The organism is Mesorhizobium sp. WSM4884, assembly GCF_029625675.1.
GTDB lineage: Bacteria > Pseudomonadota > Alphaproteobacteria > Rhizobiales > Rhizobiaceae > Mesorhizobium.
Genome location: NZ_JARTVO010000003.1, coordinates 113,679 through 169,048, shown reverse-complemented (window position 1 = coordinate 169,048; position 55,370 = coordinate 113,679). Strand labels below are relative to the sequence as shown.

Genomic DNA, 55,370 nt, shown 5'->3' with positions numbered 1-55,370 from the left:
ACAAGTTCCTCGGCCTCACCGTCGGCATCATCGTCCACGGTCTTTCGGATGACGAACGCCGCGACGCCTACGCCGCCGACGTCACCTACGCCACCAACAACGAGCTCGGCTTCGACTATCTGCGCGACAACATGAAATACGAGCGTTCGCAGATGGTGCAGCGCGGCCATGCCTACGCCATCGTCGACGAGGTCGACTCCATCCTGGTCGATGAAGCGCGCACCCCGCTGATCATTTCCGGTCCGCTCGAGGACCGCTCGGAAATGTACAACACCATCGACGCCTTCATGCTGAAGCTCGGCCCGGCCGACTACGAGGTCGACGAAAAGCAGAAGACCACGATTTTCACCGAGGACGGCACCGAAAAGCTGGAAAACATGCTGCGCGACGCCGGCCTTTTGAAGGGCGAGTCGCTTTACGACGTGGAGAACGTCGCCATCGTCCACCACGTCAACAACGCGCTGAAGGCGCACCTCCTGTTCCAGAAGGACAGGGACTACATCGTGCGCAACGGCGAGATCGTCATCATCGACGAGTTCACCGGCCGCATGATGCCCGGCCGCCGCTATTCGGAAGGCCTGCACCAGGCGCTCGAGGCCAAGGAGCATGTGCAGATCCAGCCGGAGAACCAGACGCTGGCCTCCGTCACCTTCCAGAACTATTTCCGCCTCTACAAGAAGCTCGCCGGCATGACCGGCACGGCGCTAACCGAGGCCGAGGAATTTGCCAACATCTACAATCTCGAGGTCACCGAGATCCCGACCAACCTGTCGGTTGCCCGCAAGGACGAGGACGACGAGGTCTACCGGACGGTGGATGAGAAGTACAAGGCGATCGTCAAGGAGATCCGCGACGCCCGCGAGCGCGGCCAGCCGATCCTGGTCGGCACCACCTCGATCGAGAAATCCGAGCAGTTGGCCGAGCGCCTGCGCAAGGAAGGCATCAAGAACTTCGAGGTGCTCAACGCCCGTCACCACGAGCGCGAAGCGGCCATCGTCGCCCAGGCCGGCAAGCCCGGAGCCATCACCATTGCCACCAACATGGCCGGCCGCGGCACCGACATCCAGCTCGGCGGCAATGCCGACATGCGTATCGCCGAGGAACTGGCCGACATGCCCGCCGGCCCCGAGCGCGAGGCGAAGGAAAAGGAAATTCGCGACGACATCGCGCAGCTGAAGGAAAAGGCGCTGGCCGCCGGCGGCCTCTATGTATTGGCCACCGAGCGCCATGAATCGCGCCGCATCGACAACCAGCTGCGCGGTCGTTCCGGCCGCCAGGGCGACCCGGGCCGCTCGAAATTCTTCCTGTCGCTGCAGGACGATTTGATGCGCATCTTCGGCTCCGAGCGCATGGACGGCATGCTGCAGAAGCTCGGCCTCAAGGAAGACGAGGCCATCATCCACCCGTGGATCAACAAGGCGCTGGAAAAGGCGCAGAAGAAGGTCGAGGCGCGCAACTTCGACATCCGCAAGAATCTGCTGAAATACGATGACGTCTCCAACGACCAGCGCAAGGTGGTGTTCGAGCAGCGCATCGAGCTGATGGACGGCGAAGGCCTGTCCGAGACGGTCACCGAGATGCGCGAGGGCGTCATCGAGGAAATCGTCACCAAGAACATCCCGGAAAATGCCTATGCCGAGCAGTGGAATGTCGCCGGCCTGAAGGAAGAGGTGGCGCAGTATCTCAATCTCGACCTGCCGGTAGAGGAGTGGGTCAAGGAAGAGGGTATCGCCGAGGACGATATCCGCGAGCGCATCTCGGCCGCCGCCGAGGCAGCCGCCAAGGAGCGCGCCGAGCGCTTCGGCCCCGACGTGATGAGCTATGTCGAGCGTTCGGTGGTGCTGCAGACGCTAGACCACCTATGGCGCGAGCACATCGTCAATCTCGACCACCTGCGCTCGGTCGTCGGCTTCCGCGGCTATGCCCAGCGCGACCCGCTGCAGGAATACAAGGGTGAGGCCTTCGAGCTGTTTCAGGGCATGCTCGGCAATCTGCGCCAGGCCGTCACCGCGCAGTTGATGCGCGTCGAGCTCGTCCGCCAAGCGGCCGAAGCGCCGCCGCCGGCTGCGCCCGACATGTTCGGCAGCCATATCGACGGCACCACCGGCGAGGACGACTTCCAGGGCGGCGAGACCGCGCTTCTGGTCCGCCAGGATCAGAGCGCCATCGTCGCGCCGGAAAATCGCGACCCGAAGAACCCGGCGACCTGGGGCAAGGTCGGCCGCAATGAGGCCTGCCCCTGCGGCTCCGGCAAGAAATACAAGCACTGCCACGGCGCCTTCGCCTGATCCCTCTTGCTTCTCTCCGTTCAACGGAGAGAAGGTGCCCGAAGGGCGGATCAGGGGCAGGCGCAGGAAAGGCCTCACAACAGCCCCGACGCCCGCGCCGCGGCCGTCGCCTCGCCGCGCGAGACGGCTTCCAGCTTCTCCAGCACTGCCGAGACATGGTGATCGACCGTTTTCGGCGAAATGGTCAGGTGCGCGGCGATCTTCTTGTTGGAGAAGCCGCGCTCGATCAGTTGCAGCACTTCCATCTGGCGCTGGGTGAGACCGGCGAGATTGGCGCGTGTTGCCTGTCTTGGTCCGCGCGCGATATGGCTGACGCCGCTGTGCCGCATCATGGCGCGCACGTGCTGCGCCACCGGCCTTGCGCCAAGTCCTTCGAAGATGTCGAGCGCCTCGCGCAACGCCGCTTCGTCGCCTTGCAGCAGGGCGAGCGCGCGCTCGAAGGGGGCGTCCATCCCGACCCAGAATGCCGCGGCGCCCCGCCAGTCGCCGGCAAGCAGAAGGCGATGCGGCTCCGCCATGCCGCCGGTCTCACCCGGGTCGCTGTCAGGCGCCAGCAGCTGCCGCCAGGTCGCCAGCTCGCCGAACACGGCGCGCGTCGGCGACAGGCTTTCAGCCAGGTCGATCAGGCGCAGCGCCTCTTCCCTGTCGCCTTGCCCGAGCCATGCGAGCTCGGCCATCACCATCGCGTAAGGCACCAGCCGCTGCAGCTCCATGCCTTTGTCCAGGTACCGCCTCATCTCATCCAGCACCGGCTCGGCCGAAGGGTCGCCCCGCCGGATGCGCAGCCTCGCCAGCGCCACCAGCGATGGGTAGCGCACAAGCGCGGTCGTTGCCTCGTTGTCGATGACGTCATGCGCCACCGCGGCCGCGTCGTTCCACAGGCCGCGCCGCAGCAACAGCTGCGCCTGCACGCCGCGCATGTAGTCGCGCCAGGTCGCGAGATCGTTCTCGACGCAATAGGCGATGCCACGGTCGAGAAGGGCCTCCGCCTCGTTGAAGTTGAGCCGGTTCATCTCGACGCAGGCGCAATTGGTGAAGGCGCGCGCCGCATGCTCCTGGAAATTACCCGCAAGGGCGATTCCAAGGCTGCGGGCGAGGTCGCGCCGCCCTTTGGCGAAATCCAGCCATTGTCCGGCTGCCCCGACATTGTTGAGCGCGTGACAAAGGATGTCCGGCCGGTTCAGCCGCTCCGCCAGCTCCACGGCCTTGCCGCCGAGCGAAAGCGTCTCGTCGAGCCTTTCGGCCAGCATCGCCAGTTGGGAAAGGTTCGAGTACGCCATGGCAAGTTCGGGACTGTCGGGCGCCGTTTCCAGCAGCTCGACCGCCTGTATCCCGAACCGATCCGCTGCCTCGCGATCGCCCAGCAGGTAGGCGAAGCGTGACAGGCATCTGAGGCTGTCGCCTTCCTTCAGCCTGTCGCCCAGCGCTTGCTGCAGCCGGCGCGCTTCGCCCTGTGCCTCCATGGCCGCGTCGATGCGGCCGATGAGATGGCATTCGAAGGCATGGCCTTCATGGAGCGCCGCCTGGCTTTCCATCGGTAGGCCGTCGGAATGGCGCAAGGCGACCTCGTAATGACCGGCGGCATCGCGATGCGCGCCGACCCGGGAAGCCTCGCGCGCCGCAAGCGGCGCAAGCGTGCGCACCGCCTCCAGGTTCTGCGCCTCCACCGCATGATGCACCAGCCTTGCGGTGGCCACATCCGGGTTTTCCTGCAGCGCCGTCAGTGCGCGCTGGTTGTACTCGCGCCGTCGGCTCGGCGTCAGCGCCATCTCGATGGCCCGGCGTGCGATCTCATGCCGGAAAGCATAGCCGTCGCCGAAATCCTCGAGCAGGCCTTGGCTGACGCACTCGGCGAGTTGGCCGGCGGCAGCGATCCCGCACAGGCCGCTGAGCGCCCAGGCATCGGCACGGCGCGGAAACACGGACACTGCGTCGAGCATCGAACGGGCGCCGGGCGACAGCCGTTCGGCCCGCGCCAGCACCGCGTCGCGAACGCTCGCCGGCAACGCGCTGTCGCTTTCGGCGGCGAGCAGTTCGGTGACGAAGAAGGCATTGCCGGCGGTGGCCCGGTAGATCGCGTCGCCGTCGCGGCCGGCCCGCTCCGCGAGCGACAGCACGGCGGCCTCGCTGAGCAACGGCACCTCGATACGCGCGACATTGCCGGCCGGGATCTCGCCAAGCGCCCGGCGAACGCGCATCTGTCCTTCGCTGCGATCGGTGCGCGCCGTGACCAAGAGCAGAATGTGGGAGTTTGCAATGCGCCGGCCGAGAAAGCGGACGAGATCGAGCGTCGCGTCATCCGCCCAATGCAGGTCCTCGATGACGAGCAGGCTCGGACCCTTCGCCTCGAAGACGTCGAGCGCGTCGGAAAACAGCGGCAGCCTCTGCCCCTGCCGGTCGTCGATCGCGCGCGGCAGTTCCCACTGCGCCTCGCGCGCGAGGTCATAGAGCGGCCCCAGCGGATCGGGTATCGACAGGTCCTCGCAGGCGCTGCGCAGCAAGGTCACCCCTTGCCCGACACGATCCACGCCCACATGATCCACGCCCACGCGGTCTACGAAAGCCTCGACCAGCGCCGTCTTGCCCGCGCCGGCCTCGCCCGACAGCGCCACGACACGGCCGCAGCCTTGCATCGCATGCGTCAGCAGGGCCTCCAGTTGCTGCAGCTGCGTCTGCCTTTCCAGAAGCATTCTCGTCTCTCTCGCGAAGTCAGGATTTTAACCGCGGCGGGACGCCGCCTCGATAGTCCGGACGGGCGCTCAATAATGTGACCTTCCACACATTGAGGTGCCTCTCTCCACAAATAACGTTTCTAACATGGGGAATCGTCCCGCCAAATATGGGGAAAGATTCCGATGCGCGGATTTTGTGAGCGTGCTTTTAGTCCGGCCGCGCTCCGACCGAGCGCGATTCAATCACCAAAGGAAGACCAATCATGCCTCGTTATCTGGTTGAACGCACATTTCCCGAAGGCCTCAACGTGCCGATGAACGATGCCGGCGCGGCAGCCATGGGCGGTGTCATCGCCCGCAACGCCGAAAAGGGCGTGACCTGGGTGCAGTCCTTCGTTTCACCCGACAAGTCGAAGAGCTTCTGCGTCTATGACGCGCCCTCGCCCGAGGCGATCCGCAGCACCGCGCAGAAGAATTCGCTTCCCGTCGACAAGATCACGGAGGTGCGGGTCCTCGACCCCTACTTTTATCGCTGATCAACGACGCAAAGATGCGCTTCAGATCGTCCCTGCCGAAGGCAGACCTGATGTCATGCCGGACAGCGAGGGAATATCCGCCCCGGCGGATATCTCCGCCCCACGGCGCGGCTTCATCCGGCGGGCCGTGGCGGCGCTGCTTTCGCCTGTGCGAAACCGGCGCCGCCGGTTGCCGCCGCGGGACGATTATCTGAGACGCGACATCGGCCTCGATGACCGCGAGATGCCGCGCGAATACTGGGAATATTGGTGGCATCACTGGTAACTCCGTCCGGCGGACCTGAGCGGCCCGCCACAGCAGTGTCAGTCGCGACAGGCGGTTCAACCGGCCTCTGACCGGGCCGGCTTCGCCTTGCGCGCCCCAACAGAATCTGGAGAGGAAAATGAGCATCCACAACCGGTCCCGGTGCTTCGTCGCGGCATCGGCCCTGACCGTCATGGCGGTCGGTGCTGTCAGCGCCGAGACTGTCAATCCGCTCGCGGAAAAGGTTCGGGCAACCGACAGCCGCTTCGAGGACGTGGCGGTAGCGAAGGCCGAAGGCTATGCGCCGATCCCTTGCGCCAGCGGCCTCACCGGCGGCGCCATGGGCATACACTACGTCAATGCCAGCTATCTGAAGGACGACGCCGTCGACGTCGCCAAGCCCGAGGCGGTGATGTACGAACCGATGGCCGACGGCACGCTGAAGCTGATCGCCGTCGAGTACATCACCTCGAAGGGTCCGGCCTCGCTCGAAGGTCACCTGTTCAACTTCAACACGGCGCCCAACCGCTACGGCCTCGGCCCGTTTTACGAGCTTCACGTCTGGGCCTGGAAGCTGAATCCGACCGGCACCTTCGCAGACATGAACCCGAACGTGTCCTGCGACCCGATGAAGGGGATGTAAGAGCGTCCCTGTGGAACTTGGGACACCGGCGCCGCGTCCGGTGTCCTCCCTTCCCCTGCCAGGGGAAGGGCGAGCGTGGCGCCGGCTGGCTCCCCTTGCCTACGGGCAATCCCCGGCGCTCGCTCGCCTTTCGCTGCCCGTTGTCCCCTCCTCACCCAACCGTTTCTTAAGGTGTTTCGGATAGACCGAAACCCTGGAAAGAGGCGGAAAAGGGAGAGTATTAGGGGTGCGCTTTTCCGCGGCTACGACTGCCGGGCGGTTCCTGCCGCAGCGCTGGGCGCTGCGCATGCGCCCGCTGCTTGGCCGCATAGACGCCGTGCTGTTCACCGCCGACGAACGCGGCGAAGCCGGCCGCATGTCGCTGATAGCCTTTTCCATCCGCATCGTCAGCGCCGTCATTGCCTTCGTCAGCCAGGTGCTGATGGCGCGCTGGATGGGCTCGTTCGAATACGGCATCTTCGTGCTGGTTTGGGTGACGATGGTCATCGTCGGCAACCTTGCCTGCCTCGGCTTCCACACCTCGGTCATCCGCTTCATTCCTGAGTATCGCGAGCGCGGCATGCTCGCCGAACTGCGCGGCATCGTCCTGGCGAGCCGGCTGTTCGTGCTTATCGCCTCGACGATGATCGCCGGCCTCGGGGCGCTCGGCGTCTGGCTCGCCTCGCCCTGGATCGAAAGCTACTACGTCGTCCCCTTCATCCTCGGCGTCATCTGCCTGCCGATGATCGCGATGGGCGATCTCCTGCAGGGGCTGGCGCGGGCGAATTCATGGGCGCTGTTCGCGCTGTCGCCGACCTATCTGGTGCGGCCGATGCTGATCCTGGCGTTCATGGCGGCAATGCTCGCCCTGAACTACGCCCCCGACGCCAAGACCGCCATCTTCGCCTCGATTGCTGCTACCTATGTCACGACGCTCGGCCAGCTGATGGGCGTCACCTCCCGCATGGACAGGAAGATGCCGGCCGGTCCGATGACCGTGCATTTCGGCCGGTGGTTCCTCGTCTCGCTGCCGATCTTCCTGGTCGAGAGTTTCTTCTTCCTGCTCACCAATGCCGACGTGCTGATGGTCGGCGCCTATCTCGACCCCAACGACGTCGCCGTCTATTTCGCCACGGTGAAGACGCTGGCACTGGTGCACTTCGTCTATTTCGCGGTCAAGGCGGGCGTTGCCCAGCGTTATGCGCAGTTCACCCATGGCGAGCCGGAAAGGCTCGCCGCCTTCGCCCGCGAGACCGTCTCCTGGACCTTCTGGCCGTCGCTGGCGATGGCGCTGCTGGTGCTCGCGCTCGGCGAACCGATGCTGGTGCTGTTCGGCCCGGAATTCACCGCCGGCTATCCGCTGCTCTTCCTGCTCGTCTTCGGCGTCGTCGCGCGCGGCGCCGTCGGCCCTTGCGAAAGCCTGCTCACCATGAGCGGCAACCAGAACATCTGCGCCGCCGTCTACGCCATGACGCTTGCCTTGAACATCGGTCTCAACGTGGTCCTGATCCCGCTCTTCGGCCTCTGGGGCGCCGCGATCGCCACCAGCCTCGCCATGATCTTCGAGGCAGGCGCGCTGTCCTTCACCGTCTGGCGCAAGCTCGGCATCGTCATGGCGATTTTCGTGCCTGCAAACAAGGAAATCGCCTGATGGCCGCCGTTCCGTTGCTTGAGGAGACCAGCGGCGGCCCGGCCGGTGCCATGGTGTCGGGCCTTGCCGGCCTCGCCAGGGAGGCGGATTTTGCCCATATCGAGCTCTTCGCCAACAACCGGCCGGAGCGCAAGCTCGCGATCTATCCGGCATCCGCGGGCTTCGATCTCGTCGAGGAGCTCGATTATCTCAGCGCCCGCGCGATCGAGCCCAACGTATTCTTCAACCCGCGCTTCCTGGCCCCCGCCATGCCGAGGCTCGAGGACCGCGAGGTGCGGCTGGCCGTGATCCGCGATGGCGACGAGTTCCGCAACCGGCTGCGGCTTCTGGTGCCGTTCTCGGTCGAGCGGCCGGCGATCCCGCTCGGCGTCCCGGTCATGCGCACTTGGTCGAGCCCGTTCGGCCCGCTCGGCACGCCGCTGGTCGACCGCGACGATCCGGTCGGCGTCATCGAGGATTTCTTCTCAATGCTGTCCCGGCCGCATCTCAGACTGCCGAAGGTGTTCGTGCTGCCCGACATGCGGCTGGACGGTCCAGTGGCGAGCCTGCTCACGTCCTTTGCCGACAGCCGCGGCCTGACCCTGGTCACCACCGGCAGGGTCGAGCGCCCGGTGCTGGAAAGCGACGCCGACGGCGACGGCTATCTCAAGGCCTCGCTGCGCTCGCACCACCATCGCGAATTCCGCCGCCTGAAGCGGCGCCTCGCCGGCCTCGGCAAACTCGAGCATGTCGTGGCGCGCGGACAGGACGAGATCCGCCACGCCATCGAGGGCTTCCTGACGCTGGAGGCCGCCGGCTGGAAGGGCCGCGAGCGCACGGCCATGGCGATCGACCGCTACCGCGCCGCCTTCGCCCGCGAGGCCGTGCACCGGCTCGCCGAGCACGACATGTGCCGCATCCATTCGCTGACGCTCGACGGCCGCACCATCGCCTGCCTCGTGGTGTTCGTCGAGGCCGGTGTCGCCTATACCTGGAAGACGGCCTATGACGAGGCGCTCTCCGCCTATTCGCCGGGCACGCTTCTGATGATCGAGGTGACCAAACAGCACCTCGACGACCCCAACATCGTCATGACCGATTCCTGCGCGGTGCCCGACCATCCGGTGATGAGCCGGCTGTGGACGGAGCGCAAGCCAATGGGCACGCTGGTGGTCGGCCTGACGCCCGACGCCGACCGGCTGGCCCGCCAGGCGGCCTCGCAGTTCCACCTCTACCGCGAGACCCGCAACATGGCGCGCATCCTGCGCAACCGCATGCGGAGCCTGTTAAAAAGGCGCTAGATGAAAGGCTGCACACCGGCTATGGCATCCGGCGGCCGGATCCGGCCAACCTTCACCACAATGCATTTCCCGATGATCGAAACCTTCCTGCGCTTAGCCCGCCTCTGTACGCCGCTCGTCCTGCTCGCCATGCTTCCGGCCCGGGCCTTGGCCGATGCTTGCCCCGAGGATTGCAGCGAGCCTCCGCCTTCGCTCGTCGACATCTACGTCCACACCACCGCCGGCCATATGAGCCCGGCCACGGCGGGTGCGTTGCCGCGCGTCTACGTGCCCAACCGCTCCTCGAACAGCGTTTCCGTCATCGACCCGGCGACGCTGAAGGAGGTCGACAGGTTTCCGGTCGGCAGCAAGCCGCAGCACGTCGTCCCGTCCTGGGACCTGAAGACGCTCTGGGTGGCCAACAACGGCACCGGCAGGAACGGCAGCCTTACGCCGGTCGATCCGACGACCGCCAAGCCCGGCAAGCAGGTGCTGGTCGACGACCCCTACAACATGTACTTCATGCCGGACGGCAGCGCCGCCATCATCGTCGACGAGGCCCTGAAGCAGCTCGACCTGCGCGACCCGCAGACCATGGCGTTGAAATCGATCATCCCGACCCCGACCTGCCCCGGCATCAACCATGCCGACTTCGCGGCCGACAATTCCTACGCGATCTTCACCTGCGAATATGGCGACGGCGGGCTGGCCAAGATCGACCTCAGGAACCGGAAGGTCCTCGGCCATCTCGACCTCTCGAAGATGGGCATGCCGCAGGACATAAGGCTGTCGCCCGACGGCAAGGTCTTTTACGTCGCCGACATGATGAATGACGGCGTCTTCCTCATCGACGGCGACAGCTTCAAGGAAATCGGCTTCATCCCGACGGGCATCGGCGCGCACGGCTTCGTCGTCAGCCGCGACGGCAAGCGGCTCTACGTCTCGAACCGCGGCTCGCATAAGATGGAGCAGGGCCGCGCCGGCGGGCCGGGCAGCGTCACGGTGATCGACTTCGCGACCCGCGCGGTCGTCGCGCAATGGCCGATCCCGGACGGCGGCAGCCCCGACATGGGCAATGTCAGCGCCGACGGCAGGCAGCTATGGCTGTCCGGCCGATTCGACAGCGAGGTCTATATGATCGACACGATGTCAGGCGCGGTGACCAAGATCCGCGTCGGTGTCGAGCCGCATGGCCTGACGGTCTGGCCGCAGCCAGGGCGGTATTCGCAAGGGCATACGGGGAATATGCGGTGAGGTGTATGCTCGCAGTGGACTCGGAAACCCTTTAGGCGCCTCAACTTTCGACATATTCGCCCGCGAACCCGGCGAACTTTATCAGCCCCTCTCGATCGAGCATGCGAACATGCCCATGCCGGAATTCGAGAAACTTGCGCTCGCGCAACTCCCGCAGCATCCGATTGACATGGATCGGAGTGAGGCCGAGGACATCCGCGAGATCGTACTGGGTGAGAGGACATTCGAAGCTGTCGTGGGTGACCGCGCCGACCCGTTCCAGACGCGCGGTCAGTTCGAGGAACAGATGCGCCGACCGTCCCAGCGCGCTGCGCCGTCCAACATTGGTGAGATGTTGGGCGATCACCGCTCCGTTCTGCACGAGTGCCTCGAGAATAACGGAAAAAAGCGGAGGCGATTTCATGGCGGCAAGAGCGAATGTCTTGGTCGAAGCGACCAGCACCGAAAGGTCTGTTAGAGCCACGAATGTCTCGAGAGCGCCGCCTCCGTTGAACTGAGGCAGCACGATATCGCCCTTCAGGGCGAAGTCCAGAATCTGTCGTTGCCCGCCGGCGAGTTCATGAGCAATGCAGCCCCAGCCCGACTCGACGACGAACATCCGATCTTTGTTCTCGCCCTGCCTGACGATCACCGTCTCCGCCGCATAGCGCCTCGGCGTGAACCCAAGCGCCTTGATCAGTGCCGTGGTGTCATCATCGAATCCGGCGTGTACTGGACGATTCTCATTTGCCCGCAAAAAAGGATGCGAAGAGTATGTCATCTATTGCCCCGCCCAATATTTTCCTCCCCCAACTTCCTCCTCGGATTGAGTGTACATCAAACAGATGCGATCAGTACAACGCCTCATTTCCGTTGAACATGCACCTGTTCCGTAGAATGGCCGGCACCAGGATTTGAATTTCGTTTTGGGGCGAACCGGTCAGCTTTTGTTCCTCTTGAAGTTTTCCCGCATCGACTCGACTATTTTGCTGGCAACGAGGCAGCTTCGGTTGTCCACTTCATCGGCGGCATTGCGCAACGTCGTCGACGCGTCCCTGAGCAACCCTCTAATCTCCGCGGCTGACAAGAGTTCGGATGCTTCGAGCTCGAGCAGCACCGACTCACTCACATGCAGCGCTGCAAGGGCAACCGCTCGCGGCCTGGTCGCCATCAGCTTTACGAGATCGCCGTTGGGCCTGGCACGCGATTTTCTTTTTGCCATGGTTGCGTCTCAACCGTCCGGACAAGAAGGGCTCAGAATTCCATTGCTTCGACGCATTTCCGCAGTTCGGAGACGCATATCGCCAGGCATTCTATCCCGCTTTGCAGGTCCGACCCAGAGGCACGGGATACCGAATTCGCAGTAGCTCCAACCTACTACCGCCTGGGAACTGCAGCAGCGCTGTCGGCGTCGATGGTGCGGCTGGTTGAAGATGACCAGGCATCGCGTGATCCTGGCCCATGGCCGCGAGGAATTTCATGTCGAGACAACTTCCCGCCCTTCCCGCACCGCCTCCCGTGCCTTAATCTGCGCGATATGACGCGCGACCGGATGATCGCCCACCTACTCGCGGCAGATGCCGTTGCCCGCGACGCAGCCGCGCACGGCCATCATCCGTTCGGCGCGGTGCTGGTCGGCCCCGAGGACGCGATCCTCATGCGCCAGGGCAATATCGACACCGTGCATCACGCCGAAACCGAACTTGCGCGGCGCGCGGCGGCAGCCTATTCGCCGGAGTTTCTCTGGACCTGCACGCTGGTCTCGACAGGCGAGCCGTGCGCGATGTGCACCGGAACGCTCTACTGGGCGAATATCGGCCGGCTGGTCTACGCTTTCGAGGAGAGCAAGCTTCTCGCGCTGACCGGGGACCATCCCGAAAACCCGACGATGAGCCTGTCCTCGCGCGTTGCGCTCGGCTCCGGGCAGAAGAAGGTCGAGGTTCACGGCCTCTTCCCCGAAATCGAAGACCAGCTTCTCGCTGCCCACCGTGACTTCTGGCGGCGGTAGCCTGGTGACCAAGGCATCTTGGTGCCCCTAGCCGGGATCGAACCAGCACTCCTTGCGGAACTCGATTTTGAGTCGAGCGCGTCTACCAATTCCGCCATAGGGGCTCAGGCCGGGCGGCCTGGATGGGCGCGGACTATACGGGCCGGGGGCCTTTCGTCAACTGGCCTGTTGCTGATTTGCGAGCGCCAGCCGCGCCTTACGGTTTCGTGAGGACGCCGCCATTGTGCGGCGCGCAAAATCTTTCTAGACAGACGGCGCGACGAAACGCCCTCTGCCGGAAGCGTCTGCTGCGGCGCTTTGGGTTCTTGTCTTCCTGCCTGTCGTTGCCCAAAACCGCTAAGTGCTTCGGGTAGCATGCATCAGAGCAATTCCGGGAAAAGTGCGCAGCGGTTTTCCGTCCGGATTGCGTCAACCGCATTAGGAGAGCCGATGCTTCGCGGACTTTACGACTGGACCCTGTCGCTGGCGGCCAGGAAATCGGCCGAATGGTGGCTGGCCTTCATCGCCTTCGTCGAAAGCTCCGTTTTCCTGGTGCCGGCCGACGTGCTCTATCTGCCGATGGCGCTGTCCAGGCCCGACCGCGCCTATCGCTATGCACTGATCGCAACGGTCGCTTCGGTGCTGGGCGGCATCGCCGGATGGTTCATCGGCCATTACGCTTATGAGGCGGTCGCCAAGCCGATCCTCGAATTCTACGGCAAGTATGATGAGTTCGAGGCGCTGCGTACCTCATCCGGCGTCGGCTTCATCATCTTGATGCTGATCACCTCGGGCGCGGCGCATTTGCCGCCGATCAAGGTGGTGACCATCCTGTCGGGCGTCATCGGCGTCAACCTCTTGCTATTCATCGGGCTTGCCGTCGTCGCGCGCGGCGCCCGCTTCCTGCTGCTTGCCTGGCTGCTGCGCCGCTACGGCGAGTCGATAAAAGAGTTCATCGAGAAGCGTCTGGGAACGATTGTCGGTGCCGGCGCCGCTGCCCTGATTTTGCTCTATATCCTCGTCAGATACGCCCACGGATAAAGCCCAGCGAACGGATCAAGGACCGATGACTGCGACCATGAATGCCGACACCGGACGCCAGCGGACGCGGGCAGCACTCTTTCTTGCCGTTGCCATGGCGGCCACGGTCGGCTCCGCGCTCGCCTTCCAGTACATAGGCGGCTATATCCCCTGCCATCTCTGCCTCGAGCAGCGCACCCCCTATTATATCGGCGCGCCGTTGATGCTGGTGGCGGCGATCGCCTCGATGCTGCGCGCGCCGGCCTGGGTCACGCGCGGGCTGCTGGCGATCGGCGGCCTCCTGATGCTCTACGGCCTGTATCTCGGCGTCTACCATTCCGGCGTCGAATGGGCTTGGTGGCCGGGACCGGCCGACTGCACGGCCGGGGCCGGCCCGGTCGATACCGGCGGCAAGGGCGTGCTCGACGCGCTCGACAAATTCGTGCCGCCCTCCTGCGACAAGGCGGCGCTTCGCATCCTCGGCCTGTCGCTTGCCGGCTGGAACGCCATCGCCAGCCTCATCCTGGCGACCGTCGCCTTCCGCAGCGCCCTCGCGCGGGATTGAGCTATCCGGCGGCTTCAGACCTGCTCGACACCGAGAATACGCGTCTCACCCTGCTCACCAAGATACGCAGCGAGACAGTCCCAGAACTCGTCGAGAAGCGCCCCGCCATCGACGTCAAAGTCGTTAAGCGCAACGAGTAAAAGTTTCCCATCGGAATAGGTGCAGCTTGGCTCTTTGTGCCACACCCTATGGACGCGAAACTCTTGCTCGATGTCGATGGCGGCGTGCGGCCCCAGGTCCGGCGCCACATCAAGACACTCGATCGTAATCCTGAACATTGGCGACGGCCAACCGATCCCGATCGTCGAGGGCAGCCCTACGGCTCCAGTTCCACATCCCAGTAGAGATAGTCCATCCAGCTTTCATGCAGATGGTTGGGCGGGAAAAGGCGGCCGTTGTTGTGCAGGTCGTGCACCGTCGGCTGGTAGGGCTTCTGCAGCGGCCACATCTTGGCCTGCGCCGGCATCATGCCGCCTTTCCTGAGGTTGCAGGGAGAGCAGGCGGCCACGACATTCTCCCAGGTCGTCGCCCCGCCGCGATGGCGCGGGATGACATGGTCGAAGGTGAGGTCGTCGGTCGTGCCGCAATACTGGCATTGGAAGCGGTCGCGCAGGAACACGTTGAAGCGCGTGAAGGCCGGATGCCGCGACGGCTTTACATAGGCCTTGAGGCTCACCACGCTCGGCAGCTTCATCGAAAAGGTCGGCGAGGAGACGGCGTGCTCGTACTCGGCAACGATGTTGACCCGGTCGAGGAAGACGGCCTTGATGGCGTCCTGCCACGACCAGAGCGACAAGGGATAATAGCTGAGCGGACGGTAGTCCGCATTCAGCACCAGCGCGGGAAGCCCATCCGGAGATACGGCAACCGTCACGTTGTTGGCCTCCTTGGTTCTAGAACCGAACGGCGCGGATACTGTAAGCCCGACATGACAGGGATGTGAAGCGGATTGTCATTCGTCGAAACGATCAAAAACGTCTGATTTTCATGCTTTTTTGGCCATTTCGACAGGCGGCGCCGCGTCCCTGCCCCTCAATTCGCGGTAATAGGCCCAGAAAAGCCGCGACGCGACGCCCCGCCACGGGCTCCATGATTCGGCCAGCCGAATCAGCATTTTCTCAGGCGGACGGGGGACGATGCCCAGCGCATGGCCGACCGCCGTCTGCAGCGCGACGTCGCGCGCGGGAAAGACATCGGGATGGCCGGCGGCGAAAAGCAGATAGCACTCCGCCGTCCAGGGGCCGATGCCGGGCACGGCCGTCATCGCGGCGATCGCCTCGCCGGCGTCGAGCGAGCAGAGGTGATCGAGATCGAGCCCGGCGGCCACGGCTTCGGCGGCGGCGATCAACCCGCGCTGCTTCGGCCGCGACAAGCCGGCCTCGCGAAAAATGTCCTCGCCGGAGCAAAGTATCCCTTCCGGCGTCAGCGGGTCGACCAGCCTGGTCAGCCGGCCGAAGATGGCATCGGCGCTGGCGCGGGACACCTGCTGCGAGACGATGATCGAGGCAAGGCTCCCGAATCCCGGTTCCGACAGCCGGAGCGGAACTTCGCCCGCCATGCCGCGCACCTTCTCCAGCCGCGGATCGATGAGGCAGAGCGCGTCTAGCCCTGCTGCAATGTCGTCGAGCGAGGCGATGCGTTGCACGTTGCTTGTTCCCAGATCGGCAATTGATGGCTAACTATCAACCGGCGGAAGCGCCTTTCAACCCGAATGCCGCCTGAGACATGACGCTCCTGACATTTCGCTTCGCGCCGAGCCCCAACGGCGAATTGCATCTCGGCCACGCCTATTCGGCACTGCTCAACCAGCAAATGGCAGCGCGGGCGGGCGGGCGGCTCTTGCTGCGCATCGAGGATATCGACATCACCCGCTGTATGCCGGAATTCGAGGCCGGCATATACCACGACCTGAAATGGCTGGGCCTCGCCTGGGAAGAGCCGGTGCGGCGCCAGTCCGAGCATTTTTCCGAATACAAGGCGGTGCTCGACGGGCTGATCGCCGAAGAACTGGTCTATCCCGCCTTCATGAGCCGGGGCGAGATCCGCGCCTTCATCGCCGAGACCGAGAAACGCGGCCGCGACTGGCCGCGCGACCCCGACGGCGTGCCGCTCTATCCGCCTCTGGACAAGGCCCTGCCGATGAAGGAGCGCAAGCGGCGCATTGCCGACAACATGTCTTTCGCCTGGCGGCTCGACGTCGAAGCCGCCACGGCGCGCATGGCGGGCGCCCTGTCGTGGATCGAATTCACCGACGGGACCATGGCTGCGACGGACACGGTCGAGGCAAGGCCGCAGGCCTGGGGCGACGTCATCGTGGCGCGCCGCGACATCCCGACCAGCTATCATCTCGCCGTGGTGGTCGACGACGCGCTGCAGGGCGTCAGCCATGTCGTGCGCGGCCAGGACCTTTACGCGGCGACCGGCGTGCAGCGCCTGCTCCAGGAATTGCTGGGCCTCCCGGCGCCGCGTTATTTCCACCACCGCCTGATCCTCGGACCGGACGGAAGGAAATTGTCGAAGAGCCTCAAGGACACCGGCCTTGCCGCGCTGAGGCAGGCAGGCGTGTCGCCGCAAGGTGTCAGGCAGCTAATCGGGCTCTAGCTGGGTTTTCGACGCACTGGCTACAGACGAGCCAGCCCGGCCTTGATCAACGCCATCACGCTGATGAACACGAAAGCGCCGCTCAAGCCCCAAGCCACTGCAAATTTGAGGTCCCTGAAAGTGATGCCGTGCTCGTTGGCGACCATGACGGCAACGAAGAAGCCCAGCGTGAAGAGCAGCGTGTTTCCGGTCGAGCCGAAGCCGTCGTCCTTCATGATGGCATCGAGCGCGGTGCCGAAGAAGAAACCGAAGACGGCGACGGTCGCCACCGCGAACAGCAGCCAGGTCGTACCGAGATGCAAAAGCATGCCTGCCCATGGCGTGCCTTAACGCCATGCCCCTCTGGCACCGTTTGTTGAATTCGAATGAGCTTATGGATCAACCGTTTCGTTTTGCTTGCCGAATTGAACGGCATTAGAGCAATTGCCGTCATTGACTTTTCATCCGCAGCCAGAGCTCCTCCAGAAAATGCACAGCATCAAGCGGTTCATTCCCGCCTCTTTCGTCGTCCTGTGGGCGACCGGCTTCATCGGCGCGCGCTATGCCATGCCGTGGGCGGAACCTTTCACCTTCCTCGCCATACGCTTCGTGCTGGCGGCGATCCTGTTTGCTGGGCTGGCCGCGCTGCTCGGCTCGCGCAGGGCGAGCCGCGAAGAGGCGCTTCACGCGACCGTGGCCGGCGTTCTTATGCACGGCGTCTATCTGGGCGGTGTGTTCTGGGCGATCCATAGAGGCATGCCGGCCGGACTTTCGGCGCTGATCGTCGGCCTGCAACCGCTGATCACGGCGGTGCTTGCCGGCAAATTCCTCGGCGAGGCGATCCTGCCGCGCCATTGGGCGGGACTCGCCGTCGGGCTTTTGGGCGTCGTCATCGTGCTCTGGCCGAAGCTCGGCATGATCGGCGGCGGCGTCAACGCGGCGACGCTGACGGCCTCGCTGGTCTCGGTGCTCGGCATGGCCGCCGGAACGATCTGGCAAAAGCGCTTCGCCTCCGGCGGCGACCTCGTCTCGGCGACGATGTGGCAATATGTCGGCGGCTCCGCCGTGACGATCCTCGGGTCGCTCGTCTTCGAGACGCGCGCGATCACCGTAAACGGCGAGCTCATCTTCGCATTTGCCTGGCTGGTTCTGGTGCTGTCGGTCGGCGCCATCTTCCTGTTGATGGTGATGATCAGGGACGGCGAGATGTCGAAGGTCGCCTCGCTGTTCTACCTGGTGCCGGCCGTCACCGCGGTCATCGCCTGGGCCTTGTTCGGCGAACAGCTCAATGCGCTGCAGATCGCCGGCATGGCGATAGCCACGCTGGGCGTAGGCCTGGCTACCGCCGGGCCCAAAGCCACCTGAGATGTGTTGAGATTCAGGTCAGGCCGAGTCGAGAACGGTGGCTTCCGAAAACCGGCCTACGCCGGCCGTAGCTTCATCCTGCGGAGACACACATATGAAGGCTTCGGCCGGCGTAGGCCGGAAGCGCGGGAAGCCGCCGTTTGCAGGCCGGCATCACCTGAATATCGGCCTATCTCAGCCAACGCGGGCTCGCGCCTCCAGATAGCGACTGATCGAGGCATTGAGCTCGCCGCCTATGATGAAGATGGCCGAGATCATGTAGAGGAAGACCACCGCGATCATGATGGAGGCGAGCCCCGCATAGGTCGTCACGTAGGACGAGAAGTGGTCGAGATAGATGGCGAAGATGGTCGAACCGGCCAGCCAGGCGATCAGCGTGAAGACGATGCCGGGAATGATCGAGACGAAGCGGCGCTTGCCGGCCGGTAGCCAGATATGCACGGCGAAAAGGCCGATGACGATGACCGTCGAGGCGATGACGTAACGCCATATCGTGATCGTGCCCATATAGGGCTTGATCCATTCAAACTGCGCCTCGGCCAGCCGCGCGAGCAGCGGCGCGAACACCAGAAGCACGCTGATGGCGAGAAAACAGGCCGTCGCGATCAAAACGAAGATAATGCTCTGCACCCGGCGGTAGATGATGCCGCGCGTCTCGGCGACTCGGTAGGCGCGGTTGAGAGAGGTGCGCAGCGCCTCGATGCCGTTCGAGGCGAAGTAGGCGGCCAAAAGCACGCCGTATGTCAGAAGGTCGGTGCGCCGCACGGTGAGCACGTTCTGCACCTCGCGCGCGATCGGCTTGGCGATCTGCTCCGGCCAGGTGTCGAACACCAGATGCACGGCCGTGTCGGCGAAGGCGCGCGCGCCGAGGAAGCTGGCCAGCGTGGTGGCGAAGATCAGGAACGGAAACAGCGCCATCAGCGAGGTGATCGCCAGATGGCTGGCCATCGCCCAGCCGTCGTCCGTCGTGAAATGGCCGATCGCATCGTAGAGCACGCGCTTGACGGCGACGATATTCCTCAGCAAGGACCCGCGCTCCGCTCGATTGTGTCGACGCCGCGAATATGGGAAGTGATTGCTGCAAATGGCAACCCCGGGGTCAGACAACGTTGCCCACTGCTGAACAGTTGCGCAGCATCATCGTCACCGGCGCCTCCTCAGGGATCGGCGCCTATTGCGCGCGGGCGTTGCGGGCGGAAGGCTGGCGCGTGTTCGCCACGGCGCGCAAGCCGGCCGACATCGCCGCTCTCGAGGCTGATGGCATCGAGGCCTTCTATCTCGACTATCGTGAGCCGGAATCCATCGCCGCGCTGGCCGACGCCGCGCTGGAGCGCACAGGCGGCACGCTTGGCGCGCTGTTCAACAACGGCGCCTACGCACAGCCCGGCGCCGTCGAGGACCTGCCCGTGGAGGCGCTGCGCGAGCAGTTCGAGGCCAATTTCTTCGGCTGGCACGATCTGACGCGGCGTATCGTACCGGTCATGCGCCGCCAGGGCCACGGCCGCCTCGTCCACTGCTCCTCGATCCTGGGACTGGCTCCAGTCCGTTTTCGCGGCGCCTACTCGGCGTCGAAACATGCCCTCGAAGGCCTGATGCTGTGCATGCGCCAGGAACTCGAAGGCAGCGGCATCCACCTTTCGCTGATCGAGCCGGGGCCGGTGACCTCGAAGATCGCCAGCAACGGCCTGGCGTGGTTCCTGAAGAACATCGACATCGAGCACTCCGCCCACCGCGCCGACTACAAGGCACAGGTTGCGCGGCTGCAGGCCGGCGGCAGCGTCTCGCGGCTGAAGCCCGGGCCGGAGGTGGTCCACGCCGCCTTGCGCCACGCACTTCTGTCACAGCGCCCACGCCCGCACTATGTGGTAACGGTGCCGGCCAAGATCGGTGTGTTGCTCAAGCGCATCCTGCCGGCATCAGCGCTCTACCGCGTGCTCGCCAGGCGCGCCTGACCGAAACCGAACTGGAGCCAGTCCATGGCAACCGTCTTCAAAATCCTCGCCCTGATCGTCATGGCCGCCGTGGTCGTCGTGCTGATCCGCGGCCTCGTCAACATGATGCGCGGCGGCTCCGGCGTGACCTCAAACAAGCTGATGCAGGCGCGCGTTCTGCTGCAGGCCGTGGCCCTGGCGCTGATCCTGCTGGTCGTCTGGTTCACTCGCAAATGACGTTCGCCGGAAGGAGAACGACATGGTCAAGCTCAACAAGATCTATACCCGCACCGGCGACGACGGCACCACCGGGCTCGGCAGCGGCGCGCGGCGGCTGAAATCGGACCTGCGCGTCGAGGCCTATGGCACGGTGGACGAGGCCAATGCCTGCATCGGCATGGCGCGCCTGCACACCAGAGCGGATCGTCCTGCGATCGACGCCATGCTTTCGCGCATCCAGAACGACCTTTTCGACCTCGGCGCCGATCTGGCGGTGCCGGACGAGGGCAAGCCGCTCGACTACGAGCCGCTGCGCATCGTCGCCGCGCAGACCGAGCGCGTCGAGAAGGACATCGATCTTCTCAACAAGCACCTGCAGCCGCTGAAGTCCTTCGTGCTGAATGGCGGCACGCCGGCGGCGGCTGCCCTGCATTTGGCGCGCACGGTGGCGCGGCGCGCCGAGCGCGTCATGGTTGCGCTGGCGCAGCATCCGGCCGAGCATGTCAACCGCGAGGCGTTGAAATACATCAACCGCGTCTCGGACTTCCTGTTCGTCGCCGCCCGCGCGGTCAATGACAATGGAAATGCCGACGTGCTATGGGTTCCCGGCAAGAACCGCTGACAATCGGGTATGGCGGGAGGGTCCTATGTTCATCCCGCTCTATGACACCAACAGGCTGCGCCACATCCGGCTGCAATATGTGACGATCGGCCTGATCGTCGTGAACGCGCTGGTCTATTTCGCGACCACGCTCGGCGGCGAAAACTTCACCAACGCGGCGGTGCTTGGCCTCGGCTTCATCCCTTCGGTGGTTCACGACAAGGTCGAGCTGTCGCCCGAATTCGTCGTCATTCCCGAAAGCCTCAGCTATCTCACCTATTCCTTCCTGCATGCCGACATCTTCCACCTAGGCGGCAACATGCTGTTCCTGTGGGTGTTCGGCGACAATGTCGAAGACGCGCTCGGCCATATCCGCTACCTGATCTTCTACCTGGCTTGCGCAGCGGCGGGAGCTTTCGTTCAAGGGTTGGTTGGCTGGGATTCGCAGGTGCCGCTGATCGGTGCCTCCGGCGCCATCGCCGGCGTGGTCGCCGCCTATCTGATCCTCTATCCGCGGGTTAAGGTCTGGGTATTGGCCTTTGCGCGCATTCCCCTGCGCATTCCCGCCTTCATCCCGCTCATCCTCTGGATACTGTTCCAGATCGTGATGTTTGCCGCCGGCGGCGAGGACCAGATTTCCTGGGCCTGCCATATCGGCGGCATCGTCGCCGGCTCCTTTCTTGTTCTGGTGCTGCGCAGCCGCGGCGTGCCGCTGCTTGCCGGCGCCGACGGCGAGCCGGACCCCACGCCGAATGTCCAGCAGGTGCCCGTTCCGACGGAGTCGGGGGCAACACCCGAAACCCCTGCCCAGCCGGCGCCGCAATGGGGCCGCGGCGCTGCGTCGCCTCGGGATTGAACCGATTTGAGTGCGTCGTGCATATTGACGCGCCGGATTGCCGCCACTACGGAAACGCCACCCTGGGCATGATCCCGAAAAGTGGGAACCGCTTTCGGAAAAGATCATGCGCAATCGAAAGATCGGGGTGGAAAGGTTCTTGGCGGTCGAAGGCCAGAATTCCGCCCGGAATGTCGGCTTTCGACAACTCTGACAAGGCGCACACTGCTATAGCGCGCCCGACTATCTCAGGAGAGGTGACAGGAAAATGAAGATCCTTGTGCCCGTGAAGCGGGTTGTGGATGCGAACGTCAAGGTCCGGGTCAAGGCCGACGGACTGGGCGTCGAGCTCGCCAACGTCAAGATGGCGATGAACCCGTTCGACGAGATCGCGGTCGAGGAAGCGATCCGTATCAAGGAAGCCGGCAAGGCGGAAGAGATCATTGTCGTTTCGATCGGTCCGCAGCAGGCGCAGGAGACGCTGCGCACCGCGCTCGCCATGGGCGCCGACCGTGCCATCCTGGTCAAGACCGACGAGCAGACCGAGCCGCTCGGCGTCGCCAAGGTGCTGAAGGGCGTGGTCGAAGCCGAGAAGCCCGGCCTCGTCATCCTCGGCAAGCAGGCGATCGACGACGACAGCAATCAGACTGGTCAGATGCTGGCGGCGCTGCTTGGCTGGGCGCAGGGCACCTTCGCCTCCAAAATCGAGCTCGCCGGCGATCATGCCAAGGTGACGCGCGAGGTCGACGGCGGCCTGCAGACGGTGGAACTGAAGATGCCTGCGATCGTCACCGCCGACCTTCGCCTCAACCAGCCGCGCTACGCCTCGCTGCCCAACATCATGAAGGCCAAGAAGAAGCCGCTCGACGAAAAGAGCCCGGCCGACTACGGCGCCGACGTCAAGCCGCGCCTCAAGGTCATCAAGACAGAGGAGCCTGGCGGCCGCAAGGCGGGCGTCAAGGTCAAGAGCGTCGCCGAGCTCGTCGAGAAGCTCAAGAACGAAGCCGGCGTGCTCTGAAGCGGTCGGGAAAGGAACAGGAAAATGGCAATTCTCCTCATCGCCGAACACGACAACGCAACCCTTTCCGACCAGACCGCCAAGGCGCTGTCGGCGGCCCTCCAGATCGGCTCGGACGTCGACGTGCTGGTTGCCGGCAAGGGCGCCAAGGCCGCCTCTGACGCCGCCGCCAAGCTGAAAGGTGTTCGCAAAGTGCTGCTGGCCGAAGCCGATGAGCTCTCCGAGCGTCTCGCCGAACCCCTGGCCGCGCTCGTTGTGTCGCTCGCCGGCTCTTACGACGCGATCGTCGCGCCGGCCACGTCGGCCGGCAAGAACGTCGCGCCGCGCGTCGCGGCCCTGCTCGACGTCGCGCAGGTGTCCGAGATCATCGAGGTGGTCTCGCCCGACACCTTCAAGCGGCCGATCTATGCCGGTAACGCCATCCAGACGGTACAGTCGACCGACGCCAAGAAGGTGATCACGGTCCGCACCGCCTCCTTCTCGGCCGCGCCCGAGGGTGGCTCGGCCTCGGTCGAGACGGTCGGCGCCGCGGCCAACCCCGGCCTCTCTTCCTTCGTCGAGAACAAGCTCTCCGAGAACGACCGTCCGGAGCTGACCTCGGCCAAGATCATCATCTCTGGCGGCCGTGCGCTGGGCTCGTCGGAGAAGTTCCAGGAAGTCATCCTGCCCGTCGCCGACAAGCTCGGCGCCGCCGTTGGCGCGTCCCGCGCGGCGGTCGACGCCGGCTATGCCCCGAACGACTGGCAGGTCGGCCAGACCGGCAAGGTTGTCGCTCCCGACCTCTACATCGCCGTCGGCATCTCCGGCGCCATCCAGCACCTTGCCGGCATGAAGGATTCGAAGGTCATCGTCGCCATCAACAAGGACGAGGAGGCACCGATCTTCCAGGTTGCCGACTATGGCCTCGTCGGCGATCTCTTCGTCATCTTGCCGGAGCTGCAAAAGGCGCTTTGACGCCTTCTGCTTAGGCATATTAAAATCCGAAGGGTGGGGTAGACGAAGTCACCCCGCCCTTTTAGTTTGCACTGCACAAAAAGCAGGCCGCTTAAGGCTCAGGCAATTCCAGGAAAGTGCGTAGCGGCTTTTCGGAGTTGCGACAAACAAAGAGATAGGAGCGTTTCCGTGCTTCGAAGAAGCGGAAGCGCCCCAGACGGGATGGGGTAGGTATGAGCAAGATCGAGACGATCGGCATTGTCGGCGCGGGTCAAATGGGTGGCGGCATCGCCCACGTCTCGGCGCTGGCCGGCTACAAGGTCCTGATCCACGACCTATCGCTAGACCGGATCGAGAAGGGCATTGCCACCATCAGCGGCAACATGGCCCGCCAGGTCGGTTCCGGGAAACTCGAGGAAAAGGCGCGCAACGAGGCGATGGCGCGCATCTCGTCCGCCTCCGCCATGGCCGATCTCGCCGCTGCCGACCTTGTGATCGAGGCGGCGACCGAGGACGAGACGGTCAAGCGCAAGATCTACGCCCAGCTCTGCCCGCAGCTCAATCCGGAAGCGATCCTGGCGACCAACACCTCGTCGATCTCGATCACCCGGCTCGCCGCGCAGACCGACCGGCCAGAGCGTTTCATCGGCATACATTTCATGAACCCGGTGCCGGTGATGAAGCTGGTCGAGCTGGTGCGCGGCATCGCCACCGAGGACAAGACCTTCGAAGCGGCCAAGGCTTTCGTCAATCACCTCGACAAGACGATCACCGTCTCCGAGGATTTCCCGGCCTTCATCGTCAACCGCATCCTGCTGCCGATGATCAACGAGGCGATCTACACGCTCTATGAGGGCGTCGGCACTGTCGACGCCATCGACACCGCCATGCGGCTCGGCGCCAACCATCCGATGGGGCCGTTGCAGCTTGCCGACTTCATCGGCCTCGATACCTGCCTGTCGATCATGCAGGTGCTGCATGAGGGCCTGTCGGACTCGAAATACCGTCCCTGCCCGCTGCTGGTGAAATATGTCGAGGCAGGCTGGCTGGGCCGCAAGACCGGACGCGGCTTCTATGACTATCGCGGCGACCATCCGGTGCCGACGCGCTGAGCCCAGCGATTAAACGCCCTCCCGCGCGGCTTTCAGGATGCCGCGGCAAGCGGCAGAGGCGTCGCCCCGACCTTCGAGACTTCGTCCGGTGCTGCCGAAACGCAGCCGCGGCCGGCCGCCTTTGCGGCATAGCAGGCAGTGTCGGCACGGGCGATGATCTCGTCCACCTCGCCGCAGCCGGCGCGGATCGGTGCGAGCCCGATGCTGGCGCCTATCGAATGCGCACGGCCGTCCCAGCTGAAATTCAGGTTGCGGATAGCGTCGATGATGAGGCGCGCCGCGGTTGCCGCCCGCGCCGGCGCGCCTGACCTCAGAACGACCGCGAACTCATCGCCGCCGAGACGGGCGACGATGTCCTCGGGCCCAAGCACGTCGCGGATCGCATCGGCCACGCGCTTCAGCAGCGCGTCGCCCGCCGCGTGACCGCCGGTGTCGTTGACCACCTTGAAATGATCGAGGTCGACGAACATGAACTGGTGCTCGCCGCCATCGAGCCGGCACTGATCGACCAGCTCCTCCATCGTGCGGATGAAGCTCGAGCGGTTGGCGAGCCCGGTCAGCGCGTCGTGGGCGGCGGCGTAAGCCAGCTGGCGCTGCAGGGCGCGCGCATCGGTGAAATCCTGGAAGACGATGACCAGCCCGCAGAAATCGTTGCGGTCGTTCATGATCGGCGACACGACCTGGCGGATGCTGCAGCGAGTCTCATCGCGCCGGATGAGAACGGCGCGGGTATTCTGGTCGCTGTCATGGGAATCGCCTGCCGAAGGTCGCGTCAAGCCGATCCTCTGCCCGCTTTCCTCGTCGACCGGCCAATAGACATGGCCAAGCACCTTGCCCAGCGCCTCGCCGGCGGCAACGCCAGTCAGTTTTTCGGCGACCGGGTTCATGAAGGTGATGCGATTGGCGGCGTCGGTGCAGATGACCGCGTCGCCGATCGACTGCAGCGTCACCCTGAGCCGCTCCTTTTCGTCGGCCAGCATCGCTGCGGAAACCTTGAGGCGTTCTTCGGCTTCCTTGCGCTGGGTGATGTCGGTCAGGCTGCCGATGGCGCGTATCAGCCGTCCCTCGCCGTCGCGTTCGATCGCCTTGCCGCGATCGAGGATCCAGACCCAGCGGCCGTCCTTGTGGCGCATCCGGAACTCGGCCTCGAAGAAAGGCGTCTCGCCGGCAAGGTGCGCCCGATCCGCCTCGGCGACGAACTCGCGGTCGTCCGGGTGGATCATCGTCAGCCAGCGGTCGGGGTCGCCGTCGAGCTCGCCATCGGCATAACCCAGCATCCTCACCCAGGTTTCGGAATAGGTCGTGCCGCCCTTGCGCATATCCAGGCTCCAGACGCCCTGTCCGGCGCTGGTCAGCGCGAAATTCCAACGCGTCTCCGCTTCGGCGATGCGCGCTTCGGCCTGCTTGCGCGCATCGATGTCCTCGATTTGCGACACGAGATAGAGAGGGCGGCCTGTCTCCTCTTCGCGGATGACCGAGCCGGCAAGCTGCGCCCACACCGGGGTGCCGTCCTTGCGCAGATACCGCTTCTCGAAATGGAAGGAATTGATCTTGCCTTCCTTCAGGCTCATCATCGTCTCGCGGCCGATCTGCAGATCGTCGGGATGCGTTATCTGGAAGAAAGTCAGCGCCTCGATTTCCGCGCGGGTATATCCGAGCATGTCGGCGAAGGCGCGATTGGCCTGAACGATGCGGCCATCGAGGCCGACAATGGCGACGCCGATCGCCGAATCCTCCATGGCCCGGCGGAAGCGTTGCTCGCTTTCGGCAATCTGCCGGCGGTCGTCGATGATCTTGCGAATGAACAGCGCCGAGACAAACAGCGTGACGGCCGTGACGGCGACGGATATCTGCAGGCAAACCTTCAGCGCGTCCGAGCCGAGTTCCAACGCCGGCAACAGGATCGATGCGGTCAGGGCAACGAGCCCCGCTGCCATCAAGACGGGCACGGCGCGCTTGCCGGCCCGCGGACCTTTCCAACTCAACCACGCCACAAATGCGATCCCGCCCAATGCGCCGCTGCGCGTTGCCGCAACCCTGGGGGACCGATTTTAAGGAATGGTTGCGTGAGCGGCGGCGGCTACTCCACTAACCGGCAAACAATTGCCGGTATGATTAAGGATCGGTGTGCAACCCTACCAGCGGACGAAAAACCGCCCGCCAAGCGCGCCGAGCGCGGTGAGGAAGGCGACCGCGATCGTGTACCAGGTGGCGACGAACAGCGGCGAATCGTCGAAGCAATGCGCGGCATAGAAGGTCGCCGCCAATCCGCCCGCCAAAAGGCCCGCGACCGCGCCGGCCAGCACCGGCCGGGTCGGCGCGCCGTAGCGCAGCATGCCGAGGAAGATCGCCAGGGGACCGATGCCGATCAGCGGGATGAAGCTCATGCAGATCATCCAGTTGGAGCCCACGAGCCGCCTCCCCCATTCAGCCTCGGGCACGACGAAAAACTCCACGATCACCGCGATCACGACGAGCACGGGGGCAGCGGTCATCCAGAGCTTTGCCCGCCTGCTCGCCGCACCGGGCGTCGACAGCGCCCGGATCAAGGCAAACGCACTGGCGGTGAGCGCCAGGGTGAAGACGAACTTCGACATGAAGCGCATCGTATGCATGGCCGGCATGATGTCCGGACGTGGGCCGATGGTCATGAAAAAGACCGCCGCCGCGACCGCCACCGCCACGCCGACGGCCAGCCACCAGGCCCTGCCAAGCGGCATCGCCTTGTTGCGGGCATCGGCGTCCAGCGCCTTGATGAGATCCTCGGTTCTCATGTCATTGTCGTCCGAACCTTTTGGCGATCGCGGCAAGGCCGCGATGCAGCGAAACGCGCACCGCCGTCTCGCTGATGCCGAGCTTGGCCGCCGTTTCGCCGATCGAGTGGCCGTCGACCGAGATCGAGGAAACCACAGAGCGCTGCGAAGCCGGCAGGCCGTCGAGCGCCCGGTTTATGTCGCGCTCGCTGACCGTCTCCGCCTCCGGCTCGGCGAAAGTCTCGGCGATCTCGTCGATCTCGACCTCGATGCGCCGGCCCCGCCTGCGGAAGGCATCGATCAGCTTGAAGCGGGCGATTGCGTAGACCCACGGCAGGACCGGAGCGTCCTCGCGCCAGGTATGCCGTTTCACATGAATGGCCAGCAAGGTTTCCTGCACGACATCCTCGGGGTCGACCCCGCCCTGAACGATCTTGCGCCGGACGAAGCCGCGAACGAGAGCGGCTATCCGGCGAAGAAAGTCGGCATAAGCCTTTCCGTCTCCAGCGATCGCGGCCTTGAGCAGCCGGGAGAGCTCGGCTTCGTCCTTGCCGGTCACAAGAGTTTACCCCCGATGTTCGCGTCTCGGCCCTGGTTTGTTACGTGGCCGACGAAATAATGTCCAAGCCAAAGTGCCGGAAAATCACGAAAGTTTGCGGCGCGGCGACCGATTGAAGCAGGGCCGGAATGTTGACTATGCTAATCAGGTATTTATAGGTGGCACCCGAGCCCGAACCCCTGTCTCCAGATTTGAGGACGATGCCCATGAAACTTGCCCTTTCCACTCTCGCAGGCGCCGCCGCGCTGGCGCTCGGCCTGATCGCCGGCCCGGCAAACGCGGAAGTTGCAGGCATCATCGTCTACAACGCCCAGCATGAGAGCCTCGCCAAGGAATGGGCGAAGGGCTTCACCAAGGAAACCGGCATCAAGGTTACGCTGCGCAATGGCGGCGACAGCGATTTTTCCAACCAGATCGTCGCCGAGGGTGCTGCATCGCCGGCCGATGTGTTCCTGACCGAGAATTCGCCCGCCATGGCGCTGGTCGAGGCGGCCGGCCTGTTCGCGCCGGTCGATGCCGACACGCTGGCCCAGGTTCCGCAGGAATATCAGCCCTCGAGCGGCAAGTGGGTGGGCGTCGCCGCCCGCAGCACGGTCTTTGCCTACAACAAGGACAAACTCAAGGAAGACCAGTTACCCAAGTCGCTGCTCGACCTCGCCGATCCGAGCTGGAAGGGCCGTTGGGCCGCCTCGCCGTCCGGCGCCGACTTCCAGGCCATCGTCAGCGCCCTGCTTGAGCTCAAGGGCGAGGCCGCGACCGCCGACTGGCTGAAGGCGATGAAGGAGAACTCCACCGCCTACAAGGGCAACAGCACGGTGATGAAGGCGGTCAATGCCGGCGAGATCGAGGGCGGCGTGATCTACCACTATTACTATTTCGGCGATCAGGCAAAGACCGGCGAGAACAGCAAGAGCGTCGGCCTGCATTATTTCAGGAACCAGGATCCGGGCGCGTTCGTGTCGATCTCCGGCGGCGGCGTTCTGGCCTCGAGCAAGCATCCGAAGGAAGCACAGGCCTTCTTGAAATGGGTCACCGGCAAGGGCGGCCAGGAGGTCTTGAAGACCGGCACATCCTATGAATACGCGGTCGGCAAGGGCGAGGAGTCCAATCCGAAGCTGGTACCGCTCACCGACCTGCAGGCGCCGAAAGTCGATCCGGTGAAGTTGAACTCCAAGAAGGTCATCGATCTGATGACGCAAGCCGGCTTGCTTTAGTTCGCGTTCGTCCTAAAAGGACAACCGACCGTGCTCCTGCGGGAATTCGCTTTCCGCGGGGGCGCTTTTGTTTTGGAGATGGCCTCGTCGATGACGATCATCTGCGTTCCCGGCCGCACCAGCGGTTCATCACATCGCTTCAAGGCGGCACATTCCTTCTGATGGCGTCCGCGATCCACCTCACGCGTCCAGGCCTGCCGGCTGCCGCGAGGCAGAGCCGGCGGTCCGCGTCATGGATCACGCTTGCCGCCGCCCTCGTTTCGCTGATCGCGCTGCTGCCGCTCGCCTTCATCGTCTGGACAGCGATCCAGACCGGCTGGGGAACGGTGCTGGCGCTGATCTTCCGGCCGCGTGTCGGCGAGCTCCTGGTCAATACCATCCTGCTCGTCATCGTGTCGGTGCCGGTCGCCATCGTGCTGTCGGTGGCGCTCGCCTGGCTGACCGAGCGCAGCGACCTGCCCGGCAACCGGCTGTGGTCGTGGCTGTCGGTGGCGCCGCTCGCCATTCCTGCTTTCGTCCATAGCTACGCCTGGATCAGTCTCGTGCCCGGCCTGCATGGGCTCTGGGCCGGCGTGCTGGTCTCCGTCATCGCCTATTTTCCATTCCTCTATCTGCCGATAGCCGCGGCGCTGCGCCGCCTCGACCCGGCGCTGGAGGATGCGGCGGCCGCCCTTGGCCTCGGCCCGTGGCGCGTTTTCGCGCGTGTCGTGCTGCCGCAATTGAGGCTGGCCATCTGCGGCGGCTCGCTGCTGGTCGGCCTGCATCTGCTTGCCGAATACGGCCTCTATGTCTTCATCCGCTTCGACACCTTCACCACCGCGATCGTCGACCAGTTCCAGTCGACCTTCAACGGCCCGGCGGCCAACATGCTCGCCGCCGTGCTGGTCGCCTGCTGTTTTGTGCTGCTGGCCGTGGAGGTGGTCGTGCGCGGCGAGGAGCGCTACGCGCGCGTCGGCTCCGGCGCGGCGCGCCAGCAGCAGCGTGTCCGGCTCGGCCACGCCACACTGCCTTGCCTGCTGTTGCCCGCCGCCACCGCGCTGCTCACGCTCGGCGTGCCCTTCGTCACCGTCGGCCGCTGGCTGCTCGCCGGTGGCGCCGATATCTGGCGCTGGGACGAAATCGGCTTGGCGCTCGGCCAGACGCTGTTCCTCGCCGTCGCCGGCGCGCTGCTTGCCACCATTGCCGCGATGCCTATGGCCTGGATCTCGATCCGCGCGCCGGGTCCGTTGCAGCGCCTGCTCGAGAGCTGCAACTACATCGTCGGATCGTTGCCCGGCGTCGTCATAGCGCTGGCGCTGGTGACCATCACCGTGCGCATCGCACTGCCGCTTTACCAGACGCTCTTCACTATCCTTTTCGGTTATGCGCTGATGTTCCTGCCGCGCACGCTGATCAGCCTGCGCGCCTCGATCGCGCAGGCGCCGGTGGAGCTCGAGCGCGCCGCCTCCAGTCTCGGCCGGCCGCCGCTCAGGGCGCTGTGGGCGACGACGATCCGGCTGTCGGCGCCGGGCGCCGCGGCCGGCATGGCGATGGTGGCGCTCGGCATCACCAACGAATTGACCGCCACCCAGATGCTGGCGCCGAACGGCACCCGCACGCTGGCGATGGCTTTCTGGTCCTACAGCGGCGAGATCGACTACGCCTCCGCCGCGCCTTACGCCTTGATCATGGTCGCGATGTCGCTGCCGATGACCTTGATGCTCTACGTTCAGTCGAAGCGGATGGCCGGACGATGAGCTTCCTCGAACTCAACGACGTGGCGAAATATTACGGCAAGGTGGCCGCGCTCGCCGGCGTCGACCTTACCGTCGAAAGCGGCAGCCGCACCGCGATCGTCGGGCCGTCCGGCTGCGGCAAGACCACCTTGCTCAGGCTGATCGCCGGCTTCGAAGCGCCGGATCGCGGCCGCATCGCGCTCGACGGCAAGGTGCTCGCCAATGGCGGCGCCGCCGTGCCGGCGCATCGCCGCGGCATCGGCGTGGTGGCACAGGACGGCGCGCTGTTCCCGCATCTCACCATCGCCGACAATATCGGTTTCGGCATGGCGCGCGGCGAGGACAAGCGCATGGAGCGCATCGTCGAGCTCGCCTATATCGTTGGCCTCGACAAGGCGGTCCTCAAGCGCCGGCCGCACGAGCTCTCCGGTGGCCAGCAGCAGCGCGTCGCACTTGCCCGCGCCATGGCCATGAAGCCGCGGCTGATGCTGCTCGACGAGCCGTTCTCGGCGCTCGACACCGGCTTGCGCGCATCCATGCGCAAGGCGGTTGCCGAGCTTCTGGAAGAGGCGGGCATCACCACCATCCTGGTCACCCATGACCAGGCTGAGGCGCTGTCCTTTGCCAGCCAGGTCGCCGTCATGCGCGACGGATCGTTCTCGCAGGTCGGCACGCCGCGCGAGCTCTATTTCCAGCCCAAGGACAGGATGGTTGCCGAGTTCCTCGGCGACGCCATAATCGTGCCGGCCAAGATCGCAGACGGCTTTGCCATCTCGCCGCTCGGCCGCATCGCGGTCGACACGGCCGAGCGGCGCGACGTCGCACGCATCATGCTCAGGCCCGAGCAGGTGCTGCTCAAACGGACTTCGCGCGAGGGCATGTCGGGAACGCCGGACATGCTATTCGGCGAAGTGACGGGGTCCGAATTCGCCGGCTCTATCTGCACCATCGCGGTGCGGTTGCTCAACAGCCCCGACCCGCCGGATGCGGCGGCCATCGGCAACACGCCGCTCATCCTGCGCAAGACAGGCATGGACGCGCCGGCGATTGGCGAGATCGTGCGTCTCACCGTCATCGGCAAGGCGCACGTGTTTGCTTGAACTCCACCTTGAAAATAATGCGCTTCGACGCCGGGGGAGATTTCGCGGATGGTGTGATCGCGTTCGATGGTCAGTGGCTCGGTGGCGAAACCTTCGTCTCCTTCGACAGGAAAGCGGTAAAGCTGGTCGAAGGACGGGGAACGCCCACATTGTCGCTCGGGTGATCTATCGCACCCGCTCGCCCGTCGCCGGCGACCAGAGCGGCCAGTTCTCCAGGAAGTCGTGGCTGTGCACGATGACGCGCTGCCCGTCGATCAGGATGGTCGAATAGGCCGGCGGCGCCTGCTCGACCACCTCGTCGCCGGTCAGATGGAGCATGAAGCGGGCATTCAGGCCGCGCTGCGCCGAGAACGGAATGCCGGCGACCGTACCGGCAATGTCGCGATGGACATGGCCGAAGAAGATGTAGCGGACATTGCCGTGGCGGACGAGCACATCGAGCAGGCGCTGCGGCTGTTCGAGGCCGAGCGGATCGAGAATGGTCAGGCCGAGCTCGACCGGCGGATGATGCAGGAAGAGGTAAACCGGCCTGCCCTCGGCCTCGGCAAGCCTGGCGTCCAGCCAGGTGAGCCGATCGTCGCACAATTCCCCGGTGACGCGGCCTTCGGCCAGGCTGTCGAGGAACACCAGCCGGGCCTCGGGCGTATCGGAGATCGATTGGACGAAGCCGTTGCCGTCGGTTCCGTTTTCCGGGAAGGCGGCGACGAGGTTGGTGCGGCGGTCATGGTTTCCAGGCAGCAGCCGATACGGCAGGGAGAGCCGGCAGAGTGCCGATTTCAGGTCGGCATAGCTTTCGGTCTCGCCCGACTCGGTCAGATCGCCGGTGAAGATGCAGAGCGCCGCGTCGCCATGGCGGGCATTGATATCGTCGATGCAGCGGTCGAGCCGTTCATGCAGGTTCACGCCGTAGCGAACCTCGCCCCGACCGCCGAGATGGACGTCGGTAACCTGGATGATCTTCATTCCGGACCCTCTTGCGATTTTGGGCAGACTGCCTCGGCGATTATAGAGCCGGTTCCGGCACCGAAGCCTTGAACACGTCGAGCCGGCTTCCGGTCTCCGAAGAGAAGAAATGCAGGTCGCTCTCCGCGAACTGCAGCCCGATGGCGCTACCGGGCTCGGGGTGGACGGTTTCGGAGGTCACCACCGAGAACGGCGCGCCGTCGAGATCGACGTAGACGACCCGGCCGGCGCCGAGTTCTTCGACAAGATCGACCGTCGCGGCCAGCGCGCCGGGCGTTCCCGGCGCCACCATTCGCACGGCCTCCGGCCGGATACCGACCGCGACCTTCGAGCCGACCGGGAGGCCGGCGCGTGAAACGTTGAGCTTGCGGCTGTCGCCGAGCAGCGACACGCCGTCGAGCGTGACCGTGCCTTCGAGCATGTTCATCGCCGGCGCGCCGACGAAGGTCGCCACGAACCGGCTCGCCGGCCTGCTGTAGACTTGCGCCGGCGTGCCAACCTGCTCGACGCGGCCGCCATTCATCACCACCAGCCGGTCGGCCAGCGTCATCGCCTCGACCTGGTCGTGCGTGACGAAGACGGAAGTGGCATTGAGCCGTCGATGCAGTTTGCGGATCTCCGAGCGCATCTGAACACGCAATTTGGCGTCGAGATTGGAGAGCGGCTCGTCGAACAGGAAGACCTTGGGCTCGCGGATCATGGCGCGGCCCATCGCGACGCGCTGGCGCTGGCCGCCAGAGAGCGCCATCGGCTTGCGGTCGAGCAGATGCTCGAGCTCCAGGATGCGGGCGACGGCCTGGATGCGCTGGTTGCGTTCGGCGGCGGGAACACCGGCCACCTTCAGCGAATAGCCGATGTTCTGGGCAACGCTCATATGCGGATAGAGCGCGTAGTTCTGGAACACCATGGCGCAGCCGCGCTCGCGCGGCTCGAGCTTGTTGACCACGGTGCCGTCGATGGCGATCGCGCCGTCGGAGATCTCCTCGAGCCCCGCGATCATGCGAAGCAGCGTGGACTTGCCGCAGCCAGACGGGCCGAGGATGACGACGAACTCGCCGGATCTGATATCGAGGTTGACGCCGTGCACGACCTGCATCTTGGCATAGCTCTTCCGGACGTCGCGGATGACAATGGAGGCCATTTTTTATCGTCTCCCTATTTTTCGGTGGCGATCAGGCCGCGCACGAACCAGCGCTGCATCAGCACCACCACGATCATCGGCGGCACCATGATGATCAGCGTGCCGGCCATGGCGATATGCCATTCCGGCGCGCCGCCGACGTTGGGGATGAGCTGCTTCAGCTCTGTCACCGCCATCGCATGCGACTGGTCGGTGGTGATGAGCAACGGCCACAGATACTGGTTCCAGGCCCACAGGAACATGATGGTGCCGAGCGCCGCCATGTTGTTACGCGACAGCGGCAGAAGGATATCGACGAAGAAGCGCAGCGCGCCGGCGCCGTCCATGCGCGCGGCCTCGGTCAATTCGTCCGGCACGGTCAGGAAGAACTGGCGATAAAGGAATGTGCCGGTGGCGGTGGCGACCAGCGGCAGGATCAGGCCGCTGTAGGAATTGAGCAGTCCCAGGCTGAGCTGGACCTGAACCCCCGACACCTTCTGGATCAGCCAGGAAAGCCCCGTCAGATCCATGATCGCCTGATAGGGATCGAGCACGTTTGCGACCACCGCGTAGGTCGGAACGATGCGCACTTCGAGCGGCAGCATCAGCGTGATGAAGATCAGCCAGAAGATCAGCATGCGGCCGGGATAGCGAAAGTAGACGATCGAGAAGGCCGTCAGCGCCGACACGATTACTTTGCCGGCGGCGACGCCGAACGCCATGATGAAGGAGTTGAGCAGCTTCGGGCCGAGATCGGCCGTCGTCCACGCCGTCTTGATGTTGACCCAGAAGTCGCTGCCCGGCAGCAGCGACATCGGGACGTCGTTGACGTCCTTCAGATTGTGCGAGGCCGCGATCGCCACGATGACAAACGGCGCCACGCAGAATACGAAGCCGGCAAACAGGATGAGATGCGTGAAGAAGTTGAGGATCGGGGTGCGCTCGACCATGGCCGCCTCAACGATAATGCACGCGCCGCTCGATGAAGCGGAACTGGACGATAGTCAGCAGGACGATGAGCAGCATCAGGATGATGCTCTGCGCAGCCGCGCCCGAGTAATCGAGCCCTTTGAAGCCGTCGGAATAGATCTTGTAGACCATCAAATTGGTGGCGTTGGCCGGGCCGCCGGCGGTCATAATGTCGACGATGCCGAAGGAATCCTGGAAGCTTTCGGTGATGTTGATGACAAGCAGGAAGAAGATGGTCGGCGTGATCAGCGGGAACTGAATGTCCCAGAAGCGGCGGACGACGCCTGACCCATCCATGGCCGCCGCCTCGATCAGCGAGCGCGGGATGGCCTGCAGGGCGGCCAGGAAGAAGATGAAATTGTAGCCGACATATTTCCACGAGAAGGCGATGATGACGGAGGCCATGGCGTCGGCGCCGTTGAGGCCGGGATCCCAGAAGCCGGGCCAGAACTTGTTGACAGCGGCCATGAAACCGGCTTCCGGCGCCAGGATGAAACGAAACGCCAGCGCCAGAGCCGGCGCTGCGATGCCGTAGGGCCAAATCAGCACGACGCGATACAGCCAGGAGCCAGCGAGTTGCCGGTCGGTCAAGGCGGCGAGGACCAGCGCGATGACCATCGCAAGACCCGTGCTGATGCCGGCGAAGATCATGCTGGCGGTGATCGAATTCCAATAGTCGGCATTGGCGAGGATCGAGCGGAAATTGTCGAGGCCGACCCAGATGTTGCCGCCGCCCCAGGGCTGCTGCAACGTCAGCGACCAGTAGACCGCCTGGCCGGCAGGCCAATAGAAGAAGGTGAAGATCAGGAGGAGCTGCGGCACCGCGAACAGGATGCCGATCGTCCATCTGCCGAAAGTGACGCGTTTTTCCATCGATCCGCCGACGATGCCTGGTTCGGATATGAAACGGCCGCCCGTCGAGTTTCGACGGGCAGCCTCAAAATGTCTACTGCTTAGGGCAGCGTCTTGTTCGGATAGGTCTGCTGGAAGCGGTCGAGGATAGCGTTGCCGTTCTTGACCAGCGCGTCGATGCCGTCCTGCACGCTTTCCTTGTTGGCGAAGATCGCCTGCATCTGCGTGCCGAATTCGGCGCGGATCTGGGTGAAGTTGCCGAGGCGAATGCCGCGCGTGATCTCGGTCGGCTCCGAGGCGGTCAGGCTGGCGATCGCCACTTCACGGCCCTTGTAAGGGGCCTTGTCGTAGAAGCCGCTGGATTTCATGTACTCGAAGCCCGACTTGGTCACCGGAATGTAGCCGGTGTTGGTCGACCAGAACAAAGCCGTCTTGGGGTCGTGGATGAAGTTGAGGAAGGCGGCCGCGCCCTTGTATTCGGCGTCCGATTTGCCGGACAGCACCCACAGCGAGGCGCCGCCGACCAGCGAATTCTTGCGCTCGGTGCCGGCATAGACGGGCAGCTCGGCGACATCCCAGTTCATGCCTTCCTTCTGGGTCTTGCCGACGGTGCCGTGGTCGCCGACCGAGGTCATGATGACCTGGCAGGTGCCGGTGGCGAAGGCCTGGACCATGTCCTGGCCGAGGTCCTTCGACTTGATCTTGATCAGACCGTCGTCATACCACTTCTTCAGGTCGGTGACGTACTGGACGAACTTTGTCTTGTTCATCTCCAGGCGGGCGTCGAGGCCGTCATAGCCATTGTTCTTGGTTGCGATCGGCTGGTTGTGGATGGCCGAGAACTGCTCCATCAGCTGCCAGCTTTCGTTACCGGAGATGTTGATCGCCATCGGGCAATCATAGCCGGCGTCCTTCAGCGCCTTGAGGTCGGCGCCGACGTCTTCCCAAGTCTTCGGCGCCTCGGTCTTGCCGATCTTGGCGAAGGCGTCCTTGTTCCAGTACATCAGCGCCGTCGACGAGTTGAACGGGAAGGACAGCATCTCACCCTTCGAGGTCGCGTAGTAGCGGGCGATGCCGGGGAAATAGTCGCTGTAATCGATCTTGTAGCCGTTCTCTTCCATCAGCTTGTCGGCGGGCTTATAGGCGCCCGACAGCATCATGGTGGCGGTGCCGACGTCATAGACCTGGACGACGGTGGGCTGTTTGCCGGCGCGGAAGGCGGCAATCGTGTTCTGCAGCGTGGCGTCATAATTGCCCTGGCTGGTGCAGACCACTTCATAATCGGACTGCGAGGCGTTGAAGTTCTTGCACAGCGTGTCGACGACGCGGGCGAGATCGCCCGACAGGCCGAACCAGAAATCGAATTTCACCGGCTCTGCAAAGGCAGGAACCGCGAGCGCGGTGCTGAGCGCGGCGGCAAGGGCAGCGAGGCCCCGCTTGATGATGGTCATGGTTTTTCCCTCTTGAGTGGCAGTTCGACAAGGTTTTGCGCAGTCCTTGCCCGCTCTCTTAGAGAAGGTATGTGACAGTTCTGTTGTGGCCCCTGGACCGGTAGGTAAGGCCCTGTGGACAGCCAGTCTCTCCTCCCCCTCGGCGGTCGCGCCGGCATGAAATCGTCATATCGGCGGTCTAGGAAGCTAGGGCGCGGCGAAGCGGCGTAAAGACCACTCATGATTAACCGGCTAAATTGAGCGCCGGCCAAATTGGACCGATGACATGCTTGTCGCGCAATTGACCCATGTGCCGATGGCTGACCGCCAGGCAATGCGGGACGGCTTGCGCGACAGCGCGACCCATATGCGCCACGCTGCCGCCATTCCGGCATTGGGCCAGATCGAGATCGGCGGCAGGACGTCCAGCGACGGCGCAGGCGGAAGCCTGACGGTGATGGCCTGGAACGTCGGGCGTCCCTGCCATGTCGATGCGATCGTCGAATGATACAACCTGAGACGCACGCCTCGGTTGCAGGCGCGCTAATCGATTCTTCAGCCGTCGAGCCTTAATCAATCTTAACTTGATTGATGCGGGAAGATCAGGTGAAGCCGGATGTTGACCGTCTATAATTGCATCGTGCATCAGCACGATCTGAGGTTGGTCGCGCTTGCGGCGCTCATCTGCGGAATTTCGTCCTTCTCAGCGGTCAATCTCCTTCGCCATGTCGAGCAATCGACCAGTCGAAACCGCTACGCATGGCTGTCGATCGCGGCCACGGCGACCGGGTTCGGCATCTGGGCGACGCATTTCATTGCCATGACCGCTTTCACGCCGGGAATACCCAACGCCTATAACGCCGAGCTTTCCGCGCTTTCGCTGGCGATTTCCGTTCTTCTGACCGCAGCGGGAATGTGGATCGCCACGCTGCGTAGCGGCATCGATCATACCCTGGTCGGCGGCGCCGTGCTCGGGATCGGCATCGCCGCGATGCATTATACCGGCATGGCGGCGTTCGAGGTCCAGGGCAGGATCGTCTGGAACGAGCTGCTCGTCGCCCTTTCGCTGGCGGCGGGCGTCACGCTTGCCGCGCTCTCGCTGTTCGTCGTGCTGCGCCGCCCGTCGATGCTGACGACAGTCGCCGCCGCCATCCTGATGACGCTGGCGATCTGCACGCTGCATTTCATCGCCATGGCGGCGGTCTCGATCTATCCGGATTCCTCGATAGAGATCTCTCAATTCACCATCGCGCCGATGTCTCAGGCCTTCGCCGCCGCGGCGGCGAGCCTGGTTATCCTGGTGCTCTCGGCCGCGGCGCTCCGCATCGATCTGCGCTTCCGCCGCCACCGGGTCGAGGCCGAGCGCATGCATGGCCTGGCGAATGCCGCCGTGGAAGGGCTCATCGTCTGCGACGGCAGCCGCATCGTCAGCGCCAACGACAGCATCGCGGCGCTGAGCGGCGTCGCCGCCGGCACGCTGAACACGATGACACTCGGCGATCTTTTCGGCGAGCGCATTGCCTCGAGCATCGCCGCCGGCAAGGGCCAGGCGCAGGAAGCCGAGTTGCTGAGCCAGGACGGCACCCGAATTCCCGTGGAGCTGATCGCCCGCAGCATCGACTATTGCGGCAAGCCTCATGACGTCGTCGCGGTGCGCGACATACGCGAGCGCAAGAAGGCCGAGCAGGAAATCCTGCGGCTTGCACATTTCGACCCGCTGACCGGGCTTGCCAACCGCCGCAGCTTCACCAACCGGCTCGAAGGCGAGATCGCCGCAGCGGACGGCAGCGGCAAGGACGGCCAGCTTGCGCTGATGCTTCTCGATCTCGACCGGTTCAAGGAAGTGAACGATCTCTTCGGTCACGCGGCCGGCGACGCCGTGCTGCAAAAAGTGGCGCAGTGCGCTTCGAGCGTGCTCCGCCACGGGCAGATGCTTGCCCGCCTCGGCGGCGACGAGTTCGCCATCATCGCCCCCAACCTTCCCAATCCGCAGGCTGCTGGCCGCATCGCCGAGGCGGTGCTTGCAAAGCTGCGCCAGGAAGGTGGGTTGTCGCCGGGCGGCGAGCTGGTATCGGCCAGCATCGGCATCGCCCTCTACCCGCTCGATGCCGATGAGCAGGCGGCGCTGGTCAGTCACGCCGATACGGCGCTCTACCGCGCCAAGGCCGAGGGTAAGGACACCTACCGCTATTTCGAGGCCTCCATGGGCGCGGAGACGCGCGACAGGCGCGCCATGGAGCACGATCTGCGCCAGGCGGTGTCGCGCGGCGAGGTCCGGCTCGTCTACCAGCCGCAGAAGGAGATCAGCAGCGGCAAGATGATCGGTTTCGAGGCTTTGATCCGCTGGCATCATCCCGAGCGCGGCGACATCCCGCCGTCGGTTTTCATCCCGGTGGCCGAGGACAGCGGCGCTATCGCCCAGATCGGCGAATGGGTGCTGGCGACGGCCTGCGAGGAGGCCGTGCGCTGGAAGAATCCGCTGACGATCGCCGTCAATGTCTCGGCCGTGCAGCTCCATAATCCGAACTTCAGCCGCAAGGTGCATCAGATCCTGCTGCGGTCCGGCCTTCCCGCCGGCCGGCTCGAGCTCGAGGTGACCGAGACGGCGCTCATCAAGGACATGCCGCGGGCGCTCGCGACCTTGCGGCAGGTCAAGGCGCTCGGCGTCCGCGTCGCGATGGACGATTTCGGAACCGGCTACTCATCCCTTTCCAATCTGCGCGCCTTCCCCTTCGACAAGATCAAGATCGACGGCTCCTTCATCAAGTCGGTCGACAGGAACGGGCAGGTCGCGGCCATCGTGCGCGCCGTGCTGGGGCTGGGACGCGGCCTGGGCCTCCCGGTCCTGGCCGAAGGCGTCGAGACGCTGGACGAACTGCGCTTCCTCGATGCCGAGGACTGCGAGATCGGCCAGGGATATTATCTTGGCAGGCCGGGCCCGATCGAAACCTTCAGTGAGCTGACCGGCGTGCCGGCGCCGGCGGCCAACGACCATGTCAAGCCGCATGCTGGCAGCATTCTGATGCTGGAGCCCGCCGCCGCGCTTCGCTCGAACTGATCACCTCAAGCCGCAGGTCGACGAAGCGAACCCGGCTTCCCGTTTAGGGCAATTTCAGGAAAAGTGTGAAACGGTTTTCCGTCCGGAATTGCGTGAGAACAAATACTTAGAGCGGGCTCGGCGATTCCGTGAAACGATGAACCGCTCTAGGATCACGGCCCGAGCGCGGCTTCCACCAGCCGCTTGGCGTCGGGGCTCGACCATTCCGCCGGGCCGTTCATATGCGCGATCAGGCAACCCTCGCCGTCGATCAGCATGGTGACCGGCAAGCCCAGCGCCAGCCCGCGTGTCTTGACCTCGTTGAACAAAGCTATCGTCGGATCCCGATAGTAGCCGAGCGTCTCGACGCCGATCTCCTTGAGGAATTTCTTCGGTTTGGCGTCGTCGCCAGTGTCGACATTGACCGCGACGACCTCGAAGGCATTGCCGCCCTTCTCCTTCTGCAGCGCGTCGAGCGCTGGCATTTCGGCGCGGCAGGGCGCGCACCATGTCGCCCAGAGATTGAGCAGCACCGTCTTGCCGGCATGGTCGGCGATGGTCATCGGCTTGCCGTCCGGTCCGTTGAAGGCAAGGCTTTTCAGCGATTGCGGCGGGTCCGCCGGTTGCAGCGCCGCGACCTGGCCGACGGCCTTCGCGGCGACTTGCTTGGCCCGCCCGGCCTTGGCCTTGCAGGCGACATCATCCTTGCTGTTGTCTGCCGCAGCCTGCGGCGACTGGGCATTGTTGCCAGAACCGCTCTCGCTGACATATACCGCGACCGCGCCGGCCAGCACGCCCGCCACCATGGCGGCGAGGATGAGGCGCGGGGCCGGGAAGAATTTTTTGCCGTCTGCCATTTTTCTTAGAACTGCTCCGGAGTACGGGTTATAGCGATGAGCGACAAGAAGGCCAGCAACCAGATGTGGGGCGGACGTTTTGCCTCGGGTCCGGCCGCGATCATGGAAGCGATCAACGCGTCGATCTCCTTCGACCGCAAACTCTATGCGCAGGACATCCGCGGATCGATCGCCCACAGCGAGATGCTGGCGCAGACGGGCATTATTTCGCCGGCCGATCAAGAAAAAATCGCTCACGGCTTGAACACGATCCTGAAAGAGATCGAGGCTGGTAGGTTCGAATTCTCGACCAAGCTCGAAGACATCCACATGAATGTCGAGGCGCGCCTTGCCGAGCTGATCGGTCCGGCCGCCGGCCGCCTGCACACCGCCCGCTCGCGCAACGATCAGGTGGCGCTCGACCTGAGGCTGTGGGTCAAGGAGGAATGCCAGCGCGTCGCCCAGGCGCTGAAGGACCTCATCGCCGCCTTCCTCGAACGCGCCGAGGAGCACGCGGCAACGGTGATGCCCGGCTTCACCCATATGCAGGCGGCGCAGCCGGTGACCTTCGGCCACCATTGCATGGCCTATGTCGAGATGTTCGGCCGCGATCTGTCGCGCGTCAACGACGCCATCGTGCGCATGGACGAAAGCCCGCTGGGCGCCGCCGCGCTCGCCGGCACCAGCTTTTCCATCGACCGCCATATGACGGCGAAGGCACTGGGCTTCCGCGAGCCGATGCGCAACTCCCTCGACAGCGTGTCGGATCGCGACTTCGCCCTTGAGTTCCTGTCAATCGCCGCCATCTGCGGCACGCATCTTTCGCGGCTCGCCGAGGAGATCATCATCTGGTCGACGCCGCAGTTCGGCTTCGTCCGGCTCTCGGACTCCTTCTCCACCGGCTCCTCGATCATGCCGCAGAAGAAGAACCCCGACGCCGCCGAGCTGGTGCGCGGCAAGACCGGCCGCGTCAATGGCCACCTCGTCGGGCTGCTGACGGTGATGAAGGGCATGCCGCTGACCTATGGCAAGGACATGCAGGAGGACAAGGAATCGGTCTTCGACGCCGCCGAGACGCTCGACCTGATGCTGGCGGCGACCACCGGCATGGTGCGCGACATGACCGTGAACGCCGCCGCCATGAAGAAGGCCGCCGGCGCTGGTCACGCCACCGCGACCGACCTCGCCGACTGGCTGGTGCGCAATCTCGGCCTCCCCTTCCGTGAGGCCCATCACGTCACCGGCCGCGCCGTCGCCCTTGCCGAGGAGAAGAAGGTCGGCCTGGAAAAGCTCTCGCTGGAGGACCTGCGTTCGATCCATCCCGGCATCACCGACGGCATCTTCTCGGTACTCGCCGTGCAGAATTCGGTGAAGAGCCGTGTGAGCTTCGGCGGCACTGCGCCGTCGGAAGTGAAGAAACAAATCCGCTACTGGAAAAAGCGCCTGGCCAAGGCGTAATGCCGGGATGCAATGCGCTGCAAACTCGGCTAAAAGCGGCGGCTGGACAAAACAGTTTCGAACGGATGGATCGATGACCCGAGGCAGGATTTTGGTGACGCTCGCGCTGCTGGCGGCGGTTGTCACCGTGACGGCCTGCGGCAGGAGGGGCGGCCTCGATACCCCCTACGAAGCGGCAGTGCAGGCGCGCAAGGATGCGGAGCGAGCCAAGCAGCCGCTGCCGCCCGAGCCGGAGAAACCGGTCAAGGACAAGAAGTTCATCCTCGACCCCTTGCTCTAGAGCCGATGAGATCGTCCGATCTCATCGTGCTCCAATTTTCGGACCTTTTCCCGTGAACCACTTCGACTACCGCGACGGCGTGCTCTACGCCGAAGATGTGGCAATCCCCGATATCGCCGCCAGCGTCGGCACGCCCTTCTATTGCTATTCGACGGCGACGCTGACCAGGCATTTGCGCGTCTTCAAGGAAGCCTTTGCCGGGCTCGACGCGCTGGTCTGCTACGCCATGAAGGCCAATTCCAACCAGGCCGTGCTGAAGACGCTGGCCAGGCAAGGCACCGGCGCCGACGTGGTGTCGGAAGGTGAACTGCGCCGCGCCTTGGCCGCCGGCATCCCGGCCGACAAGATCCTGTTTTCCGGCGTCGGCAAGACCGCGTGGGAAATGGATTTCGCGCTTTCCGCCGGCATCCTCTGCTTCAACGTCGAATCCGAGCCGGAGCTCGAACTGCTCTCGGCGCGCGCGGTGGCGCTCGGCAAGGTGGCGCCGATTTCGCTGCGCATCAATCCGGACGTCGATGCCAAGACCCACAAGAAGATTTCGACCGGAAAGGCCGAGAACAAGTTCGGCATCCCGTGGCAGCGGGCGCGCCAGGTCTATGCCCGCGCGGCGGAGCTGCCCGGCATCCGGGTGACCGGCATCGACACCCATATCGGCAGCCAGATCACCGAGCTGCAGCCTTTCGACGACGCCTTCGCGCTGCTGGTGGAGCTGGTCGGCGTGCTGCGCGCCGATGGCCATTCAATCGAGCACGTCGATCTCGGCGGCGGCCTCGGCATCCCGTATCGTGTCGACAACAGCCCGCCGCCCCTGCCCGACGCCTATGCCGAGATCGTCAGGAAACATGTCACCCGGCTCGGCCTGAAGGTGATGTTCGAGCCCGGCCGGCTGATCGTCGGCAATGCCGGCATCCTGGTTTCCGAAGTGATCTATGTGAAGGAAGGCGACGCCAGGAACTTCCTGGTCGTCGACGCCGCCATGAACGATCTGATCCGGCCGACGCTCTACGACGCCTTCCACGATATCAAGCCGGTGGTGCAGCCGCCGGCCGCCACGCCGCGCATGAAAGTCGATATTGTCGGGCCGGTCTGCGAGACCGGCGATTTCCTCGGCCTCGACCGCGATCTGCCCAGGCTGAAGTCCGGCGACCTCATCGCCGTCGCCACCGCCGGCGCCTATGGCGCGGTGCAGGCCGGCACCTACAACACAAGGCTGCTGGTCCCGGAAGTGCTGGTCGACGGCGATCGTTTCCATGTCGTGCGGCCGCGCCGGACCTATGAGGAACTGATCGGACTGGATTCGCTGCCCGATTGGCTGAAGTAGCCAGGCGCTAGATCCGCTGCTGGATAAGCGCCTTGGCTTCGGCGATCCTCTCCTCGTCGCGGCGATAGAATATCCATTGCCTGGTGCGCTTGGCGCTGAGCAGGCCGGCCTGGGTCAAGACGCGCATATGTTCGCTGAGCGTCGGCTGGGTGATGCCGAGCTTTTCGGCGATCAGCAGCGCGCAGACGCCATCCTCGACCAGATCGCCATCGGTCTGGGGCGGGAAATGCAGGCGCGGATCCTTCAGCCAATCGAGGATCTGCAGCCTGCGTTCGTTGGCCATTGCTTTTAAGATGTCGACCTCTTGCATTTAGCCATTTTGCTAAGTTACTAATTGAAGTCAATCCCGAGGAGCAAACCATGTTGAACACAAATACGTCGGACAAAGGGACGCTCACGCGCGAGCGCGTTGCCGCAGTGGAACCGCGCATCCGCCCCTATGTGCGGCACACGCCGGTGATGCGCGTCGACATGGCGGATTTTGGCCGACCTGCCTTTCCGATCGATCTCAAGCTCGAATGCCTGCAGCATTCCGGCTCGTTCAAGGCGCGCGGCGCTTTCACAAACCTGCTCGAGCGGCAGGTGCCGGAAGCCGGCGTCGTTGCCGCCTCAGGCGGCAATCATGGCGCCGCCGTCGCCTACGCCGCCATGAAGCTCGGCCACAAGGCCACCATCTTCGTGCCGGAAGTCAGCCCGCCGGCGAAGCTCGAGCGCATCCGCGGCTACGGCGCCGAGCTGGTCGTCGGCGGCGCGCGCTACGCCGAGGCGCTCGCCGCCAGCGAGGATTTCGCCGCCAGGACCGGCGCCTTGCAGATCCATGCCTTCAACCAGGAAGAGACGCTTATCGGCCAGGGCACGCTCGGCCTCGAGATCGAGGCCGACCTGCCCGAGCTCGACACGCTTCTCGTCGCCGTCGGCGGCGGCGGCCTGATCGGCGGCATCGCCGCCTGGTTCTCTGGCCGCATCCGCATCGTCGCCATCGAGCCCCAGGGCGCGCCGACGCTCTATCGCGCCTTCGAGGCCGGCAAGCCGGTCGATGCGCCGGCCGAAGGGATCGCCGCCGATTCGCTCGCGCCGAAGCGCGTCGGCGAGATGATGTTCCCGATCGCGGAAGCCTTCGTCGAGCGTTCGATCCTGGTCGGCGACGACGACATCGTGGCGGCCCAGAGAGCGCTCTGGGATCGCGCCCGAATCATCGCCGAGCCCGGCGGAGCCGCAGCCTTCGCCGCGGTGCTTTCCGGCCGCTATGCGCCGGCCCCCGGCGAGCGTGTGGCCGTCCTGGTCTGCGGCTCCAACACAAATCCCGCGAATTTCTGACCATAAACGGGGCGGAGCCCTTCACGTTTTCGGAACCTGCCTCGCCTTCGCCGTGTTTGGTGTTATCCTCTGCTCATGAGGTCCGGGCTATCCCGCCCGGGCAGGAAGGGCCGATGACGGAACGACCCATTTCCAGTGGCGTACGCGGCCTGGCCGGGCGACTTGCCCTGAGCCGACTGGCGACGCGGACCTCGATGATCTTCGAGCGTGGCTGGCCGTTGCTGCTGCCGCTGGCGGTGGTCGCCGGCCTGTTTCTCAGCGTGTCGTGGCTGGGTCTGTTCCAGCGCTTGCCGGATCTGGCGCGGATCGGGCTCCTGATCCTGTTCTCCATATCGGCACTGGCGGCGCTCTATCCGCTGCGCTTCTTCCGCATTCCTTCCGCCGCCGAGGTCGACCGGCGCATCGAAGCCGCGAACGAGCTGCTGCACAGCCCGGTGCAGGTGCAGACCGACCGGCCGAGCGGCGCGGAAAGCCTTTTCTCGCAGGCGCTGTGGCGCGAGCATCAGAAGCGCATGGCCGAGCGGCTCTCCAGCCTCGGCGCCGACAGGCCGCGCTCAAGCGTGCCGGATTATGACCGTTGGGGCCTGCGGGCGCTGGTCGGGCTGCTGTTCGTCACCGCCTTCGCCTTCTCCTTCGGGCCTTTTGGCGGCAGGATCGGCGACGGCTTCGTCGCGCGTGCCGTGCGCGATACCGTGCCGCCGCGCATCGATGCCTGGGTGACGCCGCCCGCCTATACCGGCAAGCCGCCGCTGTTCCTGACCGCCGACGTCAATCAGGCCGCGCAAACCTTCAGCGTCCCGCAGGGCAGCGACGTCTCGCTGCGCGTCACCGGCGGAACCGGCGAGGAAACGTTGAACTATGCCGACACGAACGGCAATGACCGCGCGATCGAGCCGGCCGCGCCGAAGGATGGCACATCCGCCGCCGCCCAACCGGTGCCCCCTGCCGCTGCCCAACTCAAGGTGCGGCAGTTCTCCGGCAAGCTGAGCACCGATGGCACGCTGACGCTGAAATCCGGCGAGGACGATCTCGGTCACTGGGCCTTCGCCATCATTCCGGACAAGCCGCCGACGATCCGTTTCGTCGGCGAGCCGAAGCGCGCCGTCAACGGAGCCATCGAGCTCAACTACCAGATCGACGACGACTATGGCGCGGCCTCCGCCAAGGCCGTCTTCGAACTGTCGGATCCGCCGCCAGCCAATGCGCATCCGCTCTACGGCCCGCCCGACATGCCGCTGACGCTGCCGCGCCGCGGCGGCAAGGCGAGCGCCGCCAAGACGACCAAGGATCTGACCGAGCACGTCTGGGCAGGCAGCACCATCAAGCTGACGCTGTCGGCCACGGACGATGCCGGCCATACCGCCACCAGTGAAACCAAGACGCTGCTGATGCCGGAGCGGCCCTTCTCCAATCCGCTAGCCCGCGCCGTGATCGAGCAGCGCCGGCTGCTGGCGCTCGACACCAACGCCAAGCCGCGCGTGCTCGACCTGATGGACGCGATCACGTTGCGCCCAGAGGATACGTTCGACAACATGTCGCATTATCTCGCGATCATGAGTGCGAGGAGCCGGCTGAAGCTTGCCGAGACCGATGATCAGCTGCGCAACGAGGTGGGTTATCTGTGGGAGATCGCGCTCGGCATCGAGGAAGGCAATCTGTCGGCCGCCGAGCGGCGGCTGCGCCAAGCGCAGCAGGCGCTGCAGGACGCCATCAAGAACGGCGCCAGCGACGAAGAGCTCAACAAGGCGATGAAGGAACTGCGCGAGGCGATGAACCAGTTCCTGCAGGAATTCGCCCAGCGCGCGCAGCAGAACCCGAACGCGCCGCAGATGCAGCAGAACGGCCGGGAACTGCGCCAGAGCGACATCAACCGGATGATGGACGAGATCGAGAACCTCGCCAAATCCGGTGACCGCGACCGGGCCCAGCAGCTTCTGTCGGAGCTGCAGGACATGATGAACAACCTGCAGGCCGGCCGCCAGCAGCAGGGCGGCGAGCAGGACAGCGAGATGCGCCAGCAGATGGACAAGCTGGGCGAGATCATGCGCCGTCAGCAGGAGATGATGAACGACACCTTCCGTCTCGACCAGATGCAACGTGGCCAGCGTGGTCAGAATGGCGACCAGCAGATGGGCGAGGATGGCCAGCAGGGCCAGACGCAGGAAGGGCAGCAGCCAGGCACCGGCAACGATCGCGACCCGCTCGGCCGGCAGAAGCCGATGACGCCGCAGGAATTCTCCGACGCGCTGAAGCAGCTGCAGGAGGGCCAGGGCCAATTGCAGAGCGAGCTGGACAAGCTGAAGAAAGGCCTCGAAGGCATGGGCATGCAGCCCAATGAGGGCTTCGGCGAGGCCGGCAAATCCATGGGCGATGCCGAGCATGCGCTGGGCGAAGGCGAGGGCGACCAGGCGGTCGGCCACCAGGGCCGCGCGCTGGAGGCGCTGCGCCGCGGCGCCAAGGACATGATGAAGCAGATGCAGGCCATGCAGGGCGACCAGGGCGGCAGCGAGCAGGGCGGACGCCAGCAGGATGCCGACCGCGATCCGCTCGGCCGGCCGCGCGCCACGAAAGGCCCCGACGACGGCAACTCGGTCAAGGTGCCGGACGAGATCGACGTGCAGCGCGCCCGCCAGATCCTCGAGGCGATCCGCAAGCGCCTCGGCAACGCGCTGAGCCCCGATATCGAGCGCAGCTATCTCGAACGGCTGCTCGAGCTGAAATAGTTCACACGGCCATTTTGTCGAAGCTCCGCCGGCCGCGCTGGCGATTCGCCAATAGGTCGGACCGACCAAAGCGTCTTGCCAAAGTTGCGGATCAAAGATTGGCCGTGGCTTGCGCCTGCCTGGTCAGCATGAAGGCCTCGCGGATCGCGTTCTCCATGCCGTCGATCGCTTCGCCGGTCGCAAGCGGATTACGGTGCAGCACCACGTTGGAAGAATCGATGTCGCCGAAGCCGTCGGCGGCGGTCAGCTCGCGGCAGTCGGCTGGGATGTTGCTGCGCGAGATCGGCGCGATCGCCAGCCCGGAAGTCACCGCGAGCGTCAGGCCGCCATTGGTGTCGCTGGTATAGGCGACGCGATAGTCGAGTCCGCGTTGCTGCAGCGACTTGATCGCGAAGTCGCGGCACCAGCCGTCGCGGCTGTAGAGCGCGATCGGCACCGGCCGCTCCTCATGCATGTGGTGCAGCGTCGATGTCACCCATACCGTCGGATCGTGCATCAGCACCTCGCCGCCGGAAAAGCCTTCCCACTCGAACACCACGGCGAGATCGAGCTCGCCCGCCGCCAGCGACCTCACCTGCGAAGCCGAATGGGCGTAGCGCACCGTGACCTCCACGCGCGGATGGCGCTTGGCAAATTCGCCGAGTGCCCGCGACAGGATCGAGCGTCCGTACTCGGCCGGGATCCCGATGCGCACCAGGCCGCCGAGCGGCGGCGCCACCAGCGACGCCGCCGTCTCGTCGAGCAGCGAGACGATTCGGCGTGCGTTACCGATGAGCTCGCCGCCGCGGCGCGTCAGCGCCACCCCGCGCGAGCCGCGCTCGAACAGGCTGTCGCCGACCATGTCCTCCAACTTCTTCATCTGCATGGAAACGGCCGACTGGGTGCGCCCGGCCTTTTCGGCGGCCTTGGTGAAATTGCCCGTCTCGGCCACCACCACGAAGGTGCGCAGGAGGTCGCTGTCGAGGGTAGGCTTCATGGGTGCGCCATAAGAAATTTTGATTGCTGATATCATTCCAATTCGTTTGCAACATGTCAAACGCCACAGGATAGTCGTCTCTCCCATTGGATATGTGGTCGCGAAATCGGCCGCGGACCAATTCGAAGAGTCCTCACTCGTGCCCGCTGCCCGCAACGGTAGCGGGCTCTTTTTCGCCGGAATGAACATGCAGAACCGGATGGTGCTTGGCATTGTGAGCCTCTGCCTGGGCGTTCTCGTTTTTTCGCTGCAGGATCCGCTGGTGAAGGCGGTTTCGGGCGGCTATCCGGTGACGGAAGTGATGGCGATCCGTGCCATCGTCGCGCTGCCGATCCTGATCCTTGTCGTTCAGGCCGATGTTGGCCTGAAGGCATTGCTGTCGAAGCGAGCGGGTATGCTGACGCTGCGCGCCTTCATCCAGTTCAGTTCCTACACCGTCTACTATCTGGCGATCGCCGCCTTGTCGCTGGCCGACGCGATAGCGCTTTATTTCATGGCGCCGCTCTTCATCATGGCGCTTGCCGGGCCCTATCTCGGCGAGCACGTCTCCTGGCGGACGCTGACGACGGTGCTCATCGGCCTTGTCGGGGTGATTGTGATGCTGCGCCCGGGCGCCGGATTGTTCGACTGGGCGGCGCTGCTGTCGCTCGGCTCGGCATTCCTCTACGGCTTCTCGCAGCTGATGGCGCGCCGGATCGGCGATACCGAATCCTCGACCGTCATGGCCTTCTACCAGAATGGCGCCTACCTCACCGGCGCAGCGGCCGTCGCCATCATATTTCATCTGGCTAGCATCACCCACGCGGACCATCCGAGCCTCGATTTCCTCGTGCGGCCATGGGTGTGGCCGACGCTGCCGGACTTCCTTAAGATGGCCGCCTGCGGCTTCGTCGCCTCCGCCGGCATGGTCTTGTTGTCGCAAGCCTACCGGATGGCGCCCGCCAACCGCGTCGCCACCTTCGAATATACCGGCATTCTGTGGTCGCCGCTGTGGGGCTTCCTGTTCTTCGCCGAGGTCCCACGGGCAACGACGGTGCTTGGCGCGGCGCTGATCATCGGCGCCGGTCTTGTCGCACTCAACGGCGAACGCCGGCGCAGCGCAGCGCCTGCGCTCGCCGCGACCGGCGATGCCGTCTAATCGGTCAAGCGAAGCAGCTCAATGCCCGACCGACGCGGGCGCGGATCTCTGCCAGCGTGAAGGGCTTCTGCACGACGTCGAGGATGATGCCGTTCAGTTCCTCGGCGCGCTCGCGCTGGTCGGCGTAGCCGGTCATCAGCATGATCTTCATCGCCGGGTACTGTTTCGCTGCCGCCGTCGCCATCTCGATGCCGTCCATCTCCGGCATGCGGATGTCGGACACCACGAGATCGTAGCCGCCGCGGTTCTGCTGGATCAACGCCAGCCCCTGCGCGCCGTCGGCGGCGATGGCCACATTATGCCCGTCGCGTTCCAGCGCGCGGGCGGCGAGGGTGCGGACGGACTCATCGTCCTCGACGATCAGAAGCTTTGCCATGACGAGATAGATGCCGCCGAAACGTTGACGTTTTCTGAAAATTCGAAACATCAATGCGATCTTTAGAGCGCGACCTTACGCGTCGCCCTTCACGACCCCGACAAACGGCAGTTCCCGGAACGCATGCGCGACATCCATGCCGTAGCCGACGACGAAATAGTCGGGGCAGTCGAAGCCGACATAGTCGGCGTTGAGCGTGGTCTGGCGGCGCATGCGCTTGTCGAGCAGCACCGCGATGGCGCAGCTCCTGGCGCCCCGCGACAGCATGAGATCGCGTGTGAAGGAAAGCGTCTTGCCGGATTCGAGGATGTCATCGATCAGCAGAACGTCGCGTCCGGCGACCTCGTTGTCGATGTCGCGCAGCACCTTGACCTCGCCGCTGGTGGTGCCGGCGCCGTAGCTGGAGATGAAGATGAACTCCACCTCGGGCGACAGGCCGACATCATGCATGGCGCGGATGAGATCGGCGGCGAAGACGAACGAGCCCTTCAGGATCGAGATCACAAGCAAGTCGTGATAGTCGCGCCCGGCGATCTCCTTGGCGAGCTCGAGATTACGCCGGGCGATGGCCGAGGCCGAAAACAGGACCTCGATGTCCTTGCCGCGCACAACTGGCATCGATTGCCTTTCTTGAGAATTCGCCTAGCCGGCGAAGATTACAGAGACGGTTTTCACGCCGTTTCTAGGCACATCGAGGCGGCTGGAAAAGCCGAATCTTTCGCCCGGCGCCAGCGAGCGGTTGGATGTCCCCAGCCTGTAGCGGATGACGTTGCTGGCTTTGTCGGTGACGCGGATTTCCAGCGGCGGAAGCGCTTCCGCTCTTGCGCCGTCATTGGCTGCCTCGCCGTCGACGAACAGGACGGGCTTCAATCCCGAGACGTCGATTCGCGAGGTCACGCCGGAAATGCTGAGCGCGCTTGCCGGCTGCGCAGTCGCCCAGAAGGGGCTCTGACGCACCAGCGCATGCCCGCCCGAGATCCAGAAAGCGACGAGTGCGGCGCCCACTCCGGCGATCCAGAAGATCGGACCGCCGCGCGAGACCGGCCGCGTGGGCGCGGCCTCCGGTTTGCGCAGCATGCCCATGCCTTCGATGGATGGCGTCGAAGGCGCTTGCGGCGGTGGCGGCGCCACCGTCGGCTCGGAACGGGCGGCGAAACGCGGCAGCACCACATAGTCGGCGTCGACGATGTCGGCCGGCGCGTCGAGCATGACGCGCTCCGGCGCGGCATTTGCCGCCGTGCCGGTCATGATTTCGCCGGAAACAGGGCGCGCGGTTCTGTCCTCAGCCATTACGGCCCCAGTGCAATCTTCGTTGCTTTTGGGTAAACGCAAATGGTTAATGCTTCCCCACCGGAACCATTGTGAAACGTCGAAAAAGCGCAGAAATTAACCAACGATTAACCATGCCGGCCGATGGTCTTGGCAGAGAACAGGCCGGCAGGACGCCGCCTAAGGTTTCAGGTCGCCGAAAGTGATCCGCTTCGAAAATGTCGGCCTCCGCTATGGCATGGGTCCGGAGATCCTCCGCGACATTTCCCTGCACATTCCGGAGCGCTCCTTTCAGTTCCTGAGCGGTCCTTCGGGCGCCGGCAAGACCACCTTGCTGCGCCTGCTCTTCATGTCGCTGAAGCCGACGCGCGGCCTGATCACCATTTTCGGCAAGGACCGTTCGCGCATCTCGCGCAGCGAATTGCCGCTGCTCAGGCGCCGCATCGGCGTGGTGTTCCAGGATTTCCGCCTGCTCGATCACATGACCACTTACGAGAACGTCGCGCTGCCCCTGCGCGTGCGCGGGCGCGAGGAGGCAAGCTATCGCACCGACGTCGCCGAGCTTCTGAAATGGGTCGGGCTGGGCGACCGCATGCACGTGCTGCCGCCGGTACTGTCGGGCGGCGAGAAGCAGCGCGCCGCGATCGCGCGCGCGCTGATCGAGCAACCGGAGATCCTGCTTGCCGACGAGCCGACCGGCAATGTCGATCCGCCGCTGGCGCGCCGGCTGCTGAGGCTCTTCATCGAGCTCAACCGGCTTGGCACCGCCGTGGTGATCGCCACCCACGACCTCGGCCTGATGGAGCAGGTCGATGCGCGGCGCATGATTCTCGCCGGCGGAAGGCTGGACGTTTATGACTGACCTCCCGGCCGATCACCTGCATGACGAAGCCGTCGAGACGACGCCGACGACAACCGTTCGGCGCGTCCAGCGCAAGATGGCGCCGATCGTGCCGGCGCAGAACATCGCCGGCCGGGCGCTGGTGCTGGTCATCGCCATCATGACCTTCCTGTCCTGCCTGACCTTCGGTGCCGTGACGCTGGTGCGCGACACCGCTTCGGTGTGGGAGAACCAGATCTCGCGCGAGGCCACGATCCAGATCAAGCCGGTCGAGGGCCTCGACATGGAGGCGGCCCTCGCGCAGGCCTCGCAGATCGCCAGCGAATTCCCTGGCGTGAAAGGCACGAAGATCGTCGACCGCGATGCGACGGCGCGGCTTCTGGAGCCGTGGCTGGGCACCGGCCTCAATATCGATGAACTGCCGGTGCCGCGGCTCATCGTCGTCACCATCGACGAGGCCAGCCCGCCCGACTTCGCCGCCATGCGCGCCGCGATCACGCCCAAGCTGCCGAGCGCGGCGCTCGACGACCATCGCACGTGGGTCGACCGGCTGGTCGCCATGGCGCACACGACGGTGACGATCGGCTTTGCCGTGCTGGCGCTGATATTGTCGGCGACGGTGCTGACGGTCGTGTTCGCCACGCGCGGCGCCATGGCCGGCAACGGTCACATCATCGAGGTGTTGCATTTCGTTGGCGCCGAGGCCCGCTTCATCGCGCGCGAATTCCGCTGGCATTTCCTGGTCACCGGCATGAAGGGCGCCGCCGCCGGGGGTGCCGCCGCTATTCTCGTGTTCATCGTCTTTTCCTGGTGGTCATCGCGCAACATGGCAACGCCGGAGGCCGACCAGGCGACCGCGCTGTTCGGCAATTTCGCCATCGGCTCCACCGGCTATATCGGCGTCGGCCTGATGGTGCTGGTGATCGGCGCGCTCACGGCGGCGACCTCGCACGCCACCGTCGTCGCCTATCTCAGCGATATCGACATCCGCCAGCCGGACTCGGGCTGATCATGACGAGACCCCGTGAGACGAAATGGAAATCGGCCTAAACCGTTATATTCAGGAAGGAAAACGATCACGGACCGAGCAGCTGCCGTAACGCAATGTGCGCCGCCTTATCTATGAAAGGCCGCATTTCGGAGTTAACCATAGGATGTTTTCAGGATTAACCTGAGGATGATGGACGCGCGGGACTCGATCGGAACGGCTGGACGGATGCCAGCGGCGCTTTCGCGCGGCGCTGGGTCTGCGAGTTCTGGTCGCCTCAGATTTGCGCTTCGTATCTGCGGTTTCTTCGTGCTTGCCCTGCTGGCGCTTTTCGCTGGTGGCTTCGGCTGGTTTGCCGACAAGGTCAGCAGCATGACGACGCCGGTCAATCCGGCCAAGGCCGATGCCATCATCGTGCTCACCGGCGGCCAATCGCGGCTCGACGCAGCCATGGACCTGCTGGCGTCGGGCAAGGGCGAGCGGCTCTTGATAAGCGGCGTCCATCCCTCGGCCAGCCGCCGCCAGCTGCAAATGGCGATGGGCGGCGACAAGCAGCTGTTTTCCTGCTGCGTCGACATCGACCGTGCCGCGCTCGACACCATCGGCAATGCCGAGGAAAGCGCCAAATGGGTGGAAAGCCACGCCTATGGCAGCATCATCCTCGTCACCAATAACTACCACATGCCGCGCAGCCTGCTGGAAATGGGCCGGCTGCTGCATGGTGCGCGGCTCGAACCATATCCGGTGGTCAACACCAAGCTCGCCAACGGCAGCTGGCTGACCAAGCCGGAAGCGCTGCGCGTGCTGCTCACCGAATACAGCAAATATGTGCTGGCGCTGGCGCGCGGCATCGTTCCGCTTCGCCCGACCGCCGAGGGCGTCACCCTCGCCGAAGCCTCGATCGCCAAAGACGAGAAGCAGCCAAGCCAGGTCATCCCTTAATCGCAACTCCACGCAGGCGCGCAACTTCTTGCTCGAGGTCTGCGATGCGCCGGTCTCGCTCGGCAAGCGCCGCAGCCACATTCGCTGCCTCAAAACGCTGCGGAATGTGCTGCGGACAATTGGCGTCCCAGGCCGTGACGGTGAACAGGATCGCCTGCTCCGGTCGCGCCCTGTAATTTGCCGGCATCAGCCTTGCCGTCAGGTCGGGATCGTCCTCGACGACCCGCGCCCGGCCCCAGATCTTGATGCGCTGCCGAAGCATGTAGTCGATCAGGAACAGGAAGGCCTGGGCATTGTCCGCAAGATTGCCCTGGGTGATGAACTGCCGGTTGCCCGAGAAATCGGCAAAGCCGATCGTATGCTCGTCGAGCACCTTGAGGAAGCCGGCGGGGCCGCCGCGATGCTGGATATAGGGTTGGCCGCCGCCATTGGCCGTCGCCAGGAACACGCTGGTCTGCGCCTCGACGAAGGCGGCGAGATCGGGCGTGATCGCCGCCCGCCAGCCGCCGCGCTGCTCGACGC

At 64.6% G+C, this 55,370-nt stretch carries 57 protein-coding genes and 1 tRNA gene (2 of these 58 cut by a window edge); 33 read left to right on the top strand and 25 right to left on the bottom strand.

Annotation, left to right across the window (positions count from 1 at the left end; genetic code table 11):
• A protein-coding gene (secA, locus tag P9236_RS06065; protein ID WP_278073705.1) for a preprotein translocase subunit SecA crosses the window boundary here: on the top strand, positions 1-2,288 show its 3' portion. It extends 445 nt beyond the left edge of the window; only the last 2,288 of its 2,733 coding nucleotides appear in the window; its start codon lies off the left edge, out of view; its stop codon occupies positions 2,286-2,288.
• Positions 2,289-2,362: 74 nt separating this feature from the next.
• On the opposite strand, the gene P9236_RS06060 is transcribed toward secA, so the two are convergent.
• Entirely contained in the window at positions 2,363-4,978 is a 2,616-nt protein-coding gene (locus tag P9236_RS06060) for a LuxR family transcriptional regulator (protein ID WP_278073704.1), read from the bottom strand.
• A 245-nt stretch (positions 4,979-5,223) separates the two neighbouring features.
• On the opposite strand from P9236_RS06060, the gene P9236_RS06055 reads away from it, so the two are divergent.
• The 5 genes from P9236_RS06055 to P9236_RS06035 all read left to right on the top strand — a co-directional run bounded on the left by P9236_RS06055 (position 5,224) and on the right by P9236_RS06035 (position 10,526).
• A complete protein-coding gene (locus P9236_RS06055) occupies positions 5,224-5,496 on the top strand; it encodes a DUF4242 domain-containing protein (protein ID WP_278073703.1) in 273 nt (90 codons plus the stop codon).
• Between the two features lie 383 nt (positions 5,497-5,879).
• Positions 5,880-6,383 carry a hypothetical protein gene (locus tag P9236_RS06050; protein WP_278073702.1) on the top strand — a complete coding sequence of 168 codons (504 nt, stop codon included), beginning with the start codon at positions 5,880-5,882 and terminating at the stop codon, positions 6,381-6,383.
• Positions 6,384-6,609: 226 nt separating this feature from the next.
• The gene (locus P9236_RS06045; RefSeq protein WP_278073701.1) at positions 6,610-8,013 is read left to right on the top strand and encodes a lipopolysaccharide biosynthesis protein; all 1,404 of its coding nucleotides are present in this window, start codon (positions 6,610-6,612) and stop codon (positions 8,011-8,013) included.
• Positions 8,013-9,293, top strand: a complete 1,281-nt coding sequence (locus tag P9236_RS06040; protein WP_278073700.1) for a GNAT family N-acetyltransferase — start codon at positions 8,013-8,015, stop codon at positions 9,291-9,293. The genes P9236_RS06045 and P9236_RS06040 overlap by 1 nt, the downstream gene beginning before the upstream one ends.
• A gap of 72 nt (positions 9,294-9,365) precedes the next feature.
• Positions 9,366-10,526, top strand: coding sequence for a YncE family protein (locus P9236_RS06035; protein ID WP_278073699.1), 1,161 nt, complete (start codon positions 9,366-9,368; stop codon positions 10,524-10,526).
• A gap of 40 nt (positions 10,527-10,566) precedes the next feature.
• On the opposite strand, the gene P9236_RS06030 is transcribed toward P9236_RS06035, so the two are convergent.
• Together P9236_RS06030 and P9236_RS06025 are read right to left on the bottom strand one after the other, a co-directional pair.
• Positions 10,567-11,286 (bottom strand): Crp/Fnr family transcriptional regulator, encoded by a 720-nt coding sequence (locus tag P9236_RS06030; protein WP_278073698.1) that lies wholly within the window; start codon positions 11,284-11,286, stop codon positions 10,567-10,569.
• 159 nt (positions 11,287-11,445) lie between these two features.
• Positions 11,446-11,727, bottom strand: coding sequence for a hypothetical protein (locus P9236_RS06025; RefSeq protein WP_278073697.1), 282 nt, complete (start codon positions 11,725-11,727; stop codon positions 11,446-11,448).
• Positions 11,728-12,042: 315 nt separating this feature from the next.
• Here P9236_RS06025 and P9236_RS06020 point away from each other — a divergent pair, with 315 nt between their 5' ends.
• On the top strand, positions 12,043-12,513 hold the full coding sequence (locus tag P9236_RS06020) for a nucleoside deaminase (protein ID WP_278073696.1): 471 nt from the start codon (positions 12,043-12,045) through the stop codon (positions 12,511-12,513).
• Between the two features lie 19 nt (positions 12,514-12,532).
• Here the strand turns inward: P9236_RS06020 and P9236_RS06015 are convergent.
• Positions 12,533-12,617: transfer RNA gene (locus P9236_RS06015), tRNA-Leu, on the bottom strand.
• Between the two features lie 325 nt (positions 12,618-12,942).
• Between P9236_RS06015 and P9236_RS06010 the strand changes: the two genes are divergently transcribed.
• Together P9236_RS06010 and P9236_RS06005 are read left to right on the top strand one after the other, a co-directional pair.
• Entirely contained in the window at positions 12,943-13,533 is a 591-nt protein-coding gene (locus P9236_RS06010) for a YqaA family protein (protein ID WP_278073695.1), read from the top strand.
• 25 nt (positions 13,534-13,558) lie between these two features.
• On the top strand, positions 13,559-14,077 hold the full coding sequence (locus P9236_RS06005; RefSeq protein WP_278073694.1) for a disulfide bond formation protein B: 519 nt from the start codon (positions 13,559-13,561) through the stop codon (positions 14,075-14,077).
• A gap of 14 nt (positions 14,078-14,091) precedes the next feature.
• Here the strand turns inward: P9236_RS06005 and P9236_RS06000 are convergent, their stop codons facing one another.
• The 3 genes from P9236_RS06000 to P9236_RS05990 all read right to left on the bottom strand — a co-directional run bounded on the left by P9236_RS06000 (position 14,092) and on the right by P9236_RS05990 (position 15,722).
• The gene (locus P9236_RS06000) at positions 14,092-14,355 is read right to left on the bottom strand and encodes a hypothetical protein (protein ID WP_278073693.1); all 264 of its coding nucleotides are present in this window, start codon (positions 14,353-14,355) and stop codon (positions 14,092-14,094) included.
• Between the two features lie 38 nt (positions 14,356-14,393).
• Entirely contained in the window at positions 14,394-14,951 is a 558-nt protein-coding gene (locus tag P9236_RS05995; RefSeq protein ID WP_040970486.1) for an HNH endonuclease, read from the bottom strand.
• Between the two features lie 111 nt (positions 14,952-15,062).
• Complete coding sequence (locus tag P9236_RS05990; RefSeq protein WP_278073692.1) at positions 15,063-15,722, bottom strand: DNA-3-methyladenine glycosylase; 660 nt, start codon at positions 15,720-15,722, stop codon at positions 15,063-15,065.
• 80 nt (positions 15,723-15,802) lie between these two features.
• Here P9236_RS05990 and gluQRS point away from each other — a divergent pair, with 80 nt between their 5' ends.
• Positions 15,803-16,678, top strand: a complete 876-nt coding sequence (gluQRS, locus tag P9236_RS05985; protein WP_278073691.1) for a tRNA glutamyl-Q(34) synthetase GluQRS — start codon at positions 15,803-15,805, stop codon at positions 16,676-16,678.
• Positions 16,679-16,698: 20 nt separating this feature from the next.
• Here gluQRS and P9236_RS05980 read toward each other — a convergent pair whose 3' ends face one another.
• Positions 16,699-16,986 carry a hypothetical protein gene (locus P9236_RS05980; RefSeq protein WP_278073690.1) on the bottom strand — a complete coding sequence of 96 codons (288 nt, stop codon included), beginning with the start codon at positions 16,984-16,986 and terminating at the stop codon, positions 16,699-16,701.
• Between the two features lie 160 nt (positions 16,987-17,146).
• Between P9236_RS05980 and P9236_RS05975 the strand changes: the two genes are divergently transcribed.
• Positions 17,147-18,022, top strand: coding sequence for a DMT family transporter (locus P9236_RS05975; protein ID WP_278073689.1), 876 nt, complete (start codon positions 17,147-17,149; stop codon positions 18,020-18,022).
• Between the two features lie 174 nt (positions 18,023-18,196).
• Here the strand turns inward: P9236_RS05975 and P9236_RS05970 are convergent, their stop codons facing one another.
• A complete protein-coding gene (locus P9236_RS05970) occupies positions 18,197-19,048 on the bottom strand; it encodes a YihY/virulence factor BrkB family protein (RefSeq protein WP_278073688.1) in 852 nt (283 codons plus the stop codon).
• A gap of 38 nt (positions 19,049-19,086) precedes the next feature.
• Here P9236_RS05970 and P9236_RS05965 point away from each other — a divergent pair, with 38 nt between their 5' ends.
• From P9236_RS05965 to P9236_RS05935, 7 genes are all read left to right on the top strand, one after another.
• Complete coding sequence (locus tag P9236_RS05965) at positions 19,087-19,974, top strand: SDR family oxidoreductase (protein ID WP_278073687.1); 888 nt, start codon at positions 19,087-19,089, stop codon at positions 19,972-19,974.
• A 24-nt stretch (positions 19,975-19,998) separates the two neighbouring features.
• A complete protein-coding gene (locus tag P9236_RS05960) occupies positions 19,999-20,190 on the top strand; it encodes a twin transmembrane helix small protein (protein ID WP_278073686.1) in 192 nt (63 codons plus the stop codon).
• A 22-nt stretch (positions 20,191-20,212) separates the two neighbouring features.
• Entirely contained in the window at positions 20,213-20,794 is a 582-nt protein-coding gene (locus tag P9236_RS05955; RefSeq protein WP_278073685.1) for a cob(I)yrinic acid a,c-diamide adenosyltransferase, read from the top strand.
• A gap of 25 nt (positions 20,795-20,819) precedes the next feature.
• Positions 20,820-21,629: a rhomboid family intramembrane serine protease gene (locus tag P9236_RS05950; RefSeq protein ID WP_278073684.1), complete on the top strand. Its 810-nt coding sequence runs from the start codon at positions 20,820-20,822 to the stop codon at positions 21,627-21,629.
• A 247-nt stretch (positions 21,630-21,876) separates the two neighbouring features.
• Positions 21,877-22,626, top strand: a complete 750-nt coding sequence (locus tag P9236_RS05945; RefSeq protein WP_278073683.1) for an electron transfer flavoprotein subunit beta/FixA family protein — start codon at positions 21,877-21,879, stop codon at positions 22,624-22,626.
• Positions 22,627-22,650: 24 nt separating this feature from the next.
• The gene (locus P9236_RS05940; RefSeq protein WP_278073682.1) at positions 22,651-23,580 is read left to right on the top strand and encodes an electron transfer flavoprotein subunit alpha/FixB family protein; all 930 of its coding nucleotides are present in this window, start codon (positions 22,651-22,653) and stop codon (positions 23,578-23,580) included.
• Between the two features lie 212 nt (positions 23,581-23,792).
• On the top strand, positions 23,793-24,671 hold the full coding sequence (locus P9236_RS05935) for a 3-hydroxybutyryl-CoA dehydrogenase (RefSeq protein WP_278073681.1): 879 nt from the start codon (positions 23,793-23,795) through the stop codon (positions 24,669-24,671).
• Positions 24,672-24,703: 32 nt separating this feature from the next.
• Here the strand turns inward: P9236_RS05935 and P9236_RS05930 are convergent, their stop codons facing one another.
• The 4 genes from P9236_RS05930 to P9236_RS05915 form a co-directional block, all read right to left on the bottom strand.
• On the bottom strand, positions 24,704-26,665 hold the full coding sequence (locus P9236_RS05930; protein WP_278073680.1) for a PAS domain S-box protein: 1,962 nt from the start codon (positions 26,663-26,665) through the stop codon (positions 24,704-24,706).
• Positions 26,666-26,806: 141 nt separating this feature from the next.
• Entirely contained in the window at positions 26,807-27,445 is a 639-nt protein-coding gene (locus tag P9236_RS05925) for an NrsF family protein (protein WP_278073679.1), read from the bottom strand.
• 1 nt (position 27,446) lies between these two features.
• Complete coding sequence (locus tag P9236_RS05920) at positions 27,447-27,983, bottom strand: sigma-70 family RNA polymerase sigma factor (protein ID WP_278073678.1); 537 nt, start codon at positions 27,981-27,983, stop codon at positions 27,447-27,449.
• A 40-nt stretch (positions 27,984-28,023) separates the two neighbouring features.
• Positions 28,024-28,191 (bottom strand): hypothetical protein, encoded by a 168-nt coding sequence (locus tag P9236_RS05915; protein ID WP_278073677.1) that lies wholly within the window; start codon positions 28,189-28,191, stop codon positions 28,024-28,026.
• On the opposite strand from P9236_RS05915, the gene P9236_RS05910 reads away from it, so the two are divergent.
• From P9236_RS05910 to P9236_RS05895, 4 genes are all read left to right on the top strand, one after another.
• Entirely contained in the window at positions 28,190-29,197 is a 1,008-nt protein-coding gene (locus P9236_RS05910; protein WP_278073676.1) for an iron ABC transporter substrate-binding protein, read from the top strand. The genes P9236_RS05915 and P9236_RS05910 overlap by 2 nt on opposite strands.
• Positions 29,198-29,358: 161 nt before the next feature.
• Positions 29,359-30,933: an iron ABC transporter permease gene (locus P9236_RS05905; protein WP_278073675.1), complete on the top strand. Its 1,575-nt coding sequence runs from the start codon at positions 29,359-29,361 to the stop codon at positions 30,931-30,933.
• On the top strand, positions 30,930-32,012 hold the full coding sequence (locus P9236_RS05900) for an ABC transporter ATP-binding protein (RefSeq protein WP_278073674.1): 1,083 nt from the start codon (positions 30,930-30,932) through the stop codon (positions 32,010-32,012). Before P9236_RS05905 ends, P9236_RS05900 begins: the two co-directional genes overlap by 4 nt.
• Positions 32,013-32,029: 17 nt before the next feature.
• Positions 32,030-32,176, top strand: a complete 147-nt coding sequence (locus P9236_RS05895) for a hypothetical protein (RefSeq protein WP_347405175.1) — start codon at positions 32,030-32,032, stop codon at positions 32,174-32,176.
• Position 32,177: 1 nt separating this feature from the next.
• Here the strand turns inward: P9236_RS05895 and P9236_RS05890 are convergent, their stop codons facing one another.
• The 5 genes from P9236_RS05890 to P9236_RS05870 all read right to left on the bottom strand — a co-directional run bounded on the left by P9236_RS05890 (position 32,178) and on the right by P9236_RS05870 (position 37,367).
• Positions 32,178-32,975 (bottom strand): phosphodiesterase, encoded by a 798-nt coding sequence (locus P9236_RS05890; RefSeq protein ID WP_278073673.1) that lies wholly within the window; start codon positions 32,973-32,975, stop codon positions 32,178-32,180.
• A gap of 40 nt (positions 32,976-33,015) precedes the next feature.
• Positions 33,016-34,116, bottom strand: a complete 1,101-nt coding sequence (gene ugpC / locus P9236_RS05885; protein WP_278073672.1) for a sn-glycerol-3-phosphate ABC transporter ATP-binding protein UgpC — start codon at positions 34,114-34,116, stop codon at positions 33,016-33,018.
• A gap of 14 nt (positions 34,117-34,130) precedes the next feature.
• Positions 34,131-35,045, bottom strand: coding sequence for an ABC transporter permease subunit (locus P9236_RS05880; protein WP_278073671.1), 915 nt, complete (start codon positions 35,043-35,045; stop codon positions 34,131-34,133).
• A 7-nt stretch (positions 35,046-35,052) separates the two neighbouring features.
• The gene (locus tag P9236_RS05875) at positions 35,053-35,937 is read right to left on the bottom strand and encodes an ABC transporter permease subunit (RefSeq protein WP_278073670.1); all 885 of its coding nucleotides are present in this window, start codon (positions 35,935-35,937) and stop codon (positions 35,053-35,055) included.
• Positions 35,938-36,017: 80 nt separating this feature from the next.
• Positions 36,018-37,367: an extracellular solute-binding protein gene (locus P9236_RS05870; RefSeq protein WP_278073669.1), complete on the bottom strand. Its 1,350-nt coding sequence runs from the start codon at positions 37,365-37,367 to the stop codon at positions 36,018-36,020.
• 265 nt (positions 37,368-37,632) lie between these two features.
• On the opposite strand from P9236_RS05870, the gene P9236_RS05865 reads away from it, so the two are divergent.
• Positions 37,633-37,854 carry a hypothetical protein gene (locus tag P9236_RS05865; RefSeq protein ID WP_278073668.1) on the top strand — a complete coding sequence of 74 codons (222 nt, stop codon included), beginning with the start codon at positions 37,633-37,635 and terminating at the stop codon, positions 37,852-37,854.
• A gap of 108 nt (positions 37,855-37,962) precedes the next feature.
• Positions 37,963-40,404 carry an EAL domain-containing protein gene (locus P9236_RS05860; RefSeq protein WP_278073667.1) on the top strand — a complete coding sequence of 814 codons (2,442 nt, stop codon included), beginning with the start codon at positions 37,963-37,965 and terminating at the stop codon, positions 40,402-40,404.
• A gap of 152 nt (positions 40,405-40,556) precedes the next feature.
• Here the strand turns inward: P9236_RS05860 and P9236_RS05855 are convergent, their stop codons facing one another.
• Positions 40,557-41,240, bottom strand: coding sequence for a TlpA disulfide reductase family protein (locus P9236_RS05855; protein ID WP_278073666.1), 684 nt, complete (start codon positions 41,238-41,240; stop codon positions 40,557-40,559).
• Positions 41,241-41,276: 36 nt separating this feature from the next.
• Here P9236_RS05855 and argH point away from each other — a divergent pair, with 36 nt between their 5' ends.
• The 3 genes from argH (at position 41,277) to lysA (ending at position 44,278) form a co-directional block, all read left to right on the top strand.
• Positions 41,277-42,677: an argininosuccinate lyase gene (gene argH / locus P9236_RS05850; protein WP_278073665.1), complete on the top strand. Its 1,401-nt coding sequence runs from the start codon at positions 41,277-41,279 to the stop codon at positions 42,675-42,677.
• A 73-nt stretch (positions 42,678-42,750) separates the two neighbouring features.
• On the top strand, positions 42,751-42,957 hold the full coding sequence (locus P9236_RS05845; RefSeq protein ID WP_066990222.1) for a lipoprotein: 207 nt from the start codon (positions 42,751-42,753) through the stop codon (positions 42,955-42,957).
• A gap of 52 nt (positions 42,958-43,009) precedes the next feature.
• Positions 43,010-44,278 (top strand): diaminopimelate decarboxylase, encoded by a 1,269-nt coding sequence (gene lysA, locus P9236_RS05840; protein ID WP_278073664.1) that lies wholly within the window; start codon positions 43,010-43,012, stop codon positions 44,276-44,278.
• Between the two features lie 7 nt (positions 44,279-44,285).
• Here the strand turns inward: lysA and P9236_RS05835 are convergent, their stop codons facing one another.
• Positions 44,286-44,588: a metalloregulator ArsR/SmtB family transcription factor gene (locus P9236_RS05835; protein ID WP_278073663.1), complete on the bottom strand. Its 303-nt coding sequence runs from the start codon at positions 44,586-44,588 to the stop codon at positions 44,286-44,288.
• Between the two features lie 50 nt (positions 44,589-44,638).
• On the opposite strand from P9236_RS05835, the gene P9236_RS05830 reads away from it, so the two are divergent.
• Together P9236_RS05830 and P9236_RS05825 are read left to right on the top strand one after the other, a co-directional pair.
• On the top strand, positions 44,639-45,595 hold the full coding sequence (locus P9236_RS05830; protein WP_278073662.1) for a threonine/serine dehydratase: 957 nt from the start codon (positions 44,639-44,641) through the stop codon (positions 45,593-45,595).
• Positions 45,596-45,708: 113 nt separating this feature from the next.
• Entirely contained in the window at positions 45,709-48,318 is a 2,610-nt protein-coding gene (locus tag P9236_RS05825) for a TIGR02302 family protein (protein ID WP_278073661.1), read from the top strand.
• Between the two features lie 91 nt (positions 48,319-48,409).
• On the opposite strand, the gene P9236_RS05820 is transcribed toward P9236_RS05825, so the two are convergent.
• On the bottom strand, positions 48,410-49,294 hold the full coding sequence (locus tag P9236_RS05820) for a LysR substrate-binding domain-containing protein (RefSeq protein ID WP_278073660.1): 885 nt from the start codon (positions 49,292-49,294) through the stop codon (positions 48,410-48,412).
• 187 nt (positions 49,295-49,481) lie between these two features.
• On the opposite strand from P9236_RS05820, the gene P9236_RS05815 reads away from it, so the two are divergent.
• A complete protein-coding gene (locus tag P9236_RS05815) occupies positions 49,482-50,432 on the top strand; it encodes a DMT family transporter (protein ID WP_278073659.1) in 951 nt (316 codons plus the stop codon).
• A 4-nt stretch (positions 50,433-50,436) separates the two neighbouring features.
• Here P9236_RS05815 and P9236_RS05810 read toward each other — a convergent pair whose 3' ends face one another.
• The 3 genes from P9236_RS05810 to P9236_RS05800 all read right to left on the bottom strand — a co-directional run bounded on the left by P9236_RS05810 (position 50,437) and on the right by P9236_RS05800 (position 52,098).
• Positions 50,437-50,808, bottom strand: a complete 372-nt coding sequence (locus tag P9236_RS05810; protein WP_278073939.1) for a response regulator — start codon at positions 50,806-50,808, stop codon at positions 50,437-50,439.
• Positions 50,809-50,883: 75 nt separating this feature from the next.
• Positions 50,884-51,426 carry a hypoxanthine phosphoribosyltransferase gene (hpt, locus tag P9236_RS05805; RefSeq protein ID WP_059187960.1) on the bottom strand — a complete coding sequence of 181 codons (543 nt, stop codon included), beginning with the start codon at positions 51,424-51,426 and terminating at the stop codon, positions 50,884-50,886.
• 24 nt (positions 51,427-51,450) lie between these two features.
• Positions 51,451-52,098, bottom strand: coding sequence for a hypothetical protein (locus tag P9236_RS05800; protein ID WP_278073658.1), 648 nt, complete (start codon positions 52,096-52,098; stop codon positions 51,451-51,453).
• A gap of 181 nt (positions 52,099-52,279) precedes the next feature.
• Between P9236_RS05800 and ftsE the strand changes: the two genes are divergently transcribed.
• The 3 genes from ftsE to P9236_RS05785 all read left to right on the top strand — a co-directional run bounded on the left by ftsE (position 52,280) and on the right by P9236_RS05785 (position 54,848).
• Positions 52,280-52,939 carry a cell division ATP-binding protein FtsE gene (ftsE, locus tag P9236_RS05795; RefSeq protein ID WP_278073657.1) on the top strand — a complete coding sequence of 220 codons (660 nt, stop codon included), beginning with the start codon at positions 52,280-52,282 and terminating at the stop codon, positions 52,937-52,939.
• A complete protein-coding gene (locus P9236_RS05790) occupies positions 52,932-53,927 on the top strand; it encodes an ABC transporter permease (RefSeq protein WP_278073656.1) in 996 nt (331 codons plus the stop codon). The genes ftsE and P9236_RS05790 overlap by 8 nt, the downstream gene beginning before the upstream one ends.
• Before the next feature lie 168 nt (positions 53,928-54,095).
• On the top strand, positions 54,096-54,848 hold the full coding sequence (locus tag P9236_RS05785; RefSeq protein WP_278073655.1) for a YdcF family protein: 753 nt from the start codon (positions 54,096-54,098) through the stop codon (positions 54,846-54,848).
• Here the strand turns inward: P9236_RS05785 and P9236_RS05780 are convergent.
• Positions 54,838-55,370, bottom strand: the 3' portion of a protein-coding gene (locus P9236_RS05780) for a pyridoxamine 5'-phosphate oxidase family protein (protein WP_278073654.1). Its footprint extends 85 nt past the window's final position; only the last 533 of its 618 coding nucleotides appear in the window; the start codon falls outside the window, past its right edge; its stop codon occupies positions 54,838-54,840. The two genes, P9236_RS05785 and P9236_RS05780, sit on opposite strands and share 11 nt — an antisense overlap.

Bases quoted from the DNA above. Each gene is read 5' to 3' on its own strand.
- P9236_RS06060 (WP_278073704.1), bottom strand. From the start codon at position 4,978: ATGCTTCTGGAAAGGCAGACGCAGCTGCAGCAACTGGAGGCCCTGCTG.
- P9236_RS06055 (WP_278073703.1), top strand. From the start codon at position 5,224: ATGCCTCGTTATCTGGTTGAACGCACATTTCCCGAAGGCCTCAACGTG.
- P9236_RS06050 (WP_278073702.1), top strand. From the start codon at position 5,880: ATGAGCATCCACAACCGGTCCCGGTGCTTCGTCGCGGCATCGGCCCTG.
- P9236_RS06040 (WP_278073700.1), top strand. From the start codon at position 8,013: ATGGCCGCCGTTCCGTTGCTTGAGGAGACCAGCGGCGGCCCGGCCGGT.
- P9236_RS06035 (WP_278073699.1), top strand. From the start codon at position 9,366: ATGATCGAAACCTTCCTGCGCTTAGCCCGCCTCTGTACGCCGCTCGTC.
- P9236_RS06030 (WP_278073698.1), bottom strand. From the start codon at position 11,286: ATGACATACTCTTCGCATCCTTTTTTGCGGGCAAATGAGAATCGTCCA.
- P9236_RS06025 (WP_278073697.1), bottom strand. From the start codon at position 11,727: ATGGCAAAAAGAAAATCGCGTGCCAGGCCCAACGGCGATCTCGTAAAG.
- P9236_RS06020 (WP_278073696.1), top strand. From the start codon at position 12,043: ATGACGCGCGACCGGATGATCGCCCACCTACTCGCGGCAGATGCCGTT.
- P9236_RS06010 (WP_278073695.1), top strand. From the start codon at position 12,943: ATGCTTCGCGGACTTTACGACTGGACCCTGTCGCTGGCGGCCAGGAAA.
- P9236_RS06005 (WP_278073694.1), top strand. From the start codon at position 13,559: ATGACTGCGACCATGAATGCCGACACCGGACGCCAGCGGACGCGGGCA.
- P9236_RS06000 (WP_278073693.1), bottom strand. From the start codon at position 14,355: ATGTTCAGGATTACGATCGAGTGTCTTGATGTGGCGCCGGACCTGGGG.
- gluQRS (WP_278073691.1), top strand. From the start codon at position 15,803: ATGACGCTCCTGACATTTCGCTTCGCGCCGAGCCCCAACGGCGAATTG.
- P9236_RS05980 (WP_278073690.1), bottom strand. From the start codon at position 16,986: ATGCTTTTGCATCTCGGTACGACCTGGCTGCTGTTCGCGGTGGCGACC.
- P9236_RS05975 (WP_278073689.1), top strand. From the start codon at position 17,147: ATGCACAGCATCAAGCGGTTCATTCCCGCCTCTTTCGTCGTCCTGTGG.
- P9236_RS05965 (WP_278073687.1), top strand. From the start codon at position 19,087: ATGGGAAGTGATTGCTGCAAATGGCAACCCCGGGGTCAGACAACGTTG.
- P9236_RS05960 (WP_278073686.1), top strand. From the start codon at position 19,999: ATGGCAACCGTCTTCAAAATCCTCGCCCTGATCGTCATGGCCGCCGTG.
- P9236_RS05955 (WP_278073685.1), top strand. From the start codon at position 20,213: ATGGTCAAGCTCAACAAGATCTATACCCGCACCGGCGACGACGGCACC.
- P9236_RS05950 (WP_278073684.1), top strand. From the start codon at position 20,820: ATGTTCATCCCGCTCTATGACACCAACAGGCTGCGCCACATCCGGCTG.
- P9236_RS05945 (WP_278073683.1), top strand. From the start codon at position 21,877: ATGAAGATCCTTGTGCCCGTGAAGCGGGTTGTGGATGCGAACGTCAAG.
- P9236_RS05940 (WP_278073682.1), top strand. From the start codon at position 22,651: ATGGCAATTCTCCTCATCGCCGAACACGACAACGCAACCCTTTCCGAC.
- P9236_RS05935 (WP_278073681.1), top strand. From the start codon at position 23,793: ATGAGCAAGATCGAGACGATCGGCATTGTCGGCGCGGGTCAAATGGGT.
- P9236_RS05925 (WP_278073679.1), bottom strand. From the start codon at position 27,445: ATGAGAACCGAGGATCTCATCAAGGCGCTGGACGCCGATGCCCGCAAC.
- P9236_RS05910 (WP_278073676.1), top strand. From the start codon at position 28,190: ATGAAACTTGCCCTTTCCACTCTCGCAGGCGCCGCCGCGCTGGCGCTC.
- P9236_RS05915 (WP_278073677.1), bottom strand. From the start codon at position 28,191: ATGGGCATCGTCCTCAAATCTGGAGACAGGGGTTCGGGCTCGGGTGCC.
- P9236_RS05905 (WP_278073675.1), top strand. From the start codon at position 29,359: ATGGCGTCCGCGATCCACCTCACGCGTCCAGGCCTGCCGGCTGCCGCG.
- P9236_RS05900 (WP_278073674.1), top strand. From the start codon at position 30,930: ATGAGCTTCCTCGAACTCAACGACGTGGCGAAATATTACGGCAAGGTG.
- P9236_RS05895 (WP_347405175.1), top strand. From the start codon at position 32,030: ATGCGCTTCGACGCCGGGGGAGATTTCGCGGATGGTGTGATCGCGTTC.
- P9236_RS05890 (WP_278073673.1), bottom strand. From the start codon at position 32,975: ATGAAGATCATCCAGGTTACCGACGTCCATCTCGGCGGTCGGGGCGAG.
- ugpC (WP_278073672.1), bottom strand. From the start codon at position 34,116: ATGGCCTCCATTGTCATCCGCGACGTCCGGAAGAGCTATGCCAAGATG.
- P9236_RS05880 (WP_278073671.1), bottom strand. From the start codon at position 35,045: ATGGTCGAGCGCACCCCGATCCTCAACTTCTTCACGCATCTCATCCTG.
- P9236_RS05875 (WP_278073670.1), bottom strand. From the start codon at position 35,937: ATGGAAAAACGCGTCACTTTCGGCAGATGGACGATCGGCATCCTGTTC.
- P9236_RS05870 (WP_278073669.1), bottom strand. From the start codon at position 37,367: ATGACCATCATCAAGCGGGGCCTCGCTGCCCTTGCCGCCGCGCTCAGC.
- P9236_RS05865 (WP_278073668.1), top strand. From the start codon at position 37,633: ATGCTTGTCGCGCAATTGACCCATGTGCCGATGGCTGACCGCCAGGCA.
- P9236_RS05860 (WP_278073667.1), top strand. From the start codon at position 37,963: ATGTTGACCGTCTATAATTGCATCGTGCATCAGCACGATCTGAGGTTG.
- P9236_RS05855 (WP_278073666.1), bottom strand. From the start codon at position 41,240: ATGGCAGACGGCAAAAAATTCTTCCCGGCCCCGCGCCTCATCCTCGCC.
- argH (WP_278073665.1), top strand. From the start codon at position 41,277: ATGAGCGACAAGAAGGCCAGCAACCAGATGTGGGGCGGACGTTTTGCC.
- P9236_RS05845 (WP_066990222.1), top strand. From the start codon at position 42,751: ATGACCCGAGGCAGGATTTTGGTGACGCTCGCGCTGCTGGCGGCGGTT.
- P9236_RS05835 (WP_278073663.1), bottom strand. From the start codon at position 44,588: ATGCAAGAGGTCGACATCTTAAAAGCAATGGCCAACGAACGCAGGCTG.
- P9236_RS05830 (WP_278073662.1), top strand. From the start codon at position 44,639: ATGTTGAACACAAATACGTCGGACAAAGGGACGCTCACGCGCGAGCGC.
- P9236_RS05825 (WP_278073661.1), top strand. From the start codon at position 45,709: ATGACGGAACGACCCATTTCCAGTGGCGTACGCGGCCTGGCCGGGCGA.
- P9236_RS05820 (WP_278073660.1), bottom strand. From the start codon at position 49,294: ATGAAGCCTACCCTCGACAGCGACCTCCTGCGCACCTTCGTGGTGGTG.
- P9236_RS05815 (WP_278073659.1), top strand. From the start codon at position 49,482: ATGCAGAACCGGATGGTGCTTGGCATTGTGAGCCTCTGCCTGGGCGTT.
- P9236_RS05810 (WP_278073939.1), bottom strand. From the start codon at position 50,808: ATGGCAAAGCTTCTGATCGTCGAGGACGATGAGTCCGTCCGCACCCTC.
- hpt (WP_059187960.1), bottom strand. From the start codon at position 51,426: ATGCCAGTTGTGCGCGGCAAGGACATCGAGGTCCTGTTTTCGGCCTCG.
- P9236_RS05800 (WP_278073658.1), bottom strand. From the start codon at position 52,098: ATGGCTGAGGACAGAACCGCGCGCCCTGTTTCCGGCGAAATCATGACC.
- P9236_RS05790 (WP_278073656.1), top strand. From the start codon at position 52,932: ATGACTGACCTCCCGGCCGATCACCTGCATGACGAAGCCGTCGAGACG.
- P9236_RS05785 (WP_278073655.1), top strand. From the start codon at position 54,096: ATGATGGACGCGCGGGACTCGATCGGAACGGCTGGACGGATGCCAGCG.